This is a genomic window from Thalassotalea agariperforans, from assembly GCF_053470345.1.
In genome coordinates, this window is record NZ_JBQMWH010000019.1 from 1 (window position 1) to 46,096 (window position 46,096).

Annotated in this window: 37 protein-coding genes and 1 pseudogene; 21 read left to right on the top strand and 17 right to left on the bottom strand. The window is 38.4% G+C overall.

Translation table 11 applies throughout. From position 1 onward, the window contains the following. Positions 1-207 precede the first annotated feature (207 nt). Entirely contained in the window at positions 208-483 is a 276-nt protein-coding gene (locus ACSLUO_RS16420) for a metal/formaldehyde-sensitive transcriptional repressor (protein WP_448250183.1), read from the bottom strand. A gap of 92 nt (positions 484-575) precedes the next feature. Here ACSLUO_RS16420 and dmeF point away from each other — a divergent pair, with 92 nt between their 5' ends. After that, on the top strand, positions 576-1,493 hold the full coding sequence (gene dmeF, locus ACSLUO_RS16425) for a CDF family Co(II)/Ni(II) efflux transporter DmeF (RefSeq protein ID WP_448250185.1): 918 nt from the start codon (positions 576-578) through the stop codon (positions 1,491-1,493). A gap of 124 nt (positions 1,494-1,617) precedes the next feature. After that, complete coding sequence (locus ACSLUO_RS16430) at positions 1,618-2,742, top strand: polysaccharide lyase domain-containing protein (protein ID WP_448250187.1); 1,125 nt, start codon at positions 1,618-1,620, stop codon at positions 2,740-2,742. On the opposite strand, the gene ACSLUO_RS16435 is transcribed toward ACSLUO_RS16430, so the two are convergent. Beyond that, a complete protein-coding gene (locus tag ACSLUO_RS16435; RefSeq protein WP_448250189.1) occupies positions 2,698-3,303 on the bottom strand; it encodes a DUF1294 domain-containing protein in 606 nt (201 codons plus the stop codon). The two genes, ACSLUO_RS16430 and ACSLUO_RS16435, sit on opposite strands and share 45 nt — an antisense overlap. Positions 3,304-3,476: 173 nt before the next feature. On the opposite strand from ACSLUO_RS16435, the gene ACSLUO_RS16440 reads away from it, so the two are divergent. From ACSLUO_RS16440 to ACSLUO_RS17770, 4 genes and pseudogenes are all read left to right on the top strand, one after another. Continuing rightward, positions 3,477-4,961 carry a glutamate-cysteine ligase family protein gene (locus tag ACSLUO_RS16440; protein WP_448250191.1) on the top strand — a complete coding sequence of 495 codons (1,485 nt, stop codon included), beginning with the start codon at positions 3,477-3,479 and terminating at the stop codon, positions 4,959-4,961. Then, positions 4,946-5,995 carry a M14 family metallopeptidase gene (locus ACSLUO_RS16445; RefSeq protein WP_448250192.1) on the top strand — a complete coding sequence of 350 codons (1,050 nt, stop codon included), beginning with the start codon at positions 4,946-4,948 and terminating at the stop codon, positions 5,993-5,995. The genes ACSLUO_RS16440 and ACSLUO_RS16445 overlap by 16 nt, the downstream gene beginning before the upstream one ends. A gap of 142 nt (positions 5,996-6,137) precedes the next feature. Further along, positions 6,138-7,523, top strand: coding sequence for a class II fumarate hydratase (locus ACSLUO_RS16450; protein ID WP_448250194.1), 1,386 nt, complete (start codon positions 6,138-6,140; stop codon positions 7,521-7,523). A 63-nt stretch (positions 7,524-7,586) separates the two neighbouring features. Continuing rightward, positions 7,587-7,712: pseudogene (locus ACSLUO_RS17770) on the top strand (hypothetical protein); the annotation flags it as partial. 200 nt (positions 7,713-7,912) lie between these two features. Here ACSLUO_RS17770 and ACSLUO_RS16455 read toward each other — a convergent pair. The 3 genes from ACSLUO_RS16455 to ACSLUO_RS16465 all read right to left on the bottom strand — a co-directional run bounded on the left by ACSLUO_RS16455 (position 7,913) and on the right by ACSLUO_RS16465 (position 13,804). Beyond that, positions 7,913-9,184: a sugar MFS transporter gene (locus ACSLUO_RS16455; RefSeq protein ID WP_448250196.1), complete on the bottom strand. Its 1,272-nt coding sequence runs from the start codon at positions 9,182-9,184 to the stop codon at positions 7,913-7,915. Positions 9,185-9,283: 99 nt separating this feature from the next. Beyond that, complete coding sequence (locus tag ACSLUO_RS16460) at positions 9,284-11,233, bottom strand: vanadium-dependent haloperoxidase (RefSeq protein WP_448250198.1); 1,950 nt, start codon at positions 11,231-11,233, stop codon at positions 9,284-9,286. Positions 11,234-11,257: 24 nt separating this feature from the next. Further along, positions 11,258-13,804 carry a glycoside hydrolase family 3 protein gene (locus ACSLUO_RS16465; RefSeq protein WP_448250200.1) on the bottom strand — a complete coding sequence of 849 codons (2,547 nt, stop codon included), beginning with the start codon at positions 13,802-13,804 and terminating at the stop codon, positions 11,258-11,260. Between the two features lie 761 nt (positions 13,805-14,565). Here ACSLUO_RS16465 and ACSLUO_RS16470 point away from each other — a divergent pair. The 5 genes from ACSLUO_RS16470 (at position 14,566) to ACSLUO_RS16490 (ending at position 23,595) form a co-directional block, all read left to right on the top strand. Beyond that, complete coding sequence (locus tag ACSLUO_RS16470; RefSeq protein ID WP_448250202.1) at positions 14,566-16,920, top strand: TonB-dependent receptor; 2,355 nt, start codon at positions 14,566-14,568, stop codon at positions 16,918-16,920. 12 nt (positions 16,921-16,932) lie between these two features. Next, on the top strand, positions 16,933-18,615 hold the full coding sequence (locus ACSLUO_RS16475) for a CRTAC1 family protein (protein ID WP_448250204.1): 1,683 nt from the start codon (positions 16,933-16,935) through the stop codon (positions 18,613-18,615). Positions 18,616-18,652: 37 nt separating this feature from the next. Further along, a complete protein-coding gene (locus tag ACSLUO_RS16480; protein WP_448250206.1) occupies positions 18,653-21,178 on the top strand; it encodes a glycoside hydrolase family 5 protein in 2,526 nt (841 codons plus the stop codon). Positions 21,179-21,380: 202 nt separating this feature from the next. After that, a complete protein-coding gene (locus tag ACSLUO_RS16485) occupies positions 21,381-22,403 on the top strand; it encodes a LacI family DNA-binding transcriptional regulator (protein ID WP_448250208.1) in 1,023 nt (340 codons plus the stop codon). Between the two features lie 31 nt (positions 22,404-22,434). Beyond that, positions 22,435-23,595 carry an MFS transporter gene (locus tag ACSLUO_RS16490; RefSeq protein WP_448250210.1) on the top strand — a complete coding sequence of 387 codons (1,161 nt, stop codon included), beginning with the start codon at positions 22,435-22,437 and terminating at the stop codon, positions 23,593-23,595. Positions 23,596-23,597: 2 nt separating this feature from the next. Here ACSLUO_RS16490 and ACSLUO_RS16495 read toward each other — a convergent pair whose 3' ends face one another. Beyond that, positions 23,598-25,202: a glycerol-3-phosphate dehydrogenase/oxidase gene (locus ACSLUO_RS16495; protein WP_448250211.1), complete on the bottom strand. Its 1,605-nt coding sequence runs from the start codon at positions 25,200-25,202 to the stop codon at positions 23,598-23,600. A gap of 303 nt (positions 25,203-25,505) precedes the next feature. On the opposite strand from ACSLUO_RS16495, the gene ACSLUO_RS16500 reads away from it, so the two are divergent. Next, positions 25,506-26,015, top strand: a complete 510-nt coding sequence (locus ACSLUO_RS16500; RefSeq protein WP_448250213.1) for a hypothetical protein — start codon at positions 25,506-25,508, stop codon at positions 26,013-26,015. Positions 26,016-26,072: 57 nt separating this feature from the next. Here the strand turns inward: ACSLUO_RS16500 and ACSLUO_RS16505 are convergent, their stop codons facing one another. Beyond that, positions 26,073-27,233, bottom strand: a complete 1,161-nt coding sequence (locus ACSLUO_RS16505) for an endo-1,4-beta-xylanase (RefSeq protein ID WP_448250215.1) — start codon at positions 27,231-27,233, stop codon at positions 26,073-26,075. A 124-nt stretch (positions 27,234-27,357) separates the two neighbouring features. On the opposite strand from ACSLUO_RS16505, the gene bla reads away from it, so the two are divergent. From bla to ACSLUO_RS16520, 3 genes are all read left to right on the top strand, one after another. Further along, a complete protein-coding gene (gene bla / locus ACSLUO_RS16510; RefSeq protein ID WP_448250217.1) occupies positions 27,358-28,074 on the top strand; it encodes a subclass B1 metallo-beta-lactamase in 717 nt (238 codons plus the stop codon). Between the two features lie 58 nt (positions 28,075-28,132). Next, positions 28,133-29,047, top strand: a complete 915-nt coding sequence (mak, locus tag ACSLUO_RS16515; protein ID WP_448250219.1) for a fructokinase — start codon at positions 28,133-28,135, stop codon at positions 29,045-29,047. Positions 29,048-29,147: 100 nt separating this feature from the next. Continuing rightward, positions 29,148-30,395: a Vgb family protein gene (locus ACSLUO_RS16520; RefSeq protein WP_448250220.1), complete on the top strand. Its 1,248-nt coding sequence runs from the start codon at positions 29,148-29,150 to the stop codon at positions 30,393-30,395. A gap of 79 nt (positions 30,396-30,474) precedes the next feature. Here the strand turns inward: ACSLUO_RS16520 and ACSLUO_RS16525 are convergent, their stop codons facing one another. The 7 genes from ACSLUO_RS16525 to ACSLUO_RS16555 form a co-directional block, all read right to left on the bottom strand. After that, the gene (locus ACSLUO_RS16525; protein WP_448250221.1) at positions 30,475-31,854 is read right to left on the bottom strand and encodes an alkaline phosphatase family protein; all 1,380 of its coding nucleotides are present in this window, start codon (positions 31,852-31,854) and stop codon (positions 30,475-30,477) included. Positions 31,855-31,887: 33 nt separating this feature from the next. After that, positions 31,888-33,114: a metabolite traffic protein EboE gene (gene eboE / locus ACSLUO_RS16530; RefSeq protein ID WP_448250223.1), complete on the bottom strand. Its 1,227-nt coding sequence runs from the start codon at positions 33,112-33,114 to the stop codon at positions 31,888-31,890. Positions 33,115-33,128: 14 nt separating this feature from the next. Further along, positions 33,129-34,019, bottom strand: coding sequence for a TatD family hydrolase (locus tag ACSLUO_RS16535; protein WP_448250225.1), 891 nt, complete (start codon positions 34,017-34,019; stop codon positions 33,129-33,131). A 42-nt stretch (positions 34,020-34,061) separates the two neighbouring features. Next, the gene (locus ACSLUO_RS16540; RefSeq protein ID WP_448250226.1) at positions 34,062-34,826 is read right to left on the bottom strand and encodes an EboA domain-containing protein; all 765 of its coding nucleotides are present in this window, start codon (positions 34,824-34,826) and stop codon (positions 34,062-34,064) included. 32 nt (positions 34,827-34,858) lie between these two features. Beyond that, complete coding sequence (locus tag ACSLUO_RS16545; RefSeq protein ID WP_448250228.1) at positions 34,859-35,734, bottom strand: UbiA family prenyltransferase; 876 nt, start codon at positions 35,732-35,734, stop codon at positions 34,859-34,861. Between the two features lie 12 nt (positions 35,735-35,746). After that, positions 35,747-36,892 (bottom strand): 3-dehydroquinate synthase, encoded by a 1,146-nt coding sequence (locus ACSLUO_RS16550; RefSeq protein WP_448250229.1) that lies wholly within the window; start codon positions 36,890-36,892, stop codon positions 35,747-35,749. 198 nt (positions 36,893-37,090) lie between these two features. Then, positions 37,091-37,393 carry a hypothetical protein gene (locus ACSLUO_RS16555; RefSeq protein WP_448250230.1) on the bottom strand — a complete coding sequence of 101 codons (303 nt, stop codon included), beginning with the start codon at positions 37,391-37,393 and terminating at the stop codon, positions 37,091-37,093. 296 nt (positions 37,394-37,689) lie between these two features. On the opposite strand from ACSLUO_RS16555, the gene ACSLUO_RS16560 reads away from it, so the two are divergent. The 3 genes from ACSLUO_RS16560 (at position 37,690) to ACSLUO_RS16570 (ending at position 40,858) form a co-directional block, all read left to right on the top strand. Continuing rightward, on the top strand, positions 37,690-38,436 hold the full coding sequence (locus ACSLUO_RS16560; protein ID WP_448250231.1) for a SapC family protein: 747 nt from the start codon (positions 37,690-37,692) through the stop codon (positions 38,434-38,436). A gap of 292 nt (positions 38,437-38,728) precedes the next feature. Then, complete coding sequence (locus ACSLUO_RS16565) at positions 38,729-40,204, top strand: coiled-coil domain-containing protein (protein WP_448250232.1); 1,476 nt, start codon at positions 38,729-38,731, stop codon at positions 40,202-40,204. Between the two features lie 69 nt (positions 40,205-40,273). Then, positions 40,274-40,858 carry a YjaG family protein gene (locus tag ACSLUO_RS16570; RefSeq protein ID WP_448250233.1) on the top strand — a complete coding sequence of 195 codons (585 nt, stop codon included), beginning with the start codon at positions 40,274-40,276 and terminating at the stop codon, positions 40,856-40,858. Positions 40,859-40,927: 69 nt separating this feature from the next. Here the strand turns inward: ACSLUO_RS16570 and ACSLUO_RS16575 are convergent, their stop codons facing one another. Then, complete coding sequence (locus tag ACSLUO_RS16575; RefSeq protein ID WP_448250234.1) at positions 40,928-41,329, bottom strand: MAPEG family protein; 402 nt, start codon at positions 41,327-41,329, stop codon at positions 40,928-40,930. Positions 41,330-41,475: 146 nt separating this feature from the next. Here ACSLUO_RS16575 and ACSLUO_RS16580 point away from each other — a divergent pair, with 146 nt between their 5' ends. Both ACSLUO_RS16580 and ACSLUO_RS16585 read left to right on the top strand, forming a co-directional pair. Next, positions 41,476-42,504 carry a DUF2817 domain-containing protein gene (locus ACSLUO_RS16580; RefSeq protein ID WP_448250235.1) on the top strand — a complete coding sequence of 343 codons (1,029 nt, stop codon included), beginning with the start codon at positions 41,476-41,478 and terminating at the stop codon, positions 42,502-42,504. After that, positions 42,501-43,295 (top strand): alpha/beta fold hydrolase, encoded by a 795-nt coding sequence (locus ACSLUO_RS16585; RefSeq protein WP_448250237.1) that lies wholly within the window; start codon positions 42,501-42,503, stop codon positions 43,293-43,295. Before ACSLUO_RS16580 ends, ACSLUO_RS16585 begins: the two co-directional genes overlap by 4 nt. A gap of 55 nt (positions 43,296-43,350) precedes the next feature. On the opposite strand, the gene ACSLUO_RS16590 is transcribed toward ACSLUO_RS16585, so the two are convergent. Further along, positions 43,351-44,457, bottom strand: coding sequence for a polysaccharide lyase family 7 protein (locus ACSLUO_RS16590; RefSeq protein ID WP_448250238.1), 1,107 nt, complete (start codon positions 44,455-44,457; stop codon positions 43,351-43,353). Positions 44,458-45,012: 555 nt separating this feature from the next. After that, on the bottom strand, positions 45,013-45,606 hold the full coding sequence (gene rsmD, locus ACSLUO_RS16595; protein ID WP_448250239.1) for a 16S rRNA (guanine(966)-N(2))-methyltransferase RsmD: 594 nt from the start codon (positions 45,604-45,606) through the stop codon (positions 45,013-45,015). A 118-nt stretch (positions 45,607-45,724) separates the two neighbouring features. Between rsmD and ACSLUO_RS16600 the strand changes: the two genes are divergently transcribed. Further along, on the top strand, positions 45,725-46,096 hold a 372-nt coding region (locus tag ACSLUO_RS16600; protein WP_448250240.1), incomplete at its 3' end, for a hypothetical protein.

The window sequence follows — 46,096 nt, forward strand, 5'->3', positions numbered from 1 at the left end:
GCCCTGTGGGCTGAGGCTAAAATCGCTTTACTCGGCGTTAAAAATTATTGGTTTAGATGACTAAACGACATAATTTCAGCCTTGATTAAAGCGATTTTATCTCTCAGCTGAATTATTAAACAAAGATCAACAGACCCTAGGTACTTAAAAAATAAAATAAGAGAAGTTTTTATTTATAAACAAAAGGTTATCTTTTATATGAAATATCTACTTCAAATAACTTTTTAAAATTGTAATTACTTGCTCTACTTCTATTTGGCGTTGTTCTTGGGTTATATCAGCAACACCTAAATGTTCTCTTAAATGCCCTTCTAAAACCTCTTTCATTAAGCCGTTAATGGCACCTTTTAACGCGGTAATTTGTTGTAAAACTGCCATACAATCTGGTTCACCTTCTAAAGCAGTTTCTAATGCTATTGATTGCCCTTTTATACGTCGAACACGATTTAGCAATTTTTTATTGTCTTTATGAGTATGTGACATAGCAATTATTCTCTTTTAAATATACTGGGGGGTAGTATATAATCAAGACTGATTTTTTCAAAATTCATTTTAGTATTTATTAAGGAAATACAATGAGTGACTCAACAATTCAATGGCAACATTCTCATGATTTTGGCGTGGATAACACTCAAAACACCAATAAAGTAAAAATTGTTTTTTGGTTAACAAGCGTGATCATGATCCTCGAAATTGCAGCAGGCACATGGTTTGGTTCCATGGCTTTATTGGCCGATGGTTGGCATATGGGCACTCATTCAGCGGCTTTTTTGATTACGCTTTTTGCCTATGCTTATGCGAAAAAACACGCGAATAATAAGTCATTTAGTTTTGGTACCGGCAAGGTCAATTATTTGGGTGGTTTTGCGAGTGCTGTTGCTTTAGCAATTGTTGCTTTGATGATGGCGGTAGAGTCAGTACAGCGGTTATTTGAGCCACACAGTATTCAATTTAATGAAGCCATTATTGTGGCAATTATTGGGCTTGTGGTGAATGTGGCTTCAGCGTTTATATTAAAAGATGATCACCATCATCATCACCATGGTGAAACAGCTTCTCACCACCATCACCACCATGACCATAATATGAAAGCGGCATATTTTCATGTTTTAGCGGATACCTTAACTTCGGTGCTTGCTATTGTTGCTTTGCTTGTTGGTAAATATATGGGCGCAGTATGGCTTGACCCTGTGATGGGCATTGTTGGCGCTATTGTTATTTTTCATTGGTCGTTTGGTTTGATCAAAGAATCGAGTTCTGTACTATTAGATAAATCGGTAAATACGGCAACGTTAGAAAAAATCTCCGTAGCATTGAAAGCACAAAATGCGGTGATCAATGATATTCATGTGTGGACTATTGCTAATTCTCATCAAGCAGCTATTCTTTCGGTTGCCTCAAATGAACCGCTTGCAAGTGAAGAATATAAAAATACGTTAAAAGCATTTTTACCTCATCTTTCACATATTTCTGTTGAGGTGGTTAAAATATAGTAAAAGGGAATAGTTCTCTGAAATTAAGAACGGGGCGTTTTATCAGTTTTTAATTGGCAAAAAATAGTGCTTATTTAGGCAAGTTTACACTTTAATAAAATCAATAAATAGTAAAGGTATACCTATGATAAAAACAACTGTACAGCAAGGTTTGAGTGTTGCTTGTTTGCTAACATTTATGTTTTTCTCAGCAAAAACACTGGCTGAAGTTACGCTTGTATCAAGTTCAACGGAATTACAAGAGGCCATTAATAATGCCAAGCCGGGTGATGAAATTGTTATTAAAAAGTCACTCATATTAAGCCAAAGTAAAACCTTAAAAAGCCAACCTGTACCTTTTAAGCCTACCAATACAGTTGGCGCTTACTTTCAAATAAAAAATATCAGCGGTACGGCCGCTAAGCCGATTATTTTAAGAGGTGAAAGCGACAAGTCGTCTGAATTTCCAACCTTGTTGGGTCAGGGAGTTTTAGATAAAAATTATGTTCTGCATTTTGTGCAAAGCAACTATTGGGTAGTACAAAACCTTCGAGTGAGTAATGAAGAAAAGGGCATTATGCTAGATCAAGCTAATTATAATGTTTTTGATAATATTGAAATTTCGAATATTGGCCATGAAGCGATACATTTTCGCTCAAGTAGTTCGTATAACGTGTTAAAAAATTGTTTGATCAAAGATACCGGCGTTAATGCAGAACAAGCCGGTTATGGTGAAGGGATTTATGTTGGTTATCATAATGGCCATCAAAAAACACCACAAGATAATAGCGATCACAACCACATTGGCGGCTGTACTTTTGGTCCTAATATTACGGGTGAAGCAATAGATATTAAGGCTGGCACTAAAGGCACATTGATTGAACATAACATTTTTTCAGGTGCAGGCGGTGGTACCAATGTAAAACCGGCGGCGAATAGCTTTATTGATATCAAAGGTACTGATGTAACAGTACGATACAACACCTTTAATTTAGATGGTTCGAGTTATATTAATCATTTATTACGCAGTGCTGATGAGCACAAACGTTCAAATATTTATGGTAATACTTTGAACTTAAAAACTGAATTTGCCATGTACGAAGCGGCAAAAGCAACAATACATAGCGTTGATAATAAACGACTTGATGGCGGTAATAGTTCGGCAACCAAAAGCACTAAAAAACAAGTTAATGTTGTGCAGCGTAAAAATGAAGCGTTAGAGGCATTAACAGCTAAAACACAAACTTACCGGGGCTTTAATTTTAATTAACCAAATAAGCGCAGCACAATTTGTTATAACCGTTAGCCAAAAAATAAAGCGAAACTTTTGTTTTTGTGATTTATGTCTTAAGGTTTGCTGAGCAATAGCGGCACCGGGCCAACCACCGAGTAACGCCAATACATGTAAGGCTTTTTCGGGGGTGCGCCAGCCATTTCGTTGAGCTTTGAATTTATCATAAGCGTAGCTGATGAAAGTAATTAGGCTTGCGCCGTAATAAAACAACAGTAGGTTTCTAGGTACATAGCTGAAAGCATAAGCTGTGGTGGTTAATGTGAGAAAGCTTACCGACAGATAAATTGAAAATTTATTTACCTTTTTTACTGGTTTGTTTTTGAGCTTCTCACCAGCAAAGGTAGCATCACTAGCACAATATCGCCCTTGGTTATCTTGGCTGATGGTAAAGGTAATAATATCATTCAGTTGAGGTGTGCGCTGGCGATTTACAAAGGCGCTTTTGTGAATAAAAATATCATCGCCGCCACCATTGGGGGTAATAAAACCAAACGCTTTTTCGTCATTCCATTTTTGTAATTTGCCTTTTAAACGCACGGAGTAATCCCTTAATTATTAGTAAACATTGCTTTTGGTTGTCTTTATCTTATTGAAAGTTAAAGATAAAATTTAACAAGCAGCTATAAAATAATTCCTGCTTTAGCAATCATTTTAGTTAGCTCAATCTTGACTATACTTATTGTTATTTGGTGGATAAAAGTAGGTTGCTTATGGGAAAAGAAATCGTTCAACAACAATTTTCTCATGACGATTTTATCCTATTTCGAGAGCGGTTAATTAACCAGCTTAAATCGTTAAAACATATTATTCAGCAACCGAATTTTGGTGATGAACCACTACGTTTAGGTGCTGAGTTAGAGTTATATTTGCTCAACAAACATAGCAAACCTTTATGCTGTAATGAGCAGGTGTTAACCGCGTTAAACAACCCTCTGTTTCAATATGAAATTAATCAATACAACATTGAGCTAAACTTGCCGGCGGTTGCTATGCAAGGCCAGCCATTTCATCAGCTTGAAGCTAGTATGTTAGCGCAATTAAGCCAGTTAACTAAAGTGAATACCGAGCTTGGCATTGAACAGGTGGCTATTGGTATTTTACCTACGTTAACTAGCGCTGATCTTACTCAGCAGAATATGACAGATCAATTTCGATATAAATTGTTATCTAAAAAACTTTCTAGTAGCCGAGGTCAACCTTTTCATATTGAAATTCATGGCCAAGAAGATATTGAATTAGATTTAACCGATGTCACGGCAGAAGGTGCTAATACCTCATTTCAAGTACATATGATGGTACCACCAGGGGAATTTGAGCCGGTTTATAATGCCGCGTTATTTAGTCAGCCCTTGGTAACAGCCATTGCTGCTAATTCCCCGTTTTTTTTAGGGAAAAAAGCGTGGGCTGAAACCCGTATTGCGTTACTTAAACAAACGCTTGATTGTCGTTTGCCTGCCGCTGTTCAGCATAAGTTACCCGCTCGAGTTAATTTAGCATGTGGCTGGTTGAAACAAGACGCTTGGCAGCTTTATGCGGAAGCTGTGTCGTTATATCCGGTATTAGTGCCGTCTTTAAGTGAAGAAGTGAGCACAGGCTTACCACATTTAGCTGAGCTGAATTTACATATGGGTACAGTTTGGAGTTGGAATCGCCCAGTATATTGCCGACAAGGTAATGGCCATATTCGTATTGAATTTAGGGCGTTACCTGCGGGGCCAAGTTGTGTTGATATGATTGCTAATGCAGCCTTTGCTATTGGTTTAGCATATGGTTTAAGACATTCAATGGCTGAAATAACCGCCATGATGCCGTTTGATTTTGCTGATTATAACTTTTATCGTGCTGCGCAATCGGGGTTAGATGCTGAAGTAATGTGGCCTGATTTAGCACAATACAAAATGGTGGCACAACCGCTCTCAACCATGATTAAGCAATACCTTCCTATCGCAAAACAGGGTTTGCTTGAACTTAAAATAACAGCAACAGAAGCTGATTATTATTTAGGAATTATCGAAAAAAGATTATCACAAGGAGTAACAGGGGCGGTTTGGCAGCTTAATACGGCGCAACATTTCGAACAAAATAAGCACATGTCACGTCCTGATAGCTGTCAAAAAATGCTCCAGCGTTATATGCAGTTTTCTCAAGCCAATTTACCAGTGAGTGAGTGGGAGCGGTTATGGCAATTCAATTAAACAAACTGAGATACATTTCTATAGATGCTGACTCAATACCGTCAGAGCCTGAAGCTTGGCTAAGTCAATTAAACAGTGCTGTGGTGATTGATATTAAAGGTCAGCATTGTCATAAAACAAGAGTTATTTCTACCTTGATACACGGAAATGAACCATCAAGCTTTTATGCTTTACATCGCTGGCTTAAAGCGGGTCATCAGCCATATTGTAATGTTAGGTTTATTATTGCTTCGGTTGAAGCGGCTCGCCAAGCGCCAGAGTTTACTTGTCGGTATGTTGATGGCAAGGCAGATCTGAATCGCTTGTTTGCCATTACGGAAGCACAATTAGTTCACTCAGATGAGGCTCAATTAAGAGCGGCAAGTATTAAACAGGCTATTTTAGAGGTGAAGCCTGAAGCGGTAATTGATATGCATAATACTTCGTCATCTAGTCCCGCATTTAGTGTTGCCACCAAAATAGATATGCAGGCACAAGCGCTGGCGTCTTTCTTTTGCCAAACCATGCTCTACACTCGACTGACCTTAGGCGCTTTAATGGAGCAAAACTTTAATTGCCCTATTGTTACTATAGAATGTGGCGGCAGTAGAGATCAGCAAGCTCATGAAATGGCGTATCAAGGATTAACTGAGTTTTTAGCGGCAGAAGATATTTTTAGCGGTCATCATTTGAAATTGGTTGATATTATTGAGCATCCACTGCGACTTGAAATTGGCGCTGAATACAGTTTGCTGTTTGCTCAGCACCAGCATAAAGATGTTGATATTACTTTAGTGGCAGATATTGAACAGCATAACATGGGCATAACCCGAGCCGATTGTTTTATTGGCTGGAGCCAAGTGGGTGTTAGTGCCTTTAAGGTAAAAAATGAAGCTGGGCAGGAACATACTAGCCCTTTGTTATATTGCAAAAAGGGGGAATTATTTACTGCGCAACCTTTACGTATTTTTATGGCGACCAACAATGTCACCATTGCCAAACAAGATTGTTTATTTTATGCGGTACCTTGTCAGGCAGATGCGTTAGTCGATTAACTTAAACCATTTGAAAGTACGGGTGATCATCATTAATGGTATGTTGTGTTTTGACTATATGTTTAACTATTTATCAGTTAATAAAGTAGATGAAAGAACCGCAATTAAGAATGAATCATAACTTTTTATTTAGGAGAACCTGATGCCTGCATCGAATGATAATAAAACCTCCGATCATCATCAGATGCCAGAGCAAAGTAGCGAGCAATTATACGGCAGTGAAACCGCTAAAGCCTTGAATAACTTTATCATCAGCGAACTCAAAATGCCGCGTGCATTTTTGTGGGCTTTAGGTGAAATAAAAAGTGCCTGTGCCCAAGCGAACTTAGAATTAGGTTTGCTTGATGCCGATAAAGCCATTGCTATTCAACAGGCGGCAATAGAAGTTGCCGAGGGGTTGCACGATCAGCAATTTCCCATTGATGTTTTTCAAACAGGCTCGGGTACCAGTACCAATATGAACGCTAATGAAGTGATCGCCTCGTTAGTTAAACGTAACAGTGATGATAAAATCAAGGTGCATGCTAATGATCATGTCAATATGGGGCAAAGCTCTAACGATGTTATACCGTCCTGTATTCACTTAAGTGCTGCCAAACTTATTGCGGAACAACTATTGCCGGCGTTGCAGCATTTAATCAACACACTTGATGATAAAGCCAATGAGCACAAAGCCACGATAAAAACGGGCAGAACCCATTTAATGGATGCTATGCCGCTAAGTTTCGCGCAAGAAATTAGTGGTTGGAGTGCACAGCTGCATTTTGCTCATGAGCAATTACAAAGCAGCTTAAAAAACCTTGGTCAGCTTGCTATTGGTGGCACCGCTATAGGTACTGGCGTAAATACGCATCCCAAGTTTGCCACCATTGTTACCCGTATTTTAGCGGAACAAAACCACTGGCCTATTAGCCCTGCGGATAATTATTTTCGTGCTATTAGTGCGCAAGATACGGCGGTGTTCGTGAGCGGAATACTGAAAACAACGGCGGTCAGTTTGAGTAAAATCAGTAATGATATTCGCTGGCTTAGCAGCGGCCCGCTTAATGGTTTAAATGAAATACAGTTACCAGAGCTGCAAAAAGGCAGCAGCATTATGCCGGGTAAAGTGAATCCAGTGATCCCGGAAGCGGTATTAATGGCTTGTACGCAAGTTATCGGTAACGACACTACCATCACGTTAGCGGGGCATTCAGGCAATTTTCAACTGAATACCATGTTACCTTTAATTGCTCACAATTTAGTGGAAAGTATTGAATTATTAACGTCATCTTGTACAACTTTGGCAGATAAAGCGATTAAAGAAATGAGGGTTAATCATGATCAAATTGCCCAAAGCTTAGCAAAAAATCCTATTTTAGCGACAGCATTAAACGATTTGATTGGTTACGATAAAAGCGCCGAAATTGCGAAAAAAGCTTACGCTGAAAACAGAACGGTATTAGAAGTCGCACAAGAGCTTACCGATATTAGTGAAGCCGAGCTTATTGCCCGTTTAGATCCTAAAAAGTTAATAGGTGGATTTTAAGCTGAGCAGGAATAACTTTTGTTTTGAGAAGTTTATGGACAAGGTAATTCGGCGGCGGCTTACCAATGGCAATTTGGGGATGACTTTCTAGGTGATCCGCCACAAGAGCCTCAAGGTTTAAATTCCGTATTTGCTAGCGATAAAAGTACTTTAACAATCATCAATAAGAGTACTGAGAAGTTAAAGTAAATTAAAACACCTATTTAGCGTTCTACTAATCAATAGGTGTTCTATCAATTTCATTAAAATACTTCATGGCTACGTTGCTTTCAATCCCAATAACCAGCTATTGCTCAATCAAGCGCCTCGTCATGATTTATTTTTCCTACGCACAACAAAATCACAAACTTATACGAATTGGTATTAATGGCATTGGTATTAATCATCTCTTACTTCGATTTATAGCCAGCTAAACCATAATACAGTATATATAAATAACAAATTGCAGGAACAATGAAGGAGGCTTGTATACCGATAATATCGGCTAAAACGCCTTGTAATAACGGTACTATTGCCCCACCAACAATTGCTAAACATAATAAGCCTGAGCCTTCACTGGTACGATTTTTTAATCCGGTTAACGCTAAGCTAAAGATGGTTGGAAACATAATTGAATTAAATAAACCGACCAATAAAATGGCATACATTGCCACTAAACCACTGGTTAACATCGCAATAAGTACTAATGCTACTGCCATTACTGCATTAAAAGCGAGTATTTTTGAAGCACTAATGCGCTGCATAATCACTGCGCCGATAAAGCGCCCAACCATGGCACCACCCCAAAAATAGGTAATGTAGCTGGCGGCTTGTGCTTCACTTAAGCCGGCAATGTCGGCTTCACCAAAAAAATTAATTAAAAAGCTACCAATTGAGACCTCGGCACCAACATAGACAAAAATACCAATGGCGCCTAGTACTAAAGCGCGGTACGACCAAATTGAGGTTGGCGGCGTGTTGTTGGTTTGAGGTTGATGGCTTTCAATGTTTGGCAAGGTTAAGCGAGAGAAAATAATCGCTAAAACAACTAAGGTTAGGGCGATACCAACATAAGGTAGTTGCACAGATTGTGCTTGTTGGATTTTTATTTGAGCTTCGCTGAGTTGCTCTAAGCCAGAAGCCGCAGCACCTAAAATTAATAAAGCGCCAAAAAGTGGTGCTACCGTTGTACCTAATGAGTTAAAAGCTTGTGTCATGGTTAAACGACCTGAAGCGGTTTCAGGTGTACCTAAAGCGGTAACATATGGATTGGCAGATACTTGTAAAATAGTAATGCCAGCAGCCATAACAAACAAAGCGCAAAGAAAAACAGGGTATGATGCAAATGAAGCAGCAGGATAAAATGCAAAACAACCTAAGCTGGCAATAAATAGTCCCACCACAATACCTTTTTGATAACCTATTTTTTTGATCAGATGTCCGGCAGGAATGGAAACAATAAAATAAGCGCCAAAAAAGCAGAATTGTACTAGCATTGCTTGGGTATAGTTAAGAGAAAAAAGCCCTTTTAGATGAGGGATTAAAATGTCGTTTAAACTGGTTAAAAATCCCCAAATAAAAAACAAACTGGTTAAGGTAAATAATGAAAATTTATAATTAGTGTTGGCGTTATTATCGCCACCGATTGAATTTTCTACTTGATTAATGATTGCACCGGCCATCTTGATTACTCTTATTTATTAACGCTGCGCGTTTTTATTATTGTTAGTGACTTATTTACTGATTAAGTCGTTCGTTATTCTTTTAATTTACTTCTAGTGTTATGGTTGGCCTTGAAAGTAATGTTGTACTTGTTCAAAAGCCCCTTGAGCTATTTTTTTACCAATTAATCGTCCGGCAATATCATCAGCAGGTGGATGAATACCGCCCCAAATTCTCGATAAGCTGCATTGATCTGACGCGTCTTGATAAGTTGCCCATTGCAATGTCATATCAACACTGGGTCCTTGTTCAAATACTAAAAATTCGTTCGCTTTTACCTTGAATTCACTCATACCGCCGGGAAAATAAGCATCGCCAGTCATCGCTGTCATTAATTCTGCGGCAGCGCGTGAATAGGTTGAATGCCCTGACACATAACCAGCAAATGGAGGTGTAACAAATGAAGGTCGTTGATATGGCCACCAGTTTTCTGCCAGTATCCAAGCAACCCCTGCTTGGTCTTCTTCAGGGTTATTGATATAGGCAGGCCCACGCCACGCCAATAATTTTAATTTGCCAACATGCTCAAAGTTAGAGCCAGCTAAAGCATCATTTTCGTCTACTAATTCAATGTAGCCATCAATTAGTGGCAAGCCGTTAATATGGTAAGAAGGTTGATTTTCATCACTACTTTGTCCTAAGTCGGCCATTGCTCGTATTGCTGAAACGGGACGAATATAATCATAGCGACCTTTAATGCCCCAAGCGGTTATTGCCGCGTCGTGCATGGTGCCGCCCATAGCAAAATAACTTTTAATATCCCACTCTAGGTTACTTAATATCTCATCTTGACCAGCCCAGCGTTTTTCAAATAGAGGATGATCACTTACTGAATTTAATAAAACAAACCAGTGTCCTGGTGGGGTTTCTGAGTCAGGCCCATCAGCCCAAAATTCCGCCAATACTCGAGCATAATCGCCACGTGGTACAAGTTGCTCTTGATAGGGTTGACCTGTTTTTGGGTTAACTGTATAACCCGTGCTGCTGTCGCCACCGTCAAAGAAGTTATAAAACTCGCGATGCTCAGTAAAGCTTGTCGGTAGGTGTTGAATATTACCTAACGTTTTAGGCGATATATCCCATAATACACCATCATTTTGATCAAGCTGTGCAGACCACACGGCTACCATGGCAAAGGTCCATTTGTATTCTTCGCTGAGTTCACCGTTAATTTGTGGTGGTAAGCCGGGATCAAAATAAACCTGATAGTCAAAACCATCTTTATTAACCACCGTTTTGTCGTTTTCAGATAATGAAAAAGGGATCACTTGTCCCCATTCAGGGCTTAAAAACTCAGGCGGTTTGGTAATGGGGTTACCTGCTTGGTCGATATAACCTGGAATATCTAAAGGTTGCCACCGATTTAAATTGCTGATGTTTGGATTACCTGCTGAATTTATTGATAATTCTAAAGGTAAATTAGTTGGTTGATAGACAGTATTGGCGTAATTGTTTTGCTCATTGGCACCATCTTGCAAACCAAAACGTAAATAACAATCAGCAATGGCATTACCTAAAGCCGCAGCTGAGCCATTGGTATAATTTAAGCTGTTATCAGAAGTATCAAATGCAAGTGAAGTCATTAGCTCTTCGGCTTTTGCTTTTATTACCCGCGCTCCAGGAGAATTTTCAAAGCGTTTTTCAATAATACGATAAGCGGCATAACTAATAGCTTCTTCTTGTGCGGGTAAAATATCACTGGGTAAGTTAAAGGGCTCGTTCGAACAAGTGAAGTTCGCTACCTTTTGACCAAATAAATAAGGGGTTGATGTTGGTTTAAATATTACCCAAGCATCATACATAGCGGCAGATACATGCCAGAGATTTCTAGCATGCACCGTTGGCCGAGCAAAGTCATTTCGAATAGCATCTAACAGTAGTTCATTCCACATTCGTGCTACTGAATGACCTGAGCGTTCTGAGGTTAAATGTTCTGACTGTGAATCGTTTGTTGAATCACAGCCAGTTTGTAAGGCTAGTAGGCATAATAATAAAAGTCGTTTTAACATGATAAATCCTCTAACCTATGGTTGTTATTTTGAACACTGGATGTCAGCATTCTTAGCACTGTTAGGTACTAAGTTACCGCCAGCAAAGCTGATATTAAGTGCGCCACTACTTGAGAGTACAAGTGGTGAAGCAACTTTTCTTAGATCAGTACCTGGTAAATAACAAGCCAGATCAATACTGAGTGTTTGCCATTGGCCAAGTGGTTTCGCTTTTAACGCAGCACTAATATCGACTTCTCCTGAGCATGGTGCGCCACAATCTATTTTGGCTTTTATGTCACTTTCAATGGGTTTATCAACACGTACTTGCCAAGTAATCGCACTGTTGTCTTTTAAATGAGGCAATAAATTTAAAGCCTTGTGTGGCTGTTGGCGTAAAGCCAGTGTAGCGGTTTGTTCTTGAGCAAAAGTAACTTGTACGGCATTGTTGTTATCATTTAATGGTGTAACTTTAATGCCGTGAAGTTCATTTAACGATGGCGTAACTTGGTTGGTTTTACCTGATTTTTCATCAATGTATAGTTGCCAATTGTGTTTGTTTAAAGCTAATGAAAGTTGTTTAGCCGATTTGTTAAGTTGTTGTGCCGTTAACTGACAGCCGTATGGATAAGCTGAATTTTCTGGTAGTTCAGGAGTGTTAATCTTGTCTTGATAACTTAGGCCATAACCATATTCAAATAATGGCTGATAAGTTTCATCGCCAATATTCACTGTGCTTTGGCAAGCATCTGCTGGCCAACTAAAGCTTAAACGGCCGGTAAAGTCATAATTGATTTGATTATTAGCGTTTTTGAATAAAACGTCAGCGATCCCTTGCCCTTCAGTGCCAGGTAACCAAGCAGCAACAAAAGCGTCAGAGGCATTTAATTCTTTATTAACCCATAACACTCGACCAGACATTAATACGGTAATGGTGGGAATGTTTTGCTGTTTTAATTTCGTTAATAACGCTAACGCTTTTTTATTGTGTTGTTGAAATTCTAAACTACGTAAATTTTGAATATCTCCTAAATATTCGGTGTAAGGTTCTTCACCCACAACCACAATAGCGACATCTGGTTTTTGTTCAAAAGTACCATCAACACTTAATGTTGCCGAACCACCGGCAGCGGTCACGGTTTGTTGAATGCCTTGGTAAATAGACGTTGCACCCGGGAAATCTTTATTAGTATTGCCAGTACCTTGCCAGCTAATTGTCCAACCACCATTTTGCATGGCAATGTTATCTGCGCCGTCACCAGCGACTAAAACATTTAATTGGCGATCAAGCGGTAATAAATTGTGATTGTTTTTTAATAATACCAGTGACTCTCTTACTGCTTGTTGAGCGATATCGCGATGCGCTTTTTTTCCTACTAGGTCAGCTTTACCAGCAAGTGCTCGTGTACTTGGTGCTCCTTTATCAAATAAACCGGCTCGCATTTTTACGCGTAAAATACGCGTGACGGCATCATCAATACGCGACATAGGTACTACGCCTTGTTTTACCTGTGCTAGGGTATTATCAATCCAAGTTTTCCATAAATCAGGCACCATAAATAAATCAATACCCGCATTAATGGCTGCGGCACAGTTATCATTAGTGCACCCTTTTACTTGGCCAATACCGTTCCAGTCACTTACAACAATACCGTCAAAACCCATGTCATGTTTTAATACGTCGGTGATCAAGTGTTTTTGGCCATGCATTTTTTCACCATTGAAACTGCTATAAGACACCATCACGGTTTGCACATTAGCGTCGAGCGCGCTGTAATAGCCTTGTGCATGTAGTTTAAATAATTCTTCTTCAGTTAACTGAGTATCTCCTTGGTCATCACCAAACTGGGTACCACCATCACCAACAAAATGTTTTGCCGTTGCAACAATATTACTTGCACCAAACGCACTGTTTTTATGGCCTTGTAATCCATTCACCATGCTTTGTGCATAAGTTTTTACAATGGCTGGATCTTCTGAATAACTTTCATAAGTTCGGCCCCATCGATCATCTCTAACTACAGCTAATGTGGGGGCAAAGGTCCAATCAATTCCCGTTGCAGCTACTTCTACCGCTGTCGCTTGGGCAATTTTTTCAATTAAAGCGGGATTATTTGCCGCGCCTAATCCGATGTTATGGGGAAAGTAAGTGGCACCAATAACATTATTGTGACCATGTACAGCATCTGTGCCCCAAATAATAGGAATTGGTGTGCGGCCAGGTTTGTTACTCATTGAAGCTTGATAAAAAGCATCGGCTAATGCAACCCAATCTTGCACTGAGGCGTATTTATCATTGTTAGGAAAGGCACCACCGCCGTTTAAAATAGAGCCAATATGGTATTTTTCTACTTCTGCAGGCGTAATGGAGCGAATTTCTGGTTGTAGCATTTGACCAATTTTTTGCTCTAAGGTCATTTTGGCTAATAACGCTTTAATACGTTGTTCCATATCAGCATGCTTGTTTTCATTTATTGAAGCAATATCTGCAGATTTGTTTTCTTTTTGTGTTTCTTGTACTGAACAAGCTTGTAATAACAGGGCTGTGAGGGTTGCCACATAGCCTGTTAATTTGAATGTATTGTTTTTCATATACCCTACCGAGAAAGTATTAGCTGTGTAGCAGCTCAAATTAAAAATATGTATCACTTTGTTTAATTAATCTTTGTTTAATAAAGCTTTTTTATAGGCCATTAAGTTGGCTTTTTATGTCTATTATTTATTAAATAATATGATTTCGATTTCACCAATGGGCGGCTTTAAAACCTATAAAAAAACAAAATGATTTCGATTTCATTTATAGTAATAACAGACGAAAAAATAAATGTAAATATATAATATTTTCTTAATTTTAATTTTCCGGTGTAATTACAATGGTTATTTTTATTTCGTCATATCAACGTATTTTGTTTTTATTTTGTTGTTTTAAAAGGGTATTTATTGTTTTTGTCAAGTTTGTTGCTTTTCAGGATATTGAAAAAATGATTTACGTAAATAACGCTAGTAAAAGGAATATGAACATATTTTATACATTTTTTTCATTAAACTATTTACAAGATAAAAATGTCGTGCAAGAATGAAATCGAAATCATTTTTTGTGGTTTGTTGTTTAAACCAGCAAAAGGTAGGTAAAAACCAAACAGTTTTTAGTTAAAAATAAAATATTTGTACGTTTTGGGAAGTGATAAACCCAAAGAGAAATCGATATGTTTTGATGTTTATTCATATCGGTAAGATGCAAAAAGTAATAAAAATAAATGAGCAAACTGGGGATTAAAATGAAGAAAACAATTTTCACTAAAAAGAATTTTATAAGCCAATCAATTAATTACGCATTGATGGGTGGGCTGGCTATGTCTTCAGCAAATGTTTTTGCAGAAGAAGAAAATAAAGATCGTGAGCTAGAGGTTATTGAAGTAACTGCTGAGCGTCGTGTTGGTAATTTACAAGAAACACCTATTGCTGTTACTGCTATGACTCAAGAAGGATTACTTGAACAGAACATTGTTGATGTAACAGATTTAACCGCTTTTGTACCTTCGCTAGTTATTTCAGGCCAAGAAGATCAGTCAGATATTAAAATATATATCCGTGGTGTCGGAACTAATAACCCAACAGAAACCGGTGACCAAGGTGTTGGGGTTTATGTTGATGGTGTTTTTGCTGCCCGTTCACAAGGTGCGTTGGCGCTTATGTATGATCTAGAAGGCATCCAAGTTTTACGTGGTCCACAAGGAACTTTATTCGGGCGTAACAATACCGGTGGTGCCTTGTTGTTAGAGTCAGTTAAGCCGGGTGATGTATTTGAAGGTGACTTCCAAATGTCTTTTGGTAGTTTTAATCGCCAACAAGTATCAGGTGCAGTTACGCTGCCGGTTACTGACAATTTGTCATTTCGTGTCGCAAGCTACATGGAGACAGATGATGGTTGGGTGAACGCAATTGATGTTGATCCGCGTGGCAGTAATCATAACTATAGTGGTTTATCTACTGGCCGTGTTGCTAACACCAATTTAAAACTTAATAACACCGATGTACGTTCAACGCGTATTACTGGGCGTTGGGATATTGCAAGTAATTTGCAATGGACAGCCAGTTACGAAACTTTTTCAGATACCGGTAATCATGGGGTTTTACTTAATCCTGTTGAAGTAGAAAAAGATAACTTTGATGCCTTTATTGATTCAGCGTATTCACTTGATATGACCAGTGATGCTTATCGCTCAACATTAAGTTACGACATTACCGATGGTATTAATATTTCATACATTTCAGGTTATTCAAAATTAGCTCGTCATCAAACGGTTGACCAAGATGCAGGTGTTTTATCTCGTTTCCAAGAAGCACGTACTGAATATCAGTACTCAGACGCTAATAGCCATGAAATTAAAGTACAAAGTACTGGCAGTGGTCCTTTTAGTTGGACGACAGGTTTATTTTATTTTGAAGAAGAAACCAATATTCGTTTTGACTTTGATGGCCAAGGCTCTTGGTTACAAGGTGGAGCTACCTTTATTCAACCGGCTCGTGGTACTGAATCGGCAGCTGCTTACTTCCAAGCGAGTTATGCATTAACAGATAACTTAAATGTTACTGGCGGTGTGCGCTATACCGATGATTTAAAATATGACCGTGGTGGCCGAAACATTACCGACTGTGGTGGTGAATTTATTCGCCCAACTTTAGGTGGTAGTAACCTAGTTGTGTTTGAAGACTTTTTAGATAACAACTCCGGTAGTGAAGGTGCCGATGGATTAGATGATTATACTGGTCTTGAGCGTATGAGAGGCCAATGTGCTGCGGGTGTTAAAAATGATATTGAAGCTGAATCAGACAAAGTTACTTACTTAATCAGAACGGATTATCAGTTAGATAATCACTTATTTTATGCCAGTGTGGGTACGGGTTATCGAGCGGGTGAAATTCAAGATGCGGGTGAATCGACTGATCCAGAAGAAAGCACCAGTTATGAAATTGGTTCAAAGTCTGACTTTAAAACCGACATGGGCGATGTACGTTTAAACCTATCGGCATTTTTTATTGATTATAAAGATTTGATCCGCTCAGGTTGGGATGAAGAGAAAAAACAAATAATCAATAGTAACGTTGCCGCGGCTGAAATTACAGGCCTTGAAGCTGAGGTTACTTGGTTAGTTGGTGATGGTGGTCAATTTGATTTCTCCGGTTCTATTTTAGATGCGATTTATACCGAATACTACTCAGCTAGCGGTGGTGATAACCCTGCGAACCCATTGATAACCGAAGGTGACAAAGCAGGTTTATATGACCTAAGTGGCAATAGTTTACCTCAGTCACCGGAAGTGTCATTTAGCGCGAACTTTTCATGGGAATTTGCAACAGAGTTTGGTGATTTATTACCACGCATTAACGTGCGTTATGTTGACAATGTTTTCTTCAGAGACCAAAACGAAATTTCGTCACCTATTAATAACGTAGTCAACGATGTTGAGCAAAGTGGTACTTATTACGGCAGTGATGCTTATGGTCAAGATGCTTATACTAAAGTCAACTTAGGTCTTAAGTATTTTCCTGCCGATGGTGATTGGACGCTTGATTTTTATATCAATAACTTAACGGATGAAATGACTCGCTCAAGTGCTGTTACCGACAACGGCACAGCAAAAGGCGCTCCAGGGCGTTATAGCGAGCCAAGAACGTACGGTATGCGTTTTAACTACGCGTTCTAATTGGTAAGCACTATGTTGTTAAAATCATCCATTATTACCACAGCTTTTTTGCTAACCGCCTGTGGTGGCGGTAGCTCTGCAGTCAGTGACCATACTTCTTCTGTTGATCAGGAGGCTTCAACGTCACCAGAGCAGCCGAGTAAGTTGTTCAGTGATGTTACTGCGACCAGTGGCCTAGATTTTGTTAATGGTTATCAACGTATGACCAACTTATCGGAAGCACAAAAGTTTTGTGGTGGTCTCGCGGTGGGTGATTTTGATAACGACGGCTTGACCGATTTGTTTGTTGTTCGGGGCGATATTGGTCGCCACCTATTGTATAAAAACTTAGGTGACAATCGTTTTGAAGAAGTCAGCACTAAGGTTGGGATCAATATCGAAAATCATTTTGGTTGCGGCCCAACTTTTGCCGATATTGACGGTGATAATGATCTGGATTTATTCATTGGTGGTATTGAAGGTCACGAAAATTACCTGCTAGAAAATACACAAGATGCAAGCGGTAATGTTGTTTTTGAAGATATCACTGAATATTCAGGTTTAAGTAATCTTGTTGTTAAAAACACCATTTCGGCTTCGTTTGCCGATTATAATAAAGATGGTTTTATCGACTTATTCCTTACCCATTGGGGAGTGCCGGCGAGCGCTCCAAAACAACACTTATGGCAAAACACCGGCAATAAACAATTTGTTAATGCTACTCAAAGCAGTGGCTTGGCAGAGCAAATTATTAAAACGCCAACCAGTAACGCTACTTATGGTGGCGATACTGATTACACCTTTTCAGCCACTTTCTCAGATGTGAACAATGATAACTTTGTTGATTTGTTGTTAGTGGCTGATTTTGGTACGACCCAAGTATTTTTGAATAATCGAGATGGCACTTTTACTAATGCTACGAGTAATGTCATTAAAGATGAAAATGGTATGGGTTCTGCCGTTGGTGACTTAGATAATGACGGTGATCTGGATTGGTTTGTTAGTGCTATTGATGGACTTAGCTCTCCGGGCAATCGTTTGTATTTAAATCAAAGTGATAACTTTAATAGTAATGAACTGTTTAGTGACGCTACCGACAGCTTATCACTTGCCAATGGTGGTTGGGCTTGGGCAGCGTGCATGGCGGATTTTAATGCTGACGGCTTTCTTGATATTTTCCATGTTACAGGTTGGTCTGCGGGCATTTTTAAGATTGATTATAGCAACGACTATTCTCGTTTGTTTTTATCGGATCGCCGCCAATTAGCTGACCATAGCAACACACTAAACTTTACTGAACAAGCTTTTGCTTCAGGTATTAGTGATCAACAACAAGGAAGAGCCCTTAGTTGTTTTGACAGTGATCAAGATGGAGACGTTGATATTTTAGTGCTAAATAACGACGACACTGCCGCCATTCTTTATCGCAACAACAGCACTAGCCGTAATTATTTCACCCTTAATTTGCTTGGCAAAACGCCCAACACACAAGCTATTGGGGCAAAAATATTTATTAAAGCGGGTCAATTAACCCAAATGCGCGAAGTAACGGTGGGTAATAACTTCACTTCGCAAAATCCTACCGAACAATATTTTAGTCTTACTGACCATACCCTGATCGATGAATTACGGGTTGTATGGCCGGATGAAAAAACCACTGTTGTAAGAAATATCAATGTAAATCAACGGTATAACTTAGAACATCCAGACAAATAACATTGAATTATTAATAATAAGATAATCAGGGGACATTATGAAAAGTACAATAAAAAATTTAAAAATTAGCAGCATAAGTCTTGCGCTAGTGATGGCGTTACAAGGTTGTAATAGTGAAGCGCCTGAAGCGATCACACCAACACCTTCACCCATAGAGCAACCTAAAGCTCAGCAAGAAAGTTACTCTATGCTGAAACAGCACGGCACCATGTGGATGAACCAAGAAAATCAAAAAGTGTCGTTGCGTGGTATTAATTTAGGTAACTGGCTAGCAATGGAAATGTGGATGTTTGGTTCAGAAACCCCGATAGGTGACAACATTACTGATCAGTGTACGTTAGAAAGTGCCCTTGAAGCCCGCTTTACAGCTGAAGAAGTAGAAGAGGTTTTAGATACCCACAGAGACAATTGGATGACCAGTAAAGATTGGGACATCATTGCTGACAGCGGTTTTAATTTAGTTCGTGTACCTTTTTTATATGATCTGATTGAAAACGATGACATGCCTAAAACCTTAAGAGCTGATGCTTGGGAATATTTAGACTGGGCCATTGCTGAGGCAAAAGCGCGTAAATTATACGTAGTATTAGATTTGCATGGTGCTGTAGGACGACAAGGTGAAGAGCAACATACAGGCTGTGCGGGTAAAAATGAGTTATGGAATAATATTGAATATCGCGAGCGTACCGCTTGGTTATGGCAACAAATAGCAGCTAAATATAAAGACGAAGCAACTGTTGCTGGTTATGGTTTATTAAATGAACCTTGGGGCACAGATCCTGAAACGTTAAAAGAAGTGTCGGTTGATCTTTATGAAGCTATCCGCGCGGTTGATCAAAATCATATCGTTATTTTACCCGGTCACAATGCCGATGGTATTAAAGCGTATGGCGACCCGTATGATTTAGGTATGGAAAACGTGGCCTTTGAAATTCATCAATATCCTGGGCTTTTTGGTTGGGGTGAAATCGGTTACGACGTACATCGCGATTGGTTAACCTGTGGTGAAAATGGCGAAACAGGTGTTTGTGATTGGGCAACGCGCGCCAGTAAAGTTTACACGCCAATATTAGTTGGTGAAATGCAACCTTGGGTTGGACTTGGTGAGCTTGGCGGTGATATTACTCGTGCAACCTTTGATAAATTTAATGATCTCAACTGGGCGGCAACGGCTTGGTCATATAAAACCTTGTCATTAGCTGGTGGCTTAGGTGGTGGTCAATGGGGCTTAATGACTAACACAGGAGAACAATTGTTAGTGAAAGCACAAACATGGGCTTGTAACGACTGGGAAAGTACTTTTGCTAATGCCTGTGATGGTGCTGCACGTAGTACCACACCTTATCAAGGTGAAGGAACTAAAACTATGTACTTAGTTATTAAAACGGGTGCATTTAATGGTACGGATGTTACTTACGACAACATTAAGTTAGTGAATGATGCCACCGGTGAAAACATTTTAATCAATGGTGACTTTGGTAGTAACGACTCTTGGACCGAAGTGTCGTTATGGGGCGATCCGCGCACGTATGATTTCCAATATGCCGCAGGTGAATTTGCCGGAAGTGATACCGGAGAAGCATTACGGATCACTTCGCCAGCAGGCAATCACAGTTTAATTTATCAAGCGGTTGAAGTGACTGGCGGCCAGTCGTATACCATCTCAGGTAAATTTAAAGATAACGGTGCTAACAATAATGATATGTGGGCAGAAATTTATTTAGTACCCGATATGCCACAAGAATGGGTTGATGTAACAGGACGTTCTTTACCAAGTGTTGATGTAAATAATTCTTCATTAGATGAGATCAAAGCTTTCTTCAGCTCGTTTAGTTCGATGGATTATGTTATCAACCAAGGTGTTGTTGATGCCCTATTAGCCGATGAAAAACCTGCCATTTTCACTAATATTCCGACTAAACCAACTGAACTTAGTTTAACGGTGGCAGCTACGTCAGTGTCATTAACATGGCAAGCCTCAGAAGGTGACATAAAAGGTTATAAAGTGTTTAGATCAACCGCACCACGTTCTGGTTTTGAAGCCATAGCAACGGTTGAAGGAACCAGCTACAACGATGAAAATTTAGATACAGGCACAACCTATTATTACTATGTAGCGGCTTATAATGATATTGACCAAGGCTATGGTAGTAATATTGAAGCCAGCGGTGATACTTTCTACCCTATTCCAGGTAAGTTAGAAGCTGAAAGTTATACTGCGGCGCACCCTGGAGTTGAAACTGAAACAGCGGGCGATGAAGGCGGCGGTTTTAACATCGGTCATTTTGAAATTGATCGCTGGGTTGAATACGACGTTAAAGTATTAGAAGCAGGTGAGTACACAGTTTCATATCGTTTAGCGACATTGCCAGGTAGTGATGGTTTTGAATTACAGTTTGATGGTGAAACGGTTGATACTGTAAGTATTCCAGTTACGGGTGGTTGGCAAGATTATGTTACTATCACGTCAACGATCACTTTAACTGAAGGGCAGAAAACCATGCGTTTTGTCTCTTTAGGAAATCAGTGGAACTTTAACTGGGTTAGCTTTACTAAAAACTAGCCAGTTATTAAATAAAACCTGAAAACCACTGGTTTTCAGGTTTTTTATTTAGAAATTTTAAACTGTGTAAGTTTAATTCGTCATTATTTGTGTTATTTGATTATTTTCGCTGATAATATGAACGATGAAATCGAAATCACCTTTTTAATTTACTTGTCAAACAAATTGAAATATCACATTAAGAATAAAAAATAATTACTTTATGTCTAATTTAAGAATTAAAGATATTGCTTTAAAAGCCGGTGTTTCTGAAGCAACCGTTTCAAGAACATTGCGAAGTCCTGATATTGTTTCACCTAAAACGCGTGAAAAAGTAATGGCGGTGGTTGATGAACTCGGCTTTACTCCAAATAAATTGGGAGCAAGTTTACGCAATGGCCGTTCTGGCAATATTGTGGTGTTAACTCCTGATATTAGTAATCCGTACTTTTCACCGATTGTGCGAGCCATTGAAAAAGTAGCAATGAGCAAAGGGTATTCTGTGCTATTAGGTGATACACAAGAAGATCCGGCACGTGAATTTCAATTTGGTGATTTAGTGATGGGGAGTCAGGCTGACGGCATTATTATTTCTTCACAGCGATTGCCTTTTAATACCAATATTCACAAAAATATACTCAAGAATATGCCACCAATAGTGAGTACTGCGGAATTAATTGATTTACCAGATATTCATAAAATTGCGGTTGATAATGTGGCGATTTCGGTGACCGCTGTTCGCCATTTAATTGAACAAGGTCATACTGATATTGCGGTTATTGCCGGAACTAAATCACATGTAAGTACCAAAGAGCGATTAAAAGGTATGAAACAGGCGCTAAAAGCTGCTGGCTTAACTTTTGATGAAAAGCTAGTTTATTATGGTGATTTTTCAACACAATCAGGTGTTGATGGAGCGAAAGCTTTATTGCAGCAAAAGAGAAGGCCAACGGCCATTTATTGTTTTGGTGATATGGTAGCTATTGGTGCTATGCATGCGTTACGTGAGTTGGATTATTCTATTCCAGATGATATTTCGGTGATCGGTATTGATAATATTAATTTTGCACAATATTGTTATCCGCCATTAACAACGGTTGCACAACCACTAGAAAAAATTGGTGAAGCGTGTGCCAATACCTTGATTGATTTAATTGAAGGGCGAACCCCTGAAAAATTATTAAACATTATGCCACATGAATTGATTATTCGAGGTAGCTCTGCTGCTCCTCAAGCAAAAAATTAAGATGACATAATAAACGAACTTAGGATCGCGCTTGTTAAATAAATTATATCTTCCGTTATCGAGCTTTTATTTTTTTTATTGTGCGGTATTAGGTGCTGTTTTACCTTATTTTGGTGTTTTTCTTAAAGAAAATAACTTTTCAACGTCTTTGATCGCCTTAACAAGTGCCATTTTATTAGCATCGAATATTGTTGCGCCTAATTTTTGGGGTTGGTTAACGGATAAATTTGGCCGCCGCATTCGCATTATTCGTTTAGGTAATTTACTTGCTTGCTTAGCCTTTATGTTGATGTTTTGGGTAAAGGCCTATTGGGCGATTATTGTGGTAGTTATTGCTTTTAGTTTTTGCTGGCAAGGGTTAATTGCACAATTTGAGGTTGTTACCTTAGAAAAAATTGAAAATACTAAAATGAGTTACGGCAAAATCAGGATGTGGGGCTCGGTTGGTTTTGTTAGTTCAGTTTCTTTATTAGGGGTGCTGTTTGAGCAAACATCAATAGATTATTTTCCCCATGTCACCTTAATGTTATTCATTTTATTGTGGCTAAGCACCTTATTGGTGGATGACGCCGATCGTAAACAAGAAATTGTAAAACCTAACCCCATTTTAGAAACAATAAAAAAACCAGCAATTATCTTACTGTTAGCGGCGATTACCTTGGTGAATGTAAGTCATGGTATTTATTATACTTTTTTTAGTATTTACCTTGAAGGTTTAGGCTATAGCACCAGTATTATTGGTACGTTATGGACGATAGCTGTGGTTGCTGAAATTTTAATGTTTTTAGTTATCAATCGGCTGTTTAAGCGCTATAACCGACAAACTATTTTGTTAGTTAGCTTGTTTATGGCATTGGTGCGTTGGGGCTGTATTGCCTTTTTTAGTGACTCAATTTGGGTACTTATTTTCTCTCAAACCTTACATGCTTTTACCTTTAGTGCCATACATTCAGTGATGATGGAACGAATTAAAACTGATTTTAAAAAGGAGCACCAAGGGCGTGCGCAAGCCATTTATAATTCGGTTTGTGTAAGTGCTGGCGCTGCTATTGGTGCGGGTGTGGCCGGTTGGTTATGGGATTGGAGTAATGCAGGTACCTTTATGGTTTCTACAGGTGTGGCCGGTTTAGCCTTGTTGATCACTTGGTTAAGTGGTTTAACGTTTTTTAAAACTAAACACTTGCCAAGCTAACGTTATTCGCTAGCTTGATATTCTTTTAATTTTTCTTCGGCTTCATCACCAAATAAAATCTGACAAGCGGCTTGTAAACCTGGGTCGCTTAAAATGTCGCTTCTGCGAACTACCATAGATATTTTTGACCGTCGTCGTAAAAAGTCATCCAGTTTGGTGATCATTTCATGTTCGGCCGCATGTTCAACTTCTACCACTAAATATTCTGCGTTGTTTATTAATAATTTCGCTTTTTCAGGCTGTTGTTCAATGGCGGTTAACATGGCAAACGCTTTTGTGTCGTATCTGCGCCATAAACGTTGGCTAAGCGGCTCAGAAGATGAGGTTGGTGTTAACGCATCAAGGTTGATTAACTTAGCGTGTTGCATAAATTTAGCTTTAACTTGGCTGCTTGATTCACCGTACCATTTAGTATCGGGTTGAGGCACTTGTATGCCTAATTGGGCAATATGTTCAGCTATTTCATTACCAACATTCAGGCAGTCAGTTAATTTACCACCAAAAATCGATAAATAACGGGTTTGATGATTTGCATCTATTGCATGTTTTCGAGAAAGTTCAACCCAGTCAGCGTTACCGTTTTGTTTGTCGATAGCCAATGGTCGCACTCCACAGCGTTCAGAAATAATATCTTGTAGTGTTAACGGCTTAGCTAAATCGAGTAATTTATTAACATTATTTAACACGAAGTTTCTGTCGTCATCGGTAACTTCGGTAAAAGGGCTGTCTACTTGGGTGTCGGTTGTGCCAATACAGGTTTTTGTGCCCATAGGGATGACAAAAAATAAGCGGCCATCATCGGCAAAAAAAGTTAATACTTTTTTACTATCGGTAATTTTATCAACAATTAAATGAATGCCTTTAGAAAATACATGATGATGCTGAGTGCTTTGGTTATTTTGTTGATTAACCTGATCAACTAAGGGGCCACAAGCGTTAATTAGGCATTTTGAGCGAATGGTTATTGCTTGTCCTGAAATTTTGTCTTGTGCTTGAGTTTGCCAAAGTCCAGCAACTTGTTCAGTGTGCAAAGCTTCAACATAATTGGCGACAATAGCGCCGTTATCTATGCTTGAGCGGATAAAATTAAAAACAAAACGGGCATCGTTATCATAAAAGTAGGCATCAGAATATTCAAAGCCACCAACCACGGGTTTAATATTGATGACCGGTTCAATTAATTTAATTTGTTTTGTTGATAAAAGCGTCGGTTGTTGCGTGAAAAACCGCCCCATTAACCAATAAAGTAAGGTACCCGCATAAAGCAAGGGAGTTGGAAAGCGAAAACCTTGGTGAATACTGGTTAAAAAGCGAATTTCTTGTACGGTGGAAGGGTAGTTCTGCATTAAATAATTACGGCTTTGGCACAATTTATTAACGAGGCCAAATTGATAACTTTCTAAATATTTAATGCCGCCCCAAGCTAGGTTAGATGAATTAGAGCTTGTCATGCCAGCAAAGTCACCTTGGTCGATTAACGCAACTTTTACCCCTTTAGCTGCCAGTGCCGCAGCTGAAACGGCACCATTAATACCACCACCTAAAATTAAAACATCAAAGGTGTGTTGAGATAGTTGTGCTAAATGACATTCCCGTAAAGTACTCATTCAATATCAGTCTTAAGCCCTAATAATTTTTAATAGTAAAATCATATAATTAAAAAGCTTATTAGGTAGTAAATAGGTTATTTAAACTATACAAGTAAAAACCAACGGTAACCAATTTTGTTTAATTAAAATATCAAAACTTGTATTTAAACAGGATAATTTCTGGAAACTTTAAAATTGGTAATACAATATTTTTAATTGGTTTGTTTTATTGGTAATAATTATCTGGCTTAATTTAAATGTTATTTGCTATTATGGTTTTCTGTTAGATCTAACCTTAGATTCAATCACAAGAGACACATTATGAAAAAATCATTAGTGCTATTTTGCACCTTATTATTAAGCACAGGTCAGTTAAGCTATGCCGGTGATCAACAAGTAGGCGCTAGTTTACATAAAAAGTTTGAAATTGAGTTAAGCGATATTCCCGCTAGCGCAATGGCAGCTATTTTAAAAATAAAACCTGATTTTGTTGCCAAAGAAGCAGAAAAAGAATTAAAACATGGTAATCATTATCTTGATATTGAAGGTGTTGATAACAACGGTAATGAAGTTGAATTTGATATGTTACAGCAAGATGGTTTATGGCAAGTTGTCGAAATTCAACGTGATTTAACCATAGAGCAATGCCCAGCAGCAGTTGTTAATGTGTTACCTAAAATTACCGCTAAACGCATTATAGAAAGTGATCAAACCAACGGTATTGTCATTTATGAATTTTATACCGTTGCCGCGGATGGCACAGAAAAAAAATATGAAGTGAAATTAGAAAATAATCAGGCGGAATTATTAACGAAAGAATGGCAACATTAACTATTGTCCGTTAGTTTCAGATGTCTACTTGATATGCAAGTAGACATCTTTTTTGAGTTATTTTAATGCTAATGCGATAACAGCATCATGCGCTTTTTTAGCTTGGCCATTGCGGTTAAACAATAAAGGGAAGTTAGTTCTACCTGCTACAGGCCAGCCGTTTAACCAAGAGTCACCATCGGTAACGCCCCAAAAAGTAACACGGTCAATACTCTGGTGATGTTTGATAAACTGTTGAAAAATTTCTTGATAACGCTGTGCTAATTTATCTTCAGCATCGGCTGGAAAGTTGCCATCAGGATATGGATTATTTTCTGGTGTTGCCGTTAGCTTGTTTATATCTACATTAGCACCAAAAAATTCGTCACGCCCTAAAAAGTCAACATCAAGCTCGGTAATATGTAAAGGTAAGCCTGTAGCAGCATAAGCAGTTAAGGTTTCGTTAATTTTTTCTGCACTTGGATTTTCCATGCCCCAGTGGCCTTGCAAGCCAATACCATCAATACGCACACCTCTGTTTTGGAAGTCATTGACCATAGCAATAACGGTATCTCGTCGGCCTATTCTGTCCATACCATAATCGTTATAGAGTAGTACTGCATCTTTTGGCATTTCTTGGTCGGCAATTAAAAAAGCTTGTTCGATAAAATCATCACCAATAATTTGGTGATATAAGGATTGTCGTAATGAGCCGTCGTCTTCTATTGCTTCGTTAACTACATCCCAAATTTTCACTCTGTCGCCATAACGGCTAGCAAACATTTTTGCTCGTTCACGCATACGATCAAGCAAAGCTTCTCGGGTTAACAAATTACCTTCAGTATCTTTAAATACCCAATCAGGTGTTTGACTATGCCAAAATAAGACGTGGCCAACCGTGGTAATATTTTCATCAACTCCTAATTGGGCAAATTGATCGGCAATAGCAAATTCGTATTTCCCTGGTAATGGATTGATGCGTTCCCATTTCATATCGTTATCAAGGGTAATAGCACTGAAATTCTCTTTTGCTAATGCTAAAGATGGGTGATTAGGGCTGTTAAACATTGAGGCACCTAAGGTAGCACCAACCAAAAATTTATCAGCATACGCTGCTTTTAACGTTATGGTAGTTCTTGCTTGTTCAATTGTTTGTTTTGTTGAGTTTTCTGAACAACTGAGTAGTCCAGCAGCAAGGGTTGCGATAATCGCTAAATGAGACATTTTATGTTTTTTCATCACATCATCTTATAGGTAACTTAGGAATTGATGACATTGATTGTAACCAAAGTTATTTTCAATTCAGTTTTTTTCAATGGTATTGTTATTATGATTTTTCACAAAGTGACTATAGGTTTTTTTAATGATGCGATGGATTATTTTGTTATTTGTGTTTTTTTCATCAATAAGTTTGGCAACTGAACAACAGAAAACACTGCAAATATTGCCACTAGCAGATAATGTTTATCAGCATATATCGTATAAAACGGTTGCACCTTGGGGGCATGTGGCCGCATCAGGTTTGATCCTGATTGAAGGCAATGATGCTCATATTATTGATACGCCGTGGAGTCTTGCTGATACGGAAACATTGCTAGTTTGGCTGGCAGAAAGAAATTTAACGGTAAAATCTAGTGTCATAACCCATTTTCATGAAGATGCCAGTGCCGGTATTGCATTATTAAACCGTCAGCAGATCAAAACTTATGCAACACCGCTAACGAATAGCTTGCTAAAAAAAGCAAAGCGTACTGTGTCGAGCGATGAAATTACCACTAACCCATTTCAATTAGTCCCTGATCAACTTGAAATTTTTTATCCAGGTGCAGGGCATTCACCAGACAATATTGTCGTTTGGTTACCTAAGAGCAAAATACTGTTTGGCGGTTGTTTTGTTAAAAGCCTTGAAAGTAAAAATTTGGGGAATATCGAAGATGCCTCGGTAAATAGCTGGCCACAGGCCATTGCTCAGGTAAGTCAGCAATATCAAGAGATTAAAATGGTGGTGCCCGGACACGGTAAAGTAGGCGACACTCGCTTATTAAAACATACGGAAAAATTAGCGTTGGCAGCTCAATAAGTATTATATAACTCACTGATAAAACCACTTTTAATGAAATACAGGATATAATCGGCCAATGAATCATGAAATTGGACAGTTAATGCGGATAGGTATTGATTTAGGTGGGACAAAAATTGAATTGGTGGTGTTAGATAATAACGGCCAAGAACGCTTTAAAACGCGTGTTGCTACCCCTAAAAATTATCAAGGAACTTTAGATAAAATCGTTAGTTTAGTACAACAGGCTGAGCAAGCAGTTGCGAGTAAATGTTCAGTAGGTATTGGTATTCCCGGTTGTATTTCATTAGACACAGGTACCGTTAAAAATGCCAATTCAACTTGGCTTAATAATCAGCCATTTAATGATGATTTAAACCAGCGGCTTAATCGACAAGTGTTTATTGCCAATGACGCTAATTGTTTTGCTGTTTCAGAGGCGACTGATGGTGCCGCCGCGAAACAGCCGATAGTGTTTGGTGTTATTATCGGTACCGGTTGTGGTGCCGGTATTGCCATTAATGGCAAAGTGCACGCAGGCCGAAATTTTGTTGCGGGTGAATGGGGTCATAATCCATTGCCATGGATGACAGCACAAGAGTTTGAGCAAACCAACTGTTTTTGTGGCAAACATAGCTGCATTGAAACCTTTATTTCAGGCTCAGGCTTTATTCGAGATTTCAATTTAGGCGAGTTACAAGTGCAACGGGCGGAAGACATTATGGCTTTGGTTGAACAAGGTAACCCGCAAGCTATTACTGCGTTTACCAATTTTATTGATCGTTTAGCCCGCTCACTAGCGCATGTGATTAATATTCTTGACCCTGACGCAATAGTACTAGGTGGTGGATTGTCGAATATTGATGCAATTTATCAGAAATTACCGGAAATTTTAGCCAAGTATGTGATTGGCGGCGAATGTTATACACCGGTATTAAAAAATAAATATGGCTGTTCTTCCGGGGTCAGAGGTGCCGCTTGGTTGGCGGATTAAGCGTAAGTAGCGTTTTATCGAGCTAATTATTGATTATAAAGTAGACTTTAGGAATTTTTTGACTTTAATTGTATAAAACAGGCGTTTTTTTGGGGGAACTATGAATAAAGTTATCGTTAATCTTGTTTTCTTAAGCAGCATTTTAGTTGGTTTTACAGCGACAGCGGAAGTAACAACACCAGCTAATGCGATTGAAACTAAAAGTGGCAAACAGTTAGTTGAACAATATTGTACAGCTTGTCATCGTTCGAATTTGATCTCACGCAGCTCAGGTTACAGTTATCAACAGTGGCAGTCATTAACCCGAACTATGATTGATTTGTCGGCAATGCCTACAATTGAAAAAAATATTTTTGGTTATTTAGCAAAAACTTATCCTCCCAATACTGAACGTACACCAACGCTGGTGCCAGGTGATGTGAAAATAACGTTTGAGCAATGGCATACACCAACGTTAGGGCAACGCTCTCGTGATCCTGTTGAAGCGCCTGATGGTTCAATTTGGTGGGCAGGACAACGTGCTAATCTTATTGGTCGTATTAATCCTGCGACCGGCGAAATGCAAGAATATCTACTGCCAGCCAATGCTATGCCTCATTCTGTAACGCCAGATAGTGATGGCAATATTTGGTACACGGGAAATAAAAATGGCACGATAGGTAAACTCAAGCCAAAAACAGGTGAAATTACTGAGTTTAAAATGCCGGATATAAATGCCAAAGACCCTCATACGGCAACCTTTGATAACAAGGGAATTCTTTGGTTTACTGCTCAGCATAGCAATATGGTCGGTCAACTAAATCCTAATACGGGTGAAATTAAATTAGTTACTATGCCAACAAAAGGATCTCGCCCCTACGGTATAAAAATTGATGTTAATGGAAATCCTTGGGTAGCTTGTAATGGTAGTAATTGTTTAGTGAAAGTAAACCCACAAACAATGCAATTAACTCAGATCAACTTACCCAATAATGCGACTCGAGTTCGCCGTTTAGATATCGCCGCTGACGGTAATATTTGGTATGTAAATTCAGCTCGTGGCCGCCTTGGTCGCTATAATCCGAATACCGGGGAGATCAAAGAATGGCCATCACCAAGTGGCGATAAATCTCACCCGTATGCAATAGCTGTAGTTAATGGTGTTGTTTGGTACAACGAATCAGGTCAACGTCCCGATGCTTTAGTGAGATTTGATCCTAGCACCGAAACGTTTCAAAGTTGGGCTATACCGTCAGATGATTTTTATGCTGGGATTATTCGGCATATGCGGCCAACACGAGCGGGCGATTTGCTAATACACCAAAGTAGTAGCAATAAAATTATTCGAGTAAAAATAGAAAACGATTAAACCAACAACATAGTCTTTAATCGTTACCCCTGAGACCCTCTGCACTTAAGTGTCGGTAAGCTTGATGCCGACACTTAACCTATTTTTCAAAATGCTTTAGCATCAACTCAAAAATATCGGTTTGTTGATAAGTTTTATGGGCATCAAGGCTTTGCTCTTTGGCAATTAAAATAGGCCCTTGTTCCGGAGAGTCGGTCAAACGGCCGTGGCTACCTTTGATCAAGCTAGTATCTAGCGGAATAACATCCATTAAATATCGAAAACCGAGTTTTTTCTTTAACACTCGACCAGCAATCGCCAATAATGGTAATTTTATTTTCGGGTCAACAAACATTTCGACTGGGTCGTAACCCACTTTACGATGAATATCGACAGTGCGAGCAAAATCGGGCGCATGTTTATCATCTAACCAAAAATAATAACTAAACCAAGCATCGGCATGGCTGATTGCCACTAAGTCACCACTGCGTTGATGCTGAATACCCAGCGCAACTTGTTCTGTTTTATCAAGTACTTGTTCAATGCCGTCGGTATTGATTAATAACTGTTTGATTTCGGCAAGTTCGCTTTTGTCGTTCACGTAAACATGAGCACATTGATGATCCGCTACTGCAAACGCCTTAGAAGCGCCACAATCTAAATTTTCAAAATCAAGGGTTTTACGTACTGTAATATAACCTTGTTGGCGTAATATTTGATTAATATGAACCGTTTTATTGACCTCAGTAATACCGTATTCCGACACTAATAAAAATTCTGCGCCGGTATTGTCATGCGCTTTAAGCATATCGCCAATCACGGCATCAATGGCCTGTACTTCACTGGCGATAGATGGATGATTAGGGCCAAATTTTTGTAGGCAATAATCAAGGTGCGGTAAATATACTAGTTGTAAGTCGGGTTGATTCAGTTCAAATTCTTTAATAGCAGCTTTCGCTATCCATTGGCTGGCGCCAATACCGGCTTTAGGGCCCCAAAAATTAAAAAACGGGAAAGTACCTATTTCCGCTTCAATTTGCTGGTGAAGCCCTTGTGGTGAAGAATAAAGGTCAAATACTTTACCACCGTCAGCTAAATAATGTGGCCGTGGCGTTATGCTGTTATCGACATTGGCGTACATGTTGTACCACCAAAATAATTTAGACACTTTTAAGTTAGGATTTTTAGCTTTTAGCACATCCCAAATTTTATCGCTTTGCACTAATTGATTGGCTTGTTTCCAAAAGCCCACTTCTGCCAACTCATGAAAATACCAACCATTACCAACAATACCGTGCTGACTAGCTTGTTTACCAGTGACCATGGCCGATTGTGCCGTTGTTGTTACTGCAGGAAATTCAGCGGCAAGTGGCTTTTTACAGTAACCTTGGTTTAATAATTTATTAATATTAGGCGTGTTTTCGCCAACCATGTAAGGGCTTAAACCAACAACATTTAAAACAATTAACGGAGATGACATAAAAGGCTTCTTTTTATAATAGTTGCTAATTACTTAGGGAGTAAGTAAGGAGGTATTGAGTAAATTTCGTTCGGCTAAAGCTTGTTCTAACCAAGTAAATTCAGCGACAAGCCCTTGGTGTAATGTTTGACTTTGCTGACTATTGTTATCAATTAAATTAAGCCAAGTATAGGTTTCAATTTCAAGATAAGGCCGGCAACTAGGTGTGACTTTTAAAAAGTCTAAGGTTGATAAAATTGCGGCCTGTGTTGAGCTTAAAAATGGCTTAGGTAACGCGGTTTGATTGACCGGAATGTGATAATGAATTTTAGCGGTCAATGGCAAGTCACTTTGATAGTCATTAAATACTGTTAATAGTGCCTGCTCGTTTAAATCGGCTAATTCAGCTAACAAGGTATCTTGTTGAAAAACTTTGGTTTGATGTAAAAATTTTATATCTTTAAACAATGTTGTCAGTTCAGATATGTCTTCTACTGAGTTTAGTTCAGCATGTACGGCATTTGAGATTTGAATTTTGCTAATTTCAATGCCTGCTTGGGTAATTTTTGTTAACGACTGCTTAATGTTTTCATTCATGACACCTTGATGGCAAGTGTCATAACAACAGCCAATATAACGTAAAATATCACTTTTACTGCTGCCTGCTTGCTCTGCATTGGGTAGTAAATGTTCAGTAAAAAATGCCACTAATTCATCGGTACTTTGCAATACACAGTCTGGCTCCATTTCAAGACAAACGATAATACGTTTACCTGAACTGTGCTCAAGGTTTTTTAAGTATTGAGCTAGCGCAATTAACTGGTGAACCGCGCTTTGCATTTGCTCAGCAGTCCAATCTTTGGCGTACCCTAAAGGTAGGGTTGAAATAGCGCCTGTGCTGATATTTTCGGGTAAACAGTGTACTAAAATATCGGCAAGTTGTTGGCTGTAAGTTAAACGCTCGGTTTGCGCCCAAGTGGGTAGGTAAACTTTTTGTTTCACTTCGGCTAAATGAAAATCGCCATACGGAAAACCATTTAAACTGGTTAACATTACCCCTTGTTGTTGCAGTAAGTTTTTGAAGTTAGCTAATAATGGCGGCTGCGCTAATAACTCGTCAGCCGCTTGTGCTGATAACCAAAGCCCAGATGCCATTTCAGCTAAGTTTCGTTGTGCGCGCACGGCACTAAAGTGTTCAATAAGGTTGTTATTAACCTTATTGATACTTTCGCCAGGGTGAACATTACTGCAATAGGCAATATCAGCTTTGTGATAAGTCATGATTATTGGTTAAGTTATTTATTTGGTGTTTCGATAATCGGATCTTGACCACGTAATACTTTGTTTTCTTTAAATGTTTTGGTTTGGTCGATCAGTGGTTTTTTCACCATATCAATGGAAATTCGACCACTTTGGGCAAAAAAGTTAATAGGGTTATTAAAGGTTACTTTTTCAACTTCTTCTTTTGAAAAACCATCATCTAACATGGCTTGTGCAGTTTTTGGTACTTTTAACGGATCACTGACACCCCAATCTGCCGCGCTGTTGATGATCATTTTGTCGGTACCGTATTGTTGTAATAGTTTTACCATACGTGGTTCAGACATTTTGGTATTTGGATAAATACTATGTCCACGCCAACAGTTAGTTTCTAAAACCAGTGGTAAGGTTTGCTCGGTTAAGTGATCTACTAATACCATTTCTTCAGCAATGCCACTTTCACGAATTGCGTCTAAAGTACGTTTAGTACCACTAACTTTGTCACGATGTGGGGTGTGAATAAGCACAGGTAAGTTTAAGTTTTTAGCTAATTCCAATTGCTCTAATAAAAAGCGATCTTCTTCTGGCGTAATATCGTCGTAACCAATTTCACCAACACCAACAACATTATCTTTTTGGCAATAACGCGGTAAAATTTTCATGACTTCTTCGGCTAAATCAACGTCATTGGCTTCTTTTGGGTTTAAGCCCATCGTGCAAAAGTGCATGATGCCAAATTGTGACGCACGAAAGTGCTCCCAGCCGATCAAGGTATCAAAATAATCAATAAATGACCCAACTTGCGTTCGTGGTTGGCCCAACCAAAATGCGGGTTCAATAACGCCAATAATGCCGGCCGCAGCCATATTTTGGTAATCGTCTGTGGTGCGGGCTAACATATGAATGTGTGGGTCGAAATATTTCATGATTCTTCCTTATGTTTTAGTGCTGTTCACTAAAACCTACTTTTATAATGTAATTGTCGGTAATTTTTGTGCTTGCATTAACTGAGATAATAACTGTTGATGGTTAGTATCGGCATGATAAAAATGCTTCACATAGTGTGCGTATTCTTGTTGGTTTTCGTCGCTTAATTGCTCAACATTAACTGCCAGCCATAATGAAGCTGGTGGTATCCGTTCAGCCAATGCTTGTTCAATTGCGTATGACATACACATATTGCTTAATTTTGAATTTAACCGTGATGATAGTTTGCTGATTTGACTGATGTCTAAGCCGATAAACAAGGTTTTTAATACTAATTGATTAAAGTTTAATTCGGCAAAATGTTCAGCAGGGTAATCATTAAAAAGTGCTAAAGCACTAAATTCATCAACACTATTACAGCGGGCAGCATTAACCGCTAAATTTACTGCTTCACCTTGTGGATCTAATAAACTTAACCCCTTTAATAAGGCGGCTTTTTCAGAGCTGTCACCGGCTTGGTAATATTGTTTTAACGTGACTTTGTTATGTAACTCTGGATGTTGTTCAAACAGGCTTAATAATAACAATAAACGAATAATTTCACTGTTATCACAATATCTTAATGTTGCTTCAGTGCTGTTAATAGCACTGGTAATTTGGCGCTTAACAACAACCGATAAATCAAGTAATTGGTTAATGGGATCTGAGCTAGTTGCTAAAGTGCTAACGGCATTGTCTAACCAAGCTAATTCTGCTGAATTAAGCGTGTTTTTGATCATGTCATAGAGTGGTTGAGCTTGCATCATAAAATCGGTCTATAAAATTAGCTTAGATAAATTTAAGTGACATATAAGTATTTATTGAGCATACGACAAGGAGGTAACAATGCCAAAATAATTAAACTAAATAAATACTCGCCTGACAAGGCGACTAACAAAGCATCTAATGGAATAACGCCAATTACCATCCAACCAATTAATTGCTGAATATTTTGCGGCTGAAAGTGCTTAAATACCTTGATAAGTTTTGACGACATCATGGCAAACCACGCAGCGATTAATAACGCTGAAATAATTTGTTGTTGTGCTGATAGTGTAAAAACTTCTACAACTAAGTATACCGCACTGAGTGTTGTTAACGCTATCATTGTGGCGCAAAACCATACCGCGTTTTTATCTCGGCCGTGGGTTTCTTGTTTGCTTAGCAAGGTTAAGCCGGTAATGTAGAAAAAAATAGGTAAGGCAAATAACCAACTGTTAATCGACAAGGCAACAAAGCTAGCGCCTAACAGCCAGTTAAAATATCGGCAACTGGCCATACACATTGAACCTAACAAACCTTGTTTGATAAAACCATTATATAAAATAATGGCAGCAGCTAATGCTAAGCCGATATAACCGGATGTTGTACTATAACAAAATGCACAAACAAGTGCGGCTGACATCAAGCTAAAACCGATTAACCAAGCCGTTTTTAATGAAAGCTCGCCACTAGGAATTGGTCGTTGTGGTCGTTCAGCTAAGTCCTCTTGGTAATCAAAGCAATCGTTTAATGCCATGCCTGAAAAATAAAATAATACGCTAGCGGCGATCAGTAATATCAAATCAGCATTTAGTTGATTTGTTGAGGCTATAACCGCGGCGGCTAAAATGTTCGATATAGCCGTGAAACCAGCCGGTGCTCGGATTAATTTTAATACGGTAAGTACAGTCATAAATAAGTCAGTTTAGGTGTTTTTTAGCTGTTCAATGGCTTCAGCCATTAATGACTCATTAATGGTATTGACCTCAAAACCTGAGCCAATGGTATTTAATAAGGTAATACATAAATTACCACCCAAATGCTCTTTAAATTCAGCTAACGCTTTAACAATATCGAGTTTATCTAATACCGGGTGATTCAGTTCAAAACCTAAATCTATTAATAAGGTGAGAATTTGTTCTAGTTCATCGTTAGCTAAATAACCCACCAACATAGAATAAATACTATCAACGGCAATTCCTATGGCAACAGCTTCTCCATGTCGTAGCTCGTTATTGCTCAGTTCTTCTAACTTATGTGCCGACCAATGGCCAAAATCTAGTGGCCTTGCCGAGCCGAGTTCAAATGGGTCGCCACTGCTAGCAATATGATTTAAATGCCATTTGGCACCTTTAATGATCATATTCATGGTGGCGCTATCTTCAAATTTTGCTAATTGATGGCGGCTTTGATAAAGCTCATTAAAAAATTCCGGGTCTTTAATTAATGCCACTTTAATGGCTTCGGAAATACCAGAACGTTTATCTCGATCACTTAATGAATTTAATAAATCAAAATCATTAATCACCGCAAAAGGTGGCGCAAAGGTACCAATATAGTTTTTGCGATGATGATAGTTAATGGCGTTTTTTACCCCAACACCCGCATCATTTTGACCAAGCACCGTGGAAGGCATGCGAATTAACCGAATGCCTCGGTGTGCTGTTGCTGCCGCAAAACCAATGGCATCAACCACAGCTCCACCACCTAAAACTAAAATATAAGAATGGCGATCAATGGCATATTTTTCAACAAGTTGATAAATGTTATCAATAACACCTTCATCATTCTTACTGGCTTCACCGGCGGGCACAATCACTTCTGGCAAGGCATTTATATTATGATGCTGACAATATTGGTGAATATCGGTGGCTAAATTAGGCATAGCATCGGCTAAGCCTTGATCAATGACCGCGAGTAGCTTTGGCTGCTCATTACGATTATCAATAAGGTTGGCAATGGTTAAATTAGTCAGTTCAAAGGCTTTGCGGGTAAATAATACTGGATACTCATAATTCAGCGTAAATTGCTGTTTTATACTAAATTGTTCCAGAGAATTAGTTGATAACATACTGCGAAACCTTTATGAAACTGGAGGGTGAACAAATAAAATAGCGTAGTTTTATATCAATTATCTATAAATAAAGATAGTTATTTACAGATAAAAATTGTTTCAAAATGAGTAATTCTAATGTTAATTCTTAATCGTTTTATGGGTTTGTAGGTTTAAATATGGTGCATATATATAAGGGGTTCAAAGCGTTAGTGGTTACAGCTGAATATCGTATTTTTTAAATTCGGGGTAATTTTTAATGTCGTCACACCAAGTACTAAAATCTCGGTGATTATAACGATGATCTGTCGCTTTATACCATTTCGAGGCTTGAAAAGGCGGTAGGCGAAATTTAATTTTGTAACCGTCTATCGCTAAATAACAGGCTAATTCGAGTGAGGTTTTATTGATCACTTTAGCACGGGTTAATTGTTCGTTGGTTTTACCAAAAATGGTTTCAATATGAGGCCTAGCTCCGTAAACATGAGGAACTAATAAGAGTATACATAATAAAGCCATTAGCCTTTTCATGATGATATTAATATACCATTTAAATAGTTTATGGTTTGAACTGTCGAAATGTTATTGCAGATAAATGATCGCCTAATATTGATGATTATCTTTTTTGGTATTTTGAGTATAGCGCGTTGAATAAAAACTGATGAATATTTAGTTAAAATAAAATAAATTGAAATTTACTGTTGAAAGTTGAATATCTGGCTCCATAACTTATCCATACAACAAAACTGAGTTTGAACCTTCGTTTGATTTTCGTTTAATCACTGGCTCAACAAAACAATAAGAGAACAAGAATAATGGCTAACTTTACTCCCATCAAAAAAGATCAACACCAAAATTTAAAAGTTTCAGATAAGCGTGGTTTGGAACATATTGCTAAGCAGCATTTGATTGGCTCAAATGCAAAAGAATATAATCAACTTGCTTTAAATTTCCCGTTATTTTTTATTAAAGAAGGAGAAATATATCGTTCAGTTGCGCTATTAGGTTTACAAGCAGGCGAAAACTTATACTATCAAAATGATCGTTTAAACGCGTTAAACATTCCTCAATCATTAGCACTTTCGCCGTTTGCGTTAGGTTTAGACACAGAAAAAGAGAATACTTTAACGGCTTGCATTGATATCGACAGCCCTTATGTTGGTGAAGATAAAGACATTGCGTTATTTGATGCTGAAGGCAACGAATCAGACGTATTTAAATCGGTACAAGAATCATTAGGTAACTTGTACGAAAATGAAGTAATGACTGAAAAGTTCATTAAAGAATTAGTAGATAACGATTTATTACAAGAATTTGAATTATTGATCAACTTAGCTAGCGGTGAGAAAAAACGCTTAGTTGGTTTATACGGTATTGATGAGAAAAAACTAAACACGTTATCAGATGAAAAAACGTTAGATTTCCACAAACGTGGTTTGTTTATTCCAATTCATTCAATGATGGTTTCTATGGGCCAAGTTAATCGTTTAGTACAATTACGTAATGAACATACCGATCAAAAAGTGGCAGGTATTAAATTACAACCAAGAACAGCTGATTAATTTGTTAACGAATTATTCCAAAAAAGGAGCTTCGGCTCCTTTTTTATTACCAATAAAAAGTTGAATTAATTGAAATTAATAGCTAAAAATAGTGAGATAAAATTCTATTATTAAAAATTAACACCTTTAAGACTATGTGTTAGGGTTAAACATTATTTAATATTAAATGTTTAATTTTAACTCGGTAAAAGACAAACCAGCCGCTAGCAAGCAAGTGGTTATCCCGAGTTACATAGCTAGCCAATAAAGTTTTCTTTATTGTTGGTGTCTTGTGTTGAACAATGAGGTGAAAATGGCTGAACAGGATAAACTTCCTGCGGGAGTGGAAGAACAGCTGCAAGGTTTAGCTGGTGACATATATCTGCAATTAGAAGATAAATTTGTTGAGCTGTTAACCGTAGTAAATAATAACCAGTCATTCTCGTCAGCTGATGTGATGGCAAGTGCTGAGTACAAAAAGCTACAAGCAAGCCATGAAACAAATCTTGAACAGCTTACCTTATTATCGACCGAGCTAGCCGAACAAAAATCGCAGCTTGCAGCACAGCAGCAAATTAATGCGGAGCAATCTGCTCAATTAAAACAAATTCAAACCAGCCAAGAAAACGATCAGCAACAAGTACAAACATTAAGTCAGTCTATTGCTGATGAGCGCCGCGAGCTAAGTCAAAAAGTTAATGAATTAACTGAAGATAATCAGCATTTATCTTCGGAACTTAATAATAAAAACAATGAAATATCAAGCTTACAAAAGCGTTTAACAACCACTTTAACAGATTCTGAGCAGTTGCAGGCAGAGTATCAGCAAGCTGAACAAACCGTTAAAACGTTACAGGAGAGCTTATCTGAAACTGAACAAGCCTTAGCTGAAAGCCAAAGTACACAAGTAAAATTGAATGAGCAATTGCAGCAACAAAGCAAGTTCAATAATGACCTTAATGAGCAACAGGCGAGCTTAACAACGGCATTACAACAGAGCCAACAGGCAGCAGATAAAAACGCCAAACAATATCAGCAAGAAAATACCAGTTTAAACAATAAAATTAAAAGCTTAGAAGCTCAATTAGCGCAGCAAAAAACAGACTATAACAGCTTAACCGCTCAGCATGAGTTGTTAACCGAAGAACTGCAAAAAACTATAAAGCAGCATCAAGATGCCGAGTTAGCCGAACAAGAAAAAACTGCTGAGTTAACAATCGCTAATACACAGTTAACGAACCAATTAGAAACCGTGCAAGAGCAATCAGAGCAAGAAATTTCAACATTAAATAGCCAAGTAATCCAGTTGACGCAAGAACTGAGCGAACTACAATCGTCACTTGAAAAAGCGATGACAGAAAAAGACGAGCAAAGCCAGCAGCATCATGATGATAAGCGCCAATTAAGTCAAAAAGTGGATGAGCTTGAAGCTGTGGTGAAAGGGCAAACTCAGCAAAATAAAAACTTGCAAGATAGTGTCTTGGAACTTGAGCAACAACAGCAAGAATTACTCGACATTAAACAACAAGGTCAACAGCTTATTACTAAATTAGAATCGCAAGTACAAAAAGCACATGAAAACATCACCACTTTACAAGATCGTTTTCATGCCAAGCAAGAACGACAAGAAGTTGATTACAATAAAGCTCGTGAAACTATTAAATATTTACGTGACGAAAACCTTGAGTTGAATGCTAAACTTGAGCAAGAAGTATCGGCGTTAGAAGAAAAAGTTACTGAATACCGTTTACGTTTTGAATATGCACAACAGCATATTGCCAAACAGTAGCTTATTTTTGTTTTAATTTATCTGCAAACACGCAGCTGCCTTTAATCATTCATTTAAAGAGAAAAACTTTTGATCCACTTACCTTTTAAACAATTCAGCCAATGGCAACAAGTTGCTTTTTCTGCCGCATTAATAGAGCGTATGTTGCCTAATTATGTGATGTTTTCTGAAGTTGAAAACACTGGTGAAAGTAAAGTATTACGTAATCAGTTGGATTTAGTTTGGCAATGGCTAGATAAAAAAAATAGGGTGAAAATTAATTACGATGCTCAATTTATAAAATTAGAAGAGCAAACCCCTGATCCTGAACTATTTGATAGCTTTGGTGTTTTTCCAGCCGTTGATGTTTGTATGGCGATTTTATCGTTATTACAAATTATGCAAGATAAAGACAGTGATGGCGCTGCCAGTGTCAGTCGTTTATCCCAAAATAGTGTCAGTTACTTCTGTGAATTAGAATTATCGCAAGTGGAAGAAGGCGAAACGGATGCTGATAGCAGTATTACTGATCATCCGTTAATGCAATGGGAAGTAGCCACACAAAATGAGCTATTTGATTACATTAAAAATAGCCCAGAAGAGAAAAAAACAGGTCAGTTAGCCAAAGCCTTAGTGTTAGAAGAAGGCATGTCCAATTTAGGTATTGAAATATAGTACCATCAGCTGAATATTGAAAATAACTATATTCAGCTGAATTAAAATTATCAACCTAGTCGAGCGAGACTATTGAATCGCAATTAATAAATTTATCCACATCACTAAAACACATAACAAGCCTAACCAATAAATGGTCATGCGATGTACAAGTTTGTTATAGGTTAAATGGATATACGAATGCCAATATCTAAACGCGACAAATAGCCACGCGAATATCAAGCCAGTGATGCTATTTAGCGCTAAAACGACATGTAAAGTCGCGGCAATATAAAATAATAAGGGTACTTCAAATAAGTTATTAAAATTTCGGGTAGATTTAGCTACATCATCTGGTACTTGCTCTCCCGCCATTAATTTAAAATATTTTGCGTCAATATTGCCACTTTTTACACTGGCAAAACGTCTTTTTATTGCAACGGTGCCGACAATAAATGTTAGCAGCACCATTGCCGCCATTGCATAAATCATGATTATTTCCTTAAAGTTTTTTGCTGAATAAGCCATCTTAATGTAGCTAATATTAGCTTACAAACATAAAACTTCTTAAAAGTTTCATAAAGTTAATATATTGATCCGCTAAATTTAAGGTATTACTCACTAACCGCAAGGTTGTCATGCCACTGCACTTTACCGATGACTTATTACCTGAGCTTCGACAAATTGAATTTATTGTTGCTTCAAAACCGGCCTGCTTACGCAATCAAGTGATTGCTGAAGTGCCATGTGAGAATAAACTTATTCCCATTCATGCTTTTAGCTTAGGTTGTGAAGATAAAGCCGCACCGGTTATGAGTTTTATTGGTGGTATTCATGGCTTAGAGCGCATTGGTTCACAAGTGGTACTAGCGTATTTAGAAACCTTATTAGCGCGCTTGCTGTGGGATAAAAATCTACAAGTATTATTAGAAAATGTCAGATTAAATTTTATCCCTTTAGTGAACCCGATCGGAATGGCATTTCAATCACGCTCAAATGGTAACCATGTTGATTTAATGCGTAATGCGCCCCACGACAGCGAAGAGCAAACCGCGTTTTTAGTTGGTGGGCATCGATTTTCTAAATTATTACCTTGGTATCGTGGTGAAAAAGAAGCGGGTATGGAAATTGAGTCGCAGGCATTATGTGATTTTATTGAACAAGACACCTTTAATGCGCCACTGAGTATTGCCTTAGATTGCCATTCAGGCTTTGGTATTACTGATCGTATTTGGTTTCCGTATGCCAAGAGTAAATTGCAACCAATTGCTCATATTGGCGAAATGTATCATTTGCGTGAATTGTTATTTCAATCCTACCCGCATCAAGATTATATTTTTGAACCGCAAGCTAAGCATTATTTATGTCACGGTGATTTGTGGGATCATCTTTATGATAAATCACTGGGTCAAACTACGACCTTTTTACCATTAACATTAGAAATGGGCTCTTGGCGCTGGGTGAAAAAAAATCCGTTACAATTAATGCAAACCTTAGGTTTGTACCATCCGATGAAACCACACCGAGTGAAACGGGTTTTAAGAGGGCATTTAATTTTAATGGATTTTTTAACGCGCGCGGCAGCATCTTATCCTAATTGGTTGCTTGATTGTAAAAGTTTAGACATGAAGCAAAAAGCGACTTCACTTTGGTATAACAACGAATGATAAAACAACCCTATCCGCTCGTGTTTATTCGTGGTTTATTGCGCTCCCAATGGCATTGGGGCGACTTTAGAACCAAGGTTGTTGAACAATTTCCGGATCGACAATGCTTATTTTTAGATATTCCCGGTAATGGTGAACGTTTTCAGCAAAAGTCACCTTGCCAGATCCGACAAATGACATTGGCGTTAGTAACACAACTTAAAGCAGTAAATTTAGCGGCGGATAAAGTTGATTTGGTGAGTATTTCAATGGGCGGCATGATCGCATTAGATTGGGCAAGTTATGCACCAGAGCAAATAAACTCTGTAGTGTTAATTAATACCAGTTTAAAAAACTTCTCACCTTTTTATCAGCGCTTGCAGCCGAAATCTTGGTGGTTGGTGTTAACTATGCTGTTTAAAAACAAACAACAAAAAGAACGCCAAATTTATCAATTAACTTCTAACTTTTCTGTAGCGGCTCCCTATGTTAGCCAGCAAGACAAAAAAACACATCAACAAATAACCATTGCTCATTGGCTCAAGTTAGCGCAGCAACAGCCGGTTAAATTTATCAATGGCTTACACCAGCTTATCGCCGCAGCCAGTTTTACGTTAACAGAAAAGCCCAAGGTGCCAATTACGTTATTGGTTAGTGAGTGTGATCAATTAGTAGCTAAACAGTGTAGTGAGCAATTAGCCCATGCTTGGCAGCTTGAGTTGGTGAGTCACCCGTGGGCTGGGCATGATATTGCACTTGATGATCCAGATTGGCTTTGCCAGCGTTTGTCACTTATCCCGCGTTCGGATTAAGACAAAAAAAAGTCAACTCCGAAGAGTTGACTTAACAGGAGAAGCTTTTTCTAATTTATTCTGGTTTAGTTGCGTCACTTAATACTAACTTTGAAAAAGCGACACTAGTGTAATCGCCATTGGCTTTATCTGTTGCCCAAACGCCAGTACCAGGACATGCGGTGTACCAGAAAAGTTCATCGTCTTTTGTACTACATTGGTTATAAGCACCGGCTTTAAAGTATAAAAAGTCGCCTTTGTAACCTTGCGGATGATCTTTTTCATCTACTTTGCCGTACGCGTCGACATTGTTTGATAAATCAATTTGGTATTTAACCGTACCTTGTTTTTCATTTTCAAAGGTTAAGTACATAATGTTGTTATAAACATTGATTTCGTAGCTAAAGCTTTCGCCTAACTCAATACCTTTATCACCAGGATCGGCTGGGTTTTCCCAAGTATTGCCCCAAACAGGGTAAGCAATATCTGTACGATCTGGGTTTTCTTTTTCTAAATTACGTTCGTAATTCCAAAATACTGAGCCAGTTTTATGCTCAGGCCATTTTTTGTAATAAATTTTAATTGGCTCGTTACCCCAACCAAAACCATTGCCTTCGGCAACAATGTTTTTATCTTTGGTGGCATGAATTTGTCCAACAACTACTGAATAGGCAGGCTTTTTATTTTTATAGCCAGCGCGTTTAGCAACATGATTAACCTTAAGAGTGGCATTCATTTTACCGCCAATAATTTCCGCTTTGTCATTTACCGCTAAAGCAAAGTTATTACCTGGTGCATGGGTTTTAATTTTTTTATTTTTACCGCGAGGCATTTGGCGTAGCTCACTACGAGTGTTTGATGAACCCGAAGTCGTTTTAGCTTTGTTTGGTACGGTAAATACCATCTCTTGATTTTCGTTCAAATAGAAAAAGTCAGGATGTGAATAGCGCTGTATTTTACGGACACTAATTTCATCAATTTTACCGTCGTTATTATCATCAAGCGGTAAGGTTATTTTCCAATGACTGAGATCAAAAGCATCGGCAGGAATAACGGGTGTTTTTGTTTGGGCCGTTTTATTTGCAGCATCGTCGTTATTTGGTGCTGTTGAGCCACAACCGACTAAAATTATTGATGCTAACAAGCTTAATGTTACCGGTACGTTTAACGTGAATCGTTGCATATTTCACCCTTACTTAAAAAAAATCAATTAACTGTACCACTTATTATTGCTTGCCAAATACAACCAATATTCAATAAGTGTTATTACCAGTTGGTTGTACTTAGCATACCTAACTTTTGTTGGGATGTTAAATAAAAAGACGAAAAAAGATTGTGGATAACTGAGAGTATATGGCTGTTAATTGCAATAAAATTAACTAACTCAAAGATAAATAAGAACTTATTTTGATGTTTAGATTAACCTTGGTCTTGCCGTGCACTTAATTTCAAAATTGGTCAGACAATAAGTATGGTTATAATGCTCAATGAAATAACTTCATCAGTACTAAGTTATATTTAACCTGAACTCGGGATAAGAAATAAGCTAACGATATGAAATACATATATTTTGATGTTTTCTCTATTCTAGCTTGATGTTTTTTCTTAGTACAAGGCAAATTTGAGCGCCAATAGCGAGTCTATTGCAATCAAATTTAACGCAGTAATAATGAAAAACAGCTGCTAGAAAGCAAGTTGTTATCCCGAGGTTCAGGTTCTGTTCTTTACCTTGTTATGGTTAGCTATTGGCGCTTACTTGATAAAGCCGATATGCGACTTGACCTGCAACTTTTTCTTTTAACAATTGCCAGTTTTCTGGTATCGCTAGTTGGGTTTCTTGTTCTGCTTCTAAATAAACCAGTGCTTTAGGTTTGAGCCAACCTTGGTTTAATAAAGTTAATGTTTGCGTGATTAATTCTTTCCGAAAGGGGGGATCGATGAAAACCAGATCATAAGGCTGTGGTGCTTGCTGCAAAAATTGCAATGTGTCGGTATTGATGACTTCGGTATTATTGGCAGTTAATAATTGTTGGTTTTCTTTTAATTGTTTTGCCGCCACTTTGTTTAATTCAATCATAGTGACATGGCTAGCACCACGCGAAAAAGCTTCAAAACCTAAACTTCCCGCACCGGCAAAACAGTCTAAACAATGGCTGTCGCGAATGTATGGCATTAGCCAATTAAATACCGTTTCTTTGACTCTATCCGTTGTTGGTCTTAAACCTTCAGCTAAAATAACCGGTAATTTTCGACCACGATGCTGGCCGGCAATAATGCGGATAGAACCTTTGTTTTGCTTAATGTTGGTTTTTTGTTTAGCTGGTTTACGCATTTGTTTCAGGCTTATGTTTTTCAATAGTGATTAAGATGTTAATATATCGTCAATTTTACCCCTTATTACGATTAAATTGCTATTCAAATAGTAATTTCACCATATTGAATAAAATATTATGACCAAAAAGAAAGGTATGTTTTCTTGGCTTGGCCTCGGTGGCAGCAAGAAAAAATCAACACAAGACGACGTAATTGAAACGGTTAAAGATGAGAGTTCAACAGAGCAGCCAACTGAATCGGTAAATCAGGAATCAGTAAATCAGGCACAAGCTGAACTTGAAAGTACCATTGCACCGGCATCAGAGGTTGAATTAGCGGAACAAACGCTTGTACCGCAAGAACAGCCAGTGGAAACTACTTTGCCAGAGCCAGAGCCAGAGCCAGAGCCAGAGCCAGAGCCAGAGCCAGAGCCAGAGCCAGAGCCAGAGCCAGAGCCAGAGCCAGAGCCAGAGCCAGAGCCAGAGCCAGAGCCAGAGCCAGAGCCAGAG

Bases quoted from the DNA above. Each gene is read 5' to 3' on its own strand.
- ACSLUO_RS16445 (WP_448250192.1), top strand. From the start codon at position 4,946: ATGGCAATTCAATTAAACAAACTGAGATACATTTCTATAGATGCTGAC.
- ACSLUO_RS16575 (WP_448250234.1), bottom strand. From the start codon at position 41,329: ATGATTTATGCAATGGCGGCAATGGTGCTGCTAACATTTATTGTCGGC.
- ACSLUO_RS16525 (WP_448250221.1), bottom strand. From the start codon at position 31,854: ATGTCATCTCCGTTAATTGTTTTAAATGTTGTTGGTTTAAGCCCTTAC.
- ACSLUO_RS16520 (WP_448250220.1), top strand. From the start codon at position 29,148: ATGAATAAAGTTATCGTTAATCTTGTTTTCTTAAGCAGCATTTTAGTT.
- ACSLUO_RS16500 (WP_448250213.1), top strand. From the start codon at position 25,506: ATGAAAAAATCATTAGTGCTATTTTGCACCTTATTATTAAGCACAGGT.
- bla (WP_448250217.1), top strand. From the start codon at position 27,358: ATGATGCGATGGATTATTTTGTTATTTGTGTTTTTTTCATCAATAAGT.
- dmeF (WP_448250185.1), top strand. From the start codon at position 576: ATGAGTGACTCAACAATTCAATGGCAACATTCTCATGATTTTGGCGTG.
- ACSLUO_RS16460 (WP_448250198.1), bottom strand. From the start codon at position 11,233: ATGTTAAAACGACTTTTATTATTATGCCTACTAGCCTTACAAACTGGC.
- ACSLUO_RS16540 (WP_448250226.1), bottom strand. From the start codon at position 34,826: ATGATGCAAGCTCAACCACTCTATGACATGATCAAAAACACGCTTAAT.
- ACSLUO_RS16420 (WP_448250183.1), bottom strand. From the start codon at position 483: ATGTCACATACTCATAAAGACAATAAAAAATTGCTAAATCGTGTTCGA.
- ACSLUO_RS16580 (WP_448250235.1), top strand. From the start codon at position 41,476: ATGCCACTGCACTTTACCGATGACTTATTACCTGAGCTTCGACAAATT.
- ACSLUO_RS16535 (WP_448250225.1), bottom strand. From the start codon at position 34,019: ATGAAATATTTCGACCCACACATTCATATGTTAGCCCGCACCACAGAC.
- ACSLUO_RS16555 (WP_448250230.1), bottom strand. From the start codon at position 37,393: ATGGCTTTATTATGTATACTCTTATTAGTTCCTCATGTTTACGGAGCT.
- ACSLUO_RS16585 (WP_448250237.1), top strand. From the start codon at position 42,501: ATGATAAAACAACCCTATCCGCTCGTGTTTATTCGTGGTTTATTGCGC.
- ACSLUO_RS16480 (WP_448250206.1), top strand. From the start codon at position 18,653: ATGAAAAGTACAATAAAAAATTTAAAAATTAGCAGCATAAGTCTTGCG.
- ACSLUO_RS16430 (WP_448250187.1), top strand. From the start codon at position 1,618: ATGATAAAAACAACTGTACAGCAAGGTTTGAGTGTTGCTTGTTTGCTA.
- ACSLUO_RS16475 (WP_448250204.1), top strand. From the start codon at position 16,933: ATGTTGTTAAAATCATCCATTATTACCACAGCTTTTTTGCTAACCGCC.
- mak (WP_448250219.1), top strand. From the start codon at position 28,133: ATGAATCATGAAATTGGACAGTTAATGCGGATAGGTATTGATTTAGGT.
- ACSLUO_RS16455 (WP_448250196.1), bottom strand. From the start codon at position 9,184: ATGGCCGGTGCAATCATTAATCAAGTAGAAAATTCAATCGGTGGCGAT.
- ACSLUO_RS16550 (WP_448250229.1), bottom strand. From the start codon at position 36,892: ATGTTATCAACTAATTCTCTGGAACAATTTAGTATAAAACAGCAATTT.
- ACSLUO_RS16485 (WP_448250208.1), top strand. From the start codon at position 21,381: ATGTCTAATTTAAGAATTAAAGATATTGCTTTAAAAGCCGGTGTTTCT.
- ACSLUO_RS16545 (WP_448250228.1), bottom strand. From the start codon at position 35,734: ATGACTGTACTTACCGTATTAAAATTAATCCGAGCACCGGCTGGTTTC.
- ACSLUO_RS16440 (WP_448250191.1), top strand. From the start codon at position 3,477: ATGGGAAAAGAAATCGTTCAACAACAATTTTCTCATGACGATTTTATC.
- ACSLUO_RS16495 (WP_448250211.1), bottom strand. From the start codon at position 25,202: ATGAGTACTTTACGGGAATGTCATTTAGCACAACTATCTCAACACACC.
- ACSLUO_RS16450 (WP_448250194.1), top strand. From the start codon at position 6,138: ATGCCTGCATCGAATGATAATAAAACCTCCGATCATCATCAGATGCCA.
- ACSLUO_RS16505 (WP_448250215.1), bottom strand. From the start codon at position 27,233: ATGAAAAAACATAAAATGTCTCATTTAGCGATTATCGCAACCCTTGCT.
- ACSLUO_RS16560 (WP_448250231.1), top strand. From the start codon at position 37,690: ATGGCTAACTTTACTCCCATCAAAAAAGATCAACACCAAAATTTAAAA.
- ACSLUO_RS16470 (WP_448250202.1), top strand. From the start codon at position 14,566: ATGTCTTCAGCAAATGTTTTTGCAGAAGAAGAAAATAAAGATCGTGAG.
- ACSLUO_RS16590 (WP_448250238.1), bottom strand. From the start codon at position 44,457: ATGCAACGATTCACGTTAAACGTACCGGTAACATTAAGCTTGTTAGCA.
- ACSLUO_RS16465 (WP_448250200.1), bottom strand. From the start codon at position 13,804: ATGAAAAACAATACATTCAAATTAACAGGCTATGTGGCAACCCTCACA.
- rsmD (WP_448250239.1), bottom strand. From the start codon at position 45,606: ATGCGTAAACCAGCTAAACAAAAAACCAACATTAAGCAAAACAAAGGT.
- eboE (WP_448250223.1), bottom strand. From the start codon at position 33,114: ATGACTTATCACAAAGCTGATATTGCCTATTGCAGTAATGTTCACCCT.
- ACSLUO_RS16565 (WP_448250232.1), top strand. From the start codon at position 38,729: ATGGCTGAACAGGATAAACTTCCTGCGGGAGTGGAAGAACAGCTGCAA.